A 54,338-nucleotide genomic window follows, 5' to 3' on the forward strand; every position below is an offset into this window, starting at 1 on the left:
GCACGGCGCGTGGCGCGCGATGGAGGAGCTCTACAAAGAAGGCCGCATCAAGGCCATTGGCGTCAGCAATTTCCAGCCCGACCGGCTCATCGACCTTATCATCCACAACGAGGTGGTGCCGGCGGTGAACCAGGTGGAAACCCACCCCTTCCACCAGCAGATTGCTGAACAGCAGTTCATGGTGGACAACAAGGTGCAGATTGAAGCCTGGGGCCCGTTTGCGGAAGGCAAGAACGACTTGTTTCACAACGAGCTGCTCGCCTCAATTGGCAGGAAGTATGCGAAGAGCATCGCCCAAGTCGTACTGCGCTGGGCGATACAGCGCGGCGTGGTGGCCATTCCCAAGTCGGTGCGCCCGGAACGCATGGCCGAGAACTTCAATGTTTTTGATTTTGAACTGAGCCCGGAGGACCTGCAGGCCATTGCCACGCTCGACACGAAGAACAGCGCCTTCTTCGACCACCGCGACCCCAACATGGTGAAGTGGATTGGCGAGCGGAAAATCCACGACTAGACTGGAATGATGATGCCAGACGCGGCAGCGGTTACGGATAAAGTAGCGGCTGCCGCTTCCTGTTTACCTGTCGGTTAACCTCTTTTACGCATGGAACCCACGAACCCTCAAGTAGCCCCCCCGGCCCAAGCGGTCAACTCCCACCAAGCGGTTACCTCCCAGGAGCTGAAGCTCAAGGGCTTCAAAGCGTATGAGGTCGATACGGCGCTGAACCCGAGCCTGTCGTACCGCCGCCGGGATTTCTACAAGGTGGCCCTGGTGACCAGCCACTGCACTGTGCACTACGCCGACCGCAGCATCGAGCTCAACGGCACGTGCCTGATGTTCGCCAACCCGCACATTCCGTACTCCATCGAGTTGCATGACCCTTTCCTGAAAGGTTACTCCTGCCTGTTCACCGAGGCCTACATGCGGGAGAATGACCGGTCGGAAAGCCTGCAGCAGTCGCCCCTGTTCAAGGTCGGCGGCACCCCCATTTTCCACCTCAGCGAGGAGCAAATGGTCTATGCGCGGGGCATCTTCCAGAAAATTCTGGCCGAGCAGAGCACCGAGTACCTGTACAAGGGTGACTTGATTCGCACCTATCTGCAGTTGCTCATTCATGAGGCGTTGCGCATGCAGCCCACGGAGAGCTTTGTACAGCACAAAAACGCCTCATCCCGCATTACCAGCCTGTTTCAGGAGTTGCTGGAGCGGCAGTTTCCGGTGGAAAGTCCTAATCAGGCCATGACGCTGAAAACCGCGCAGGACTATGCCCAACAGCTGGGCATGCACGTCAACCATCTCAACCGTGCCGTGAAGGAAGTCACCGGCAAGCCGACTTCTGTGCACATTGCCGAGCGCGTCATCGGTGAAGCCAAGGCCCTGCTGCACCATACCTCGTGGAGCACCGCCGAAGTTGCCTACAGCCTGGGCTTCGAGTACCCCACGTACTTCAACATCTTCTTCAAGAAGCATACCGGCACCACCCCGCTCACCTTCCGTCGCGACACCTGAGCGAAAGTCTACTTGCTTGGCCACTCAGGAGGCATCGAGTAACAATGTAGTAGGGGTGAAAAGCAGCTGTAATGACGTGGGTGGCGGTAGTTGCCAGCACTACGCCAGGGTTACGGGGGCTTAACGAAGTGGAGGAATTCACTAATCAAACAGATTAGTTATCATTTCAAACAATGTCCGGCTGTGGCGAGCAAAGAGGCAACCTCCATGCTTTTAGACCGGTATTGTTAAGACCAATGCAAGGTCTTAATGGCGCAGTTGGCAGGCTAAGAGGCCGCCGGTATACCGCCACCTCGCCTGGTTGCGCCCGCTTTCTGCTCCAGCCGTTGAGCTAGCCTGCCGCCATTGCTACTGAGCGCGGCGAGTTGCCACCTACTGACTTCTGGCATCCCCTGACTGATTTTTCCTCCTGCTATTCCTCCTGGCCATGTCATCTGATTTATTCCCTCCGGCGGATACGCCGTCGCCCGCCGACAACTCGCGGCGCTCGTTCCTGAAGCAATCCGGTGGCATCCTGGGCTTGGCGCTGGCCCCGCCGCTGGTGAGCCAAGCCGAGCGCCTGACCGCCTACTCCAAGGTGGTGGCCGGCACGACCGAGTTTACGCTCCGCGTCAATGGCCAGGCCCGCACGGTCCGCGCCGAACCCCGCGTGACCCTGCTCGACGCGTTGCGGGAGCGGCTGGATTTGACGGGCACCAAGAAAGGCTGCGACCACGGCCAGTGCGGCGCCTGCACGGTGCACATCGACGGCCAACGCACCCTCGCCTGCCTATCGCTGGCCGTCATGCAGCAGGGCAAGGAAATCACCACCATCGAGGGCCTGGCCCAGGGCACCGAGTTGCACCCGATGCAGGCAGCCTTCATCAAGCACGACGGCTTTCAGTGCGGCTACTGCACACCGGGCCAGATTATGAGCGGCGTGGCCTGCGTGCGCGAAGGCCACGCCGACACCGACGACCAGGCCCGCGAGTGGATGAGCGGCAACCTCTGCCGCTGCGGCGCTTACCCCAACATTCTGGCCGCCGTGCGCGAGGTAGCTGGTCAACCTTCGAAAGGCTAGTGCGATGAACGACTTCAGCTACACCCAGGCCGCCTCCGCCAAGGAGGCCACCGGCCGCCTGAAAGACCAGGCCCAGGCCGCCTACATTGCCGGCGGCACCACGCTGCTGGACCTGATGAAGGCCAATTTGCAGGAGCACCCGCAGCTGGTGGACATCAACCTGCTGCCCTTCAAAGGCATTGAGCAAACCAAGGACGGGCTGCGCATCGGCGCCCTGGAGCGCATGAGCGTGGTGGGCGAGCACCCGCTGGTGGTGCAAGCCTTTCCGGCCATCTCGCAGTCACTGCTGCTGGCCGCCTCGCCCCAGCTGCGCAACATGGCCAGCATCGGGGGCAATATCCTGCAACGCACCCGCTGCGGCTACTTCCGCGACGCGGCCTTTCCCTGCAACAAGCGCGTACCGGGTTCGGGCTGCCCCGCCCAAACCGGTGACAACCACAACCTGGCCATCCTGGGGGTGAGCGATTCGTGTATTGCCAACTCCTACCCCGGCGATTTGTCGGTGGCGCTGGCCGCCTTCGACGCGGTGCTGACGCTGGAGAATGCGAAAGGCAAGCAGCGCCGGGTGCCCCTGACCGAGTTTTACCTGCTGCCCGGCACCACCCCGCAGAAGGAAACGGTGCTGGAGCCCGGCGAGCTGATTGTGGCCGTCACCATTCCCACCGCTGCCCACACCCAACGCTCGACTTACCTGAAGGTGCGCGAGCGCAGCAGCTACGCCTACGCCCTGGCTTCGGCCGCCGTGGGTCTGGACGTGCAGGCGGGTACCATCCGGGCGGCCCGCGTGGCGCTGGGCGGGGTGGGCGCGCAGCCCTGGCGCTCCCGCGAAGCGGAACAGGCGCTGGTGGGCCAGCCGGCCACGGATGCCACGTTCCGCGCCGCTGCGGCCGCGGCCTTGCGCGGCGCCCAGCCCCGCGAGCATAACCGCTACAAAGTGGAGCTCGCGCAGAACACCCTGGTACGCGCCCTGCAGCAAGTAGCGGCGGGCTAGCCGCGGCTCCTGCGCAATGGGGTGCCGCCGTGGGCGGACCCGTGTTGATATTCTCCTTTCCCTTTGCTAAGCACTCCGCACCCGATGGATAACGAACCGCAATTCTTTGAAACCAACGCGGCGCCGGGCGTCGTGGGGCAGCCCCTGAGCCGCGTCGACGGCTGGGCCAAAGTGACGGGCCAGGCCCGCTACTCGGCCGAGTACAACCAGCTGCCGGGCCTGGTGCACGCCGTGCTTAAGACCAGCGATGTGGCCAAGGGCCGCGTGACGAGCATCGACACCAGCGCGGCCCAACGGCAGCCGGGCGTGCTGGCCATCTTCACCCACGAGAACCTGCCCAAGCTGGCCAAAACGCCGAACAACCCCGACGACCGCAAAGCCTTCGCCTCCTCGCCGATGAGCTTCTTTCCCATGGCCTCGGACCAGGTGCACTACGCCGGGCAGCCCGTGGCCATGGTGGTGGCCGATACGCTGGAGCACGCCCAGTACGCCGCCACCCTGCTCAAGGTGAATATTGCTGCGGAAGTGCCCGTATCCTCTTATCTGGACCCCAAGGCGACGAGTTACGTGCCGAAAAACGTGAAGGGAACCGCCGGAGTCACCAAGCGCGGGGATGCCCAGGCGGCGTTCCGCAGTGCGCCGGTGCAGCTCACGGCCACCTACCACCACGCCACCAACCACCACAACCCCATGGAGCCGGGCGCCACCACCGCCCACTGGGAAGCGCCCGACCGCCTCACCGTGTACGATACCACCCAGGGCGTGTCGGAAACGCAGAAAACGCTGGCCGCCATGCTGGGCCTGGCCACCGAGCAGGTGCGCGTCGTGACCAAGTACCTCGGCGGGGGCTTCGGCTGCAAGGCCTGGGTGTGGCCCCACGTGGTACTGGCCCCTTTGGCCGCCAAGGCCGTGGGCCGGCCGGTGAAGCTGGTGCTCACGCGCCCGCAGCAGTTCACCGGCATGGGCCACCGCGAGGAGCAGGAGCAAACCCTGCGTCTCGGGGCGACCAAGGAGGGCAAGCTGCTGGGCATCGTACACGAGAAAACGTCCACGACCTCACCCTGGGACGACTACGCCGAAACCAACAGCCGCATCATCAACATGCTGTATGCGCTGCCGGCGTTCGAATCGACCTACCACCTGGCCAAGGCCAGCGTGATGACTTCGACCTCCACGCGGGCCCCGGGGGACATGCCCGGCTCGTTCGCCATCGAGTGCAGCATGGACGATTTGGCGTACCAGCTCGGCTTAGACCCCATTCAGGTCCGGCTGCTGAACTACGCCGAAAAGGACGCGACCAACGGCCATCCGTGGTCCAGCAAAAGCCTGAAGCAGTGCTACGCCCGCGGGGCCGAGCTGTTTGGCTGGAGTAAGCGCAACCCCAAGAACGGGCAGACGCGCCAGGGCAAGCTGCTGGTGGGCTACGGCATGGCCACAGCCTCCTACCCGGTCCACAACTCGGTGGGCAACGCCCGGGTGCGCCTCTACGCGGACGGCCGGGCCGTGGTGCAGGCCGGGGCCACCGACCTGGGCACGGGCACCTATACCATCATCACCCAAGTGGCAGCCGACGCGCTGGGCGTGCCGCCCGAAAACGTCCGCTTTGAGTTGGGCGACACCATCCTGCCCACCACGCAGTGGTCCGGTGGCTCCACCGCGGCGGGCCGGGTGTCCTCCTCGGTATACCTGGCGGCCCAGGAAGTGTGGCAGAAACTCATCAAGGCGGCCGTGATGGATAAGAAGTCACCACTCTACGGGGCCAAGGCCGCCGACGTGGTGATGGAGAAAGGCCGCCTGCAGCTGAAAGCCGACCCTGGCAAAGGGGAAGCCTTCGGCGAGGTGATGAAGAGGGCCAGCCTGAGCGACGTGGAAGGCACCGCCCAGGGGCGCTACGGCAGCGTGTACAAGGAGCCCGGCGCCACCGCCGACGCCAACATGAACAAGGAAGAAAAGGAAGCTGCCGCCGGGTACTCGATGCATGCCTTCGGCACGCACTTTTGCGAGGTGCACGTGGACCCTGAGCTGGGCACCGTGCGCGTGGCCCGTTGGGTGAGCGTGATGAGCGCGGGCCGCATCCTCAACCCCAAAACAGCTCGTTCCCAGGTCATCGGCGGCGCCATTTTCGGCATCGGCTCGGCTCTAATGGAGCAAACCGTGCGCGACCCGAACCTGGCCCGCTATACCAACGCCGACCTGGCCAGCTACCACGTGCCCGTCAACGCTGACATCCCGAATATGACCGTGGATTTCATCGACGAGCACGACCCCCACGTCAACGCCATGGGCGTGAAAGGCATCGGCGAAATCTCCATTGTGGGCGTGACGGCCGCCGTGGCCAACGCCGTGTTTCACGCCACCGGCCGTCGCCTGCGGTCCTTGCCCATGACCCCGGACAAAGTGCTCGAAGCCCTGCGCCAGCCGGCTTAATCGCATGAGAAAAACCACTTGTTACTTATTGGTTCTGTCTGGTCTGTTCCTGCTTGCCGGGAAACCCGCGCAAGCGAAAAGCACCGCCTGGGCACCCGACGCGCTTACGGCCCGGCAGCAGTCTATCGTTACCATTTCCGCCCTCACCGCCAGAGGCGACTTGCCCCGGCTGCATAAGGCTTTGGCCGATGGCCTGGCGGCAGGCCTGACCGTGAATGAGGAAAAAGAAGTGCTCGTGCACCTTTACGCTTATTGCGGATTCCCGCGCAGCCTTAACGGCCTCAATACCTTGCTCAAGGTGCTGGAGGAGCGCAAAGCGAAAGGCATTACCGACGTGGTGGGCAAGACGGCCTCGCCCATCACCAGCACCGCGCCCAAGTACGAGCGCGGCAAAAAGAACCTGGAAACGCTCACCGGCAAACCCGAAACCGGCCCCAAGACGGGCTACAGCGCGTTCAGCCCGGAAATCGAGGTGTTTCTAAAAGAGCATTTATTCGCCGACCTTTTCGAGCGGGACGTGCTCACGTTTTCGGAGCGGGAACTGGTCACCATTGCGGCGCTGGTGAGCCTAGGGGGTGTGGAGCCGATGCTCCAGTAGCACTTGGGCATCGGCCTGCATCTGGGTTTGACCCCAGCGCAGCTTAGTCAGGTGCTGCAAGTGGAAGAAGCCAGTATTGGCAAAAAGGAAGCGGACGCCGGCCGGGCCGTGCTGGCGAAGGTGCTCAAAGCGGACAAACAACCTGCCAGCGGAAAGTGAGACGGGTACCGCGGGCACAAATGCCAGGGCCTATTCAACTACAGCGCCTTGCCCAACCCGAAACAGGTCAAATAACCAGCTATTACTGGCGCAGCATTCGTGCCTATCGCCTTCAACTCATTTATGGGCTTCCACTCGGAGAGTGCCGCATGAATGGAAGCACTGAGTGCTTTTTACTCCTTATCAACCAACACCATGGAAAAGCGAAAATTAGGTACGAGCGGCCTGGAAGTATCGGCCCTCGGACTGGGCTGCATGGGCCTGAGCTTCGGCTTCGGCTCGGTCACGCCCACCGACGAAGCCATTCACCTGATTCGCACGGCCGTTGACCGAGGCGTGACCCTCTTTGATACGGCGGAGGCCTACGGCGAGCTCAACGAAACGCTGGTGGGCCAGGCGCTGGCCCCGGTGCGCGACCAGGTGGTTATTGCCACCAAGTTTGGCTTCAAGGACGGCCAGCCTCCCCTCGGCATGGACAGCCGGCCCGAGCGCATCCGAACGGTCATTGAGCAGTCGCTCAAGCGGATGAAAACCGACTACATCGACTTGTTTTACCAGCACCGCGTGGACCCCAACGTGCCCATCGAGGACGTGGCCGGCGCGGTAAAAGACCTGATTGCGGAAGGCAAAGTCAAGTATTTTGGACTGTCCGAAGCGGGCGCCGAGACCATCCGCCGGGCCCACGCCGTGCAGCCCGTTACGGCCTTGCAGAGCGAATACTCCCTGTGGTGGCGCGAGCCCGAGCAGAGCGTGCTGCCCACGCTGGAAGAGCTGGGCATCGGCTTTGTGCCCTTCAGCCCGCTGGGCAAGGGTTTTCTGACCGGTAAGATTGACGAAAACACCGAGTTCGATAAGAACGACTTCCGCAACACGGTGCCCCGCTTCTCGCCCGAAGCCCGCCAAGCCAACCAGGCGCTGGTGAATCTGCTGGGCACTATTGCCGCGGACAAGCAGGCGACGCCGGCCCAGATTGCTCTGGCTTGGCTGCTGGCCCAAAAGCCCTGGATTGCGCCCATTCCCGGCACGACCAAGCTGCACCGGCTCGAAGAAAACCTCGGCGCGGCCGATGTGCAGCTGACGGCCGCCGACTTGCAGCGCATCGAGCAGACCCTGGCCCAGGTGGAAATTCAGGGTGCCCGCTACAACGCGAAGTCGCAGCAGGCCATCAACCGCTAAGCGCGCCGCTTACGCCCGCTTCGCTCAATTACCTCATTTGCCCTGGCTATTGGCTGGTCAAGTAGTCAGGGCAAAGAGTTTTTTCGTTTTGTCATACGCCTTAGAATTCACTGCCTCCTCTGATGGAAAAAAAAGAAAACCGCTACCATCTGCGGCTTGACCAAGTAAGCGCCAAAACCGACACTTTTGTGCCCGCTTCGCTCGAATTCGATTTCAGCAATCACGACGATATACTACACATCGTAAAGTTGATGCAAGCCAAGCCACTTTTCAGCGACCCGGAAGAAGCAGCGCAGTTTGCCGTGGGCTTGAAGCTGTTCAGCGAGGTGATGTTGAAGCACCGCTCCGACCCGCTTTTTGAAGAGTTAGCCCAAGCTTTTGGCCCCTTTATGAAGAAGCTAAAAGCAAGTTGAAGCGAGACGGTCCCGGTGGAAATCCAAGTCGGCCGCTACAATACAATACGACGTCGCAGTAAACCATCAACCGTTGACTGCTGGCCAGGGGCCTACTTCCTGACCGGGCCCCTCGTTTACCGCCCTGGCTACTGCACGAGTCAGGGCAGCTTCTATATCTCCCTTCCCTGCTTGCTATGTCTTTGAATTCGTACGTGACCCTCGGCCACTCCGGCCTGCGGGTGAGCCCGCTTTGTTTGGGCACCTTCACCTTTGGCGAAGACTGGGGCGTCGGCGCTACCCCCCAGGAAGCGGAAACCATCCTGGCCCGCTACCAGGAGCTGGGCGGCAATTTTGTGGATACTGCCAACATTTACACTAACGGGCACTCGGAAAAAATCATCGGCGACGTGCTGGGTCGGGAATCCTCCAGGCGCGACCGGCTGGTCATCGGCACCAAGGGTGGCAACAACCTCTACCCGGGCGACCCGAATGGCGGCGGTAACGGCGCCAAGTCCATTATCAAGCAGTGCGAGCAGTCCTTGCGGCGCCTGCAAACCGATTACATCGACCTGTACTGGCTGCACCACTGGGACTGGAACACGCCGGTGGAGGAAACCATGAAGGCCCTGCATAAGCTGGTGGACAGCGGCAAGGTGCGTTACCTCGGGGTGTCGGACACGCCGGCCTGGCAGGTCGCCCACGCGCAAACCATGGCGCAGCTGCGGGACTGGACGCCGTTTATCGGGCTGCAGGTGGAGCACTCGCTGCTGGAGCGAACGGTAGAAGTCGAGCTGATTCCCATGGCCCGGGCCCTGGGGCTGGGGGTCATGCCCTGGTCACCGCTGAAAGGCGGGCTGTTGTCCGGCAAATTTACCCGGGCCAATGCGGGGCAAGTTGGCGGCAGCCGCGCCGAGACCAACGGGTCCGTGTCACTGCTGGGCGAAAAGGCTTACGCCATCATCGACCGCTTAGCCGAGTTGGCCGAAGTGCACCAGGCCACTCCCGCCGCCGTTGCCCTGGCCTGGGTCGTTGGGCGGCCGGGCGTTACCTCCACCCTCATCGGCGCCCGCCGGCTCGACCAGCTGGAGGCCAACATTGCGGCCCTGGACATCCAACTCTCGGCCGAGGAAGTAGCTTCGCTGGATACGCTTTCGGCCCCGGCGCCGACCTTCATCTCGTCGCATCAGCCCACTACCAACCGGTTTCAGCACGGGGGAATCTCTTTGAATGGCATTACGCCACTGGAACTGCCCATGACCCCAAAATCAGATAAGGACCGGTACTAGCTACCCCCGCGTGCAAGGGATAGCCTAGGGGCAGTAGTTCAAAAAGCAAAATCCAGCGCTGGCTGCCAGCGCTGGATTTTGCTTTTTTACTTCTTACCTACCAGGTTAAGTTTGTTCAACCAGGCTTTTACTTCCGTCTGGACCTGCTTTTCCTTATTCCCCTCCATCACGAAAAGCACGCCGTCCCTTTCCACGCCGCCGCGGGTGGTAAACCCTTCCAGCACGGTACTGCTGGGAGCCAGCGCCTTGACCGTTTCGAGGCTGCTGCCCACGCCATAGCCCGCGTTGGTGTTGAACGGGACAAGGGTTTTGCCGCTTAGGTCGTACTGCTTCAAAAAGCTTTTCATGGGCGGCGGCAACTGCATGCCCCAGGTCGGGAAGCCCACGAAGACGACGTCGTACTGCGACAGGTTGGCAATTTTCGTGCGCAGGGGCGGCAAATAGCCTTGCTCATTTTCGCGGACTACCTGTTGCACCGTGGCTTGGTAATTGGACGGATAGGGCTTTTCCAGCTCCAGAGCCACCAGGGTCCCGCCTAGCTCTTTGTGAATAATACCCGCTACCGCCTTGGTATTGTTGGTGCGCGACAAATACACAATCAATACTTTACTCGGGTCCAAAGGAGCTTTCACTGGAGCTTGACTATCGTCCTTTTGCGCGAAGGAGCAGGCGGAAATTAACAGCGCGCAACCCACCAGCCAGCACGCTAGGGAACGTGCGCGAAGGGCCATTCTTTGCAGTTGCTTGTTATCTTGATTTTTCATCTGAAAGCGATAGGGTAGGGGGGCTGATACCGGGCGCGTGCGTCAATTAAGAGTCTTTTTACCCGAGGCAACTGGCAAACATCTTTCGGCTTTTTACTTTCTGATGTGCTTTTTCCAAAGCCCTAGGGCATCGTCTATCCAGCCTTCAGCGTCACTTCCTTTCCCTGTTCCAAAACCGTGACCGGCCGTGAGGTAGCGCCGGTACACTACTTCGACGCCCGCAGCTTTCAAGCTTGCCACCCTGCGTTCCACCGTCTTCACATTGGCGATGCCATCGTTGGCGGCCACGGTAATAAACGTGGGGGGAAAGTCGGCGGAGTAAGTCGATTGGCCGGTGTAGGCGATAACAGCGGTAGCGGGTTTGGGCAGACCGCCCCCGCCAAAAGCCACCACCCCGCTCAGCGCGATGTTGCCTACCATCCGGGCACCGGCCGAGCCGCCCCACAGGGAGTAATCCCGGGGGCTTACCCCCAGTTTTTCAGCGTTCCGGATGATGTAGGCGATAGCAGCCGCCAAGTCTTCGGTGGCACGTTGCTCGCTGCCAATTCGGTATCTGATGACGAAGGCATTCAGGTTGTTTTCGCCTATCTGCTGCGCCAGCGGAAAGCCTTCGTGCAAGGACCCCACGTAGCTAAACCCGCCGCCCGGGCACACGACGGCAAACGGCGCCCCGGGCTTGCCCCGGAAAAAGAAAAGGCCAGTCTGTTCCTTCGAAGTGTCTTGCTGCTTTTGCTGAGGTGAGTAAAAACTATAGAAGATGGTTTGCCCGCTGTTGACCTCCTTAATCAAGTGGTTAACAGCGGAAAGAACAACGGCCGGCTGCACCTGGCCATGATACGGCATCAGGGAACCCACCTTACTCAGCGAAGTGGCATAGTACCGTGCGTTCGCATCCCAGGGCAGTAATAGCTCACCAAAGCCCCGAAAAGCGGGATGGTTTGCAAGGTCCCCCACAGTCTGAGTGAGTGTCAACGGCGGATGTAGCATGTTAGGGTTGCCGGTTGAATTCAGCATAGCCGCGGGCTGCCTGGTAGTACCGCCTAAAACAACCGCTGCTAGCATCAACCACTTCATCAGGAATATCTTGAGGATTTAAAGTTGCTTCCAGGGCTAGTTACCGATGCTGGCAACCGGCTCGTTGTAGGCGAGCGAGCCGGAAAGCTCTCGGTACGCGTCAATATCTGCTTGCAGGTCAACGAGTACTTGCTCGGCAGCGCCAAGCATATCGGCCCCGGCCAGAAAGCGACGGGGCGGCTTGGCGGCGTCCGAAATGGTGAGCAGAGCCTGAGCGAGCTTGGTCGGGTCCCCGGACTGCTGGCCGTTATAACCTTTGTAGAACGCCTCCTGGCCTGTGCGACGCTCGTCGTAGTCGGCGAGGTGGTGCTCGGCGAAGTTGGTTGACTCTTCCGTGAGCAGCTCGGTGCGGAAGAAGCCCGGATTGACCGTAATGGCTGCAATGCCGAACGGGGCTACCTCAACGAGCAGCGAGCGCATCCAGCCCTCCAGACCGAATTTGGCTGCCGCGTAGGCTGACCCGAACTCAAAACCCACGAGGCCAGCCATCGACGAGATGGTGATAATCTGCCCTGACCGCTGCCGGCGCAATACCGGCAGGACGGCCCGCGTCACGTTCATCGGCCCGATAAGGCCGGTGGCTAGTTGTTGATTTACCTGCTCGGAACTCAGCTCCTCAAAGAAGCCGGCGTAGAAGTTGGCGGCGTTGTTGACCAACACATCGAGGCGGCCAAACCGCTCCACGGCGGCTTTAACGGCAGCTTCCGCCTCGGCAGGCTTCGTAATATCGAGGGTCAGCACCAGCAGGTCGTCGGCTTCGCCAATGGCCTGGGCTACTTTCTCCTGGTTGCGGCCGGTGGCCACTACGGCGTGGCCGGCGGCCAGCACGGCTTTGGTAATGTCGAGGCCCAGTCCCCGGCCGGCGCCGGTAATGAGCCATACTTTCTTGTCTGTCATCATGTGTTGGAATGTTGGTGCCCGTCATGTGGCACCTTGCAGTGCTTCAGTTAATAAAAGGACGGTTTGTCCCAGTCAGTGTTTGGCTCGCTTACCCCCAGGCTCGTCTTGGCAAAGCGGTTATCGGCAGCCGTAATGATGTCGACTAGCAATTGGGCGACGGCCTGCCGCGTGACCTGGGCGCCCACAAAGGGTTCGCCCTTCTGCGTCAGCATGTATGCCGTGTTGCCGGCCTGGTTATACAGCCAGGTCAGCCGCAGGATGGTGTAGTCGAAGGCCTCGTTTTCAAAGACGCGGGTGGCCTCCGCGACCTGGCGTATCCGGCTGGGGCCCACCATGCCCTTATTCCAGTTTCCAAAAGCGCCGGGCACCTCATCGTAGATGCCGAGGATAGAGGCTTCGATGACTTTTCGAACGCCCGCTGCCTGCATGGCCGCGGCAATAACTTGCTTGGCGGCTTTGTCCCCGGCAGCGTTGACGTACACCACATCGACGCCCTGCATCGTCTTGGTCAGGGTTTGGGTGTCCGTAAAGTCCCCATCAACCAAACGTACGCGCTGCGGGTCGGCGGCTTTTAAGCGGCTGGTAGCCCGGCGCGCGTACAGGATGAGGTTGGCATCGGTTTGGCGCAGGAGCAGGTCAGCTGCCATTCGGCTGATTTGGCCGGCAGCTCCCAGGATTAAAATGTTCATCGTCTTTTGGTATTGCTGCTGACCTAGTCTTGCACCTAAGCGCATTCCCTCGGCCCCGCAAGGGCAGCGGGCACCCGGAATAAGCAGTCAGCAGTCTGTAGGGACTATTTATTGCCAGTCAGTTTAAGCGGCCGGGCCAGGTGGGAAAACGTGAGGGAGCCCAGCGTCCATTTGCCGTCTTCTTTGATATAGACCTCTGTCACCATGAAGGGATTGATGGCTTCTTTGCCGCCGACCATGGCCACCAAATCAATGTCATTGAGCAGGATGGCGGTGTTGCCGAAGATGTTCACGGCCGCGGAGTAGACTTCGGCTTTCTTATACCAAATCATGCCCCCTTTAATGACCCCTAATTCCTGGTCTTTTCCCCAGCTGCCGCCCATGTGTACGAAAACGCAGTTTTCCTTGAAAAGCCCCGTCAAAGCCGCTACGTTTTTGTCGGCCATCCACGTCCACTTGGTTTTCGAGAGCGTCAGGAGTTCCTGTTCCTCTTTGGTAAAGGTGGTGGAGGCTGGGTTGGGCAATTTTGCCTGCGCGTGGGTTAGCTGCAGGCTACTTAAAAGCAGGCTCAAAGCCAGCAAAGGCATTTTCAGGAAGTTCATGGGGTTACGTCGTTTCTCGTGGGAAAAGGAGCGAGGATGCGGGGAGATTACCGGCGGTTAAGTCAGCACCACCCGGCTCGGCCGAAGGAGTGGGTGCTAGGCTTTGGGTGCCGCTTCAACGCCCGAAAACTGGAGCACCATCTGGGGCAGCCGCTCGCCTTTGACTTGAATCTTAGCTACCTCCGCGTTGAATTGCTTGAGCTCATCGGCCGTAAACCGGACGGAATCCGCCCCGTTGTTTTCCAGCATGTGGGCCATTTGCGTGGTGCCGGGAATGGGCACGATAAAGGGCTTTTGGGCCAGCATCCAGGCCAGCGAAATCTGACCGGGCGTGGCGCTTTTGCGGGTGCCCCAGGTTTTGAGCAGCTCCACCAGGGCCAGGTTGGCGGGTAGGTTCTCCGGCGAGAAACGGGACTCTCCCCCGCGAATGTCGCCAGGCGCGAACCGGGTCTGCGCGTCGATGGCCCCGGTGAGAAAGCCCACGCCCAGCGGGCTCCAGGCCACGAACCCGATGCCGAGCTCCTGGCAGAGGGGAATGACTTCCGCTTCCGGTCCCCGCCAGAGCAGGGAGTATTCGTTTTGGATGGCCGTGACCGGGTGCACGGCGTGGGCACGCCGCACCGTTTTCAGGCCGGGCTCCGACAGGCCGTAGTGCAACACTTTGCCCTGTTTGATGAGGTCCTGGATGGCACCCACCACGTCTTCAATGGGCACCGCCGGGTCGACCCGGTGTTGGTAGAGCAAGTCGATGCGGTCGGTGCGCAGGCGCTTGAGCATGTTTTCCACCACCAGCTTCACGTGGTCGGGGCGGCTGTTGAGACCCGGCAGGCGCTGCCCGGTTTTTTGGTCGATGTTCCAGCCGAACTTGGTCTCAATCACAATTTTGTTGCGGAAGGGACCCACCGCTTCGCCCAGAATGCGCTCCACCTCCCAGGGGCCGTACGCCTCCGCGGCATCGAATAAGGTAACGCCGTGGTCATAGGCATTCCGAATGATGTTATGCATCTCAGCCCGGTTCGGTACCTCCGTGGTGTACTTGCGACTCATGTTCTGCACGCCCAGGCCCACGCTGGAAACTTCCAGCTTGCCCAGCTTCCGGCGGGTGCTCACTTTGTCTTTAGCAGCAGGTGGGGGCGCAGTAGTTTCCGCAGCGGCCATGGCCGCGCCGGTGGGTAACAAAGCGCCCCCGGCCAGGATTAGTCCGGTTTTTAGCAGGTCGCGGCGGTTCAGTCCCACCGTCGGGTTGTTGCTTGAATCGTTCATGGGTCGTGCTTGAGGTTAAACTAACTACTTGACGAAGAGGACCTACCAGCTGCATGGCACTACGTGTGCCGGCTGGCCCCGGTCGTCTTGGATTGGCTACGTAAAGGTCCGGCCGTTTTACTAGGCCAGAAAAAGCTAATCAAACGAGTTAGTATACTATTCAAACACTTTTGGGCGGACAACACGCACGTTGGGCATGAGCCCTAGGTCATGAGGTGGTGCAAGTGCCACGCCCGGCCCGCTTCAGGCTTTCCAGCCAGCACCGAGTTGGAAGTCAACAGGAGCTTTAGTTTAAGGCTTTGGCGCCACGGCACCCTTTTCCAGCCAGGTGGTCCACGCTTTCTTGAATTCGGCGTGGCTCATGGGCGGGAGCGTACGGCCCTCCCCGGGATGCCAACCGGCCAGCACCAGCGTGTCATCGGCATGGGCCAGCAACTCCTTCATGGACTTACGGCCATTTTGCTTGGGGTCCACCAGCTGTTTGGCCAATTGGTTCGGGGTGCGGCCTTGGAACACCATTTTCATGTTCGCCGGTGGCAAGTGCCATTCCGGGTTGCCGGGTGGGGTGTGCCGGCCGGGGGTATTGGTGGCTTGGTGGCAGTTGCCGCATTTCATGGCGTATACGCCTTTGCCATCTACGCCCCGCTGGGGCAGCATGGTATGCAGGTGACTGTCGTCGCCCTGCAGCGGGACATTTCCCGACGGGTGGCAGTTGAGGCAGCGAGGGCTCATCAGCACCTTATAGACCTTGCTAAAGGCCTGCGCTGATTCGGTGCTGTCCTGCGCAGTCCTCGCCGGTCGCGCGCCGCCAGCGCGTAAGGGCGTTTCCCTATCCGCCGCCGTTGCGTTTTCACCGCTGGACACCGTCGTAACGGCAGTGGTGATGAAAATAAGGAACGACAGGCCCGTACCTATTTTCAGCAAGGAAGAAGTACGGGTATTAGGTGCAGGATGGGATTTCATAGAAGGGAGTCAACACAACGGTATAGGTAGGCCGGCCGATTCAGCAGCTATTAGCCATTGCCGGCTTTGCGCTGCGAGGTAGCAGCCAACCGAATGGCCTCCCGAATTCGCAGGTAGGTGCCGCAGCGGCAAATGTTGCCGGCCATAGCTGCATCGATGTCCGCGTCGGTCGGATTCTTATTCTCCCGGAGCAGCACCGCAGCGGACATGATTTGACCCGACTGGCAGTAGCCGCATTGGGCCACGTCTAATTCCAGCCAAGCTTTTTGCACGGGGTGGTCCGCCTTTTCCGCCAGCCCTTCGATGGTTACTACCTTTTGCCCAACGGCCCGGCTCACTTTGGTGACGCAGGAGCGAACCGCTTCCCCGTTCAGGTGCACCGTACAAGCCCCGCATTGCGCGACGCCGCAGCCGTATTTGGTTCCTACGAGCCCCAGCGTATCCCGCAGTACCCACAGCAAGGGGGTTTCCGGGTCTACATCCACTTGGTAGGCTTTTTTATTGATGGTTAGGTTGAGCATAGCCGGAATAGGTAAGGAGGAGAAGCCGCCGGATTACAGGGCAGTAGGGGTATTCAATTGAGGACCGAACGGCTGCTGGTAGAAGCGTTTGCCGGCCGCTTTGTACAAGGCATTGGCCACGGCCCCGAAAACCGGCGGGAACGGCGGCTCACCCAAACCGGTCGGGTCGATGTCGTTCTGCACAAAATGAACGTCAATCTTTTGGGGGGCCTCGTGCATCCGGATGAGCCGGTAGTTGTAGAAGTTGGTTTGCTCTACGGCCCCGTTCTTCAGCGTCAATCCCCCGTAAAAGGCATTCCCGATGCCGTCGACCACGGCGCCCTGCACCATGTTGGTGGCCGCATCGGGATTAATCACAATGCCGCAATCAATGGCGCTGAAGACCCTCTCCACGTAGGGTTGTCCGTCTCGCATCACCATGTCCACGACGTGAGCCGCGTAGGAGTTATGGCAGAAGTACGCGGCCACGCCCCGGCTGTATTTCTTATTCTCCGGCTGGTTCCAGCCGGACTTATCGCGCACCAGCTTCAATATCCCCGCGTAGCGGTCGGCATCATAGTCGTTGTTTTTGCCGACCGGATTTTCCTTGGCTCGTTTGAGCAGTTCTAAGCGGAGCTCAATCGGGTCCTTGCCCATGGCTTCGGCCAACTCATCCAGAAAGGATTGCTCGGCCGCCGCATTGAAGTTGGAGCGCGGCGCCCGAAACGCCCCAATCGTGATGTTAGAAGGGATTTCCCATCCTTCGGCCAGGTAGTTATCGACCGCGCCGGCCGGAAACCGATTGGCGTGAATCGGGTGCTCGGGGATGCCGCCGCCTTTCACGTGGAAGGCAATCAAATCTTTGTTCGCGTCCAGGGCGGCCCGGTAGGTGGCCGTGTACATGGGGCGATAGATGCCATAGGTCATGTCGTCCTCGCGGGTGTAGACCAGTTTGACCGGCGCTTTTACTTTTCTCGATATCAGGGCCGCTTCGGTCAGGTAGTGCCCGTAGGCCCGGCGCCCGAAGCCGCCGCCCATGCGGGTCATCTGAATTTCGATTTTGTCGGCGGGCAGGTTCAAGACCTTGGCCAGGGTGGGTTCCGTCCAGCCCGGGGCCTGCAGCGGGCCGACCAACAGGGCTTTTTCGTCCGTGACATGGGCGAAGAAATTCATCGGCTCCATGCAGTTATGGGCCAGGAACGGGCCGTGGCAGGTGCGCTCAATCACCGTGGCGGCATTTTTAAACGCCGTTTCCGGGTCGCCGTCCCGGCGGAGCTGCTGGGCCGGTTTGGCCGCGTAGTCCTTCATGTTGCGCAGCTGGGCATCCGTGCTTTCCAGCTCGCCGGGCACCACAACTTCCCGTTTCGGACCCCGGCCGCCCCCCATCGTGTCCTTGGTATCGCCGGCCGGCTCCCACTGGACTTTTAGTTTTTTGCGGGCCTGCATTACCTGCCAGGTCGTATTGCCGACTACCACGAGTAGCTCATTGAAGCTGCGGGTGTCGAAACCGCCCTGCTCGAAGCCCTCTGCGTACAATTGCTGGCGGAAAACATCCTTGATACCCGGCATCTTCAGGGCCTCGGTGGCATCGAATGATTTGAGTTTCATGCCGAAGCCCGGCGGATGCTCGGCCATGGCAATCAGCATACCCGGCTGCTGGTAGTCTATCCCAAACAAGGGCTTGCCAGACACGATTTTCTGCCCCTCCACATTTTTCTTGGACCGGCTGACCACCGTGAAGTCCTTGGGCGCTTTGAGCTTCATGCCTTTAGGAACCGGGAGGCTGGCAGCTTGAGAAGCAAAACTGCCGTAGGTGGCTGATTTACGGCTTTTCGCGTGGTGCAGCATTCCGGCTTTGGTGGTCACTTCCTCCACCGGCACGGCCCAAGCCTGGGCGGCGGCGGTCCGGAGCATCTGGCGCACCGCGGCCCCCGCCTCGCGCAGGGGCTTCCAGTACATGCGCATAGAATTGCTGCCTCCGGTGAATTGGGGGCCTAGTTTCGCGTTGTCGTGGGGGCCCATTTCCACCACGATTTTCTGCCAGTCCACGTCCAGCTCCTCGGCTATCATCATGGGCAGCGAGGTCATCACGTTCTGCCCGAATTCTGGATTCGGGTTCAGGATTTTGATGACGTTGTCGGGGGTGATTTTAACATACCCATTAATTTCAACCCATTGGCCACCCGGAGCCATCTCTTTCTCACGGCCGGCCGGGGTGAAGGCCGATAGCCAGGTGAAACTGAGCATCAGCCCTCCGCCGGCCAGAGCGGAAGATTTCAGGAATGACCGCCGGGTCATGGATGTTGTTGGAGTGGTCATCACTGAATTTTTTAACGCGGATAAGTAATGGTAGCCGAGTGGCTGCTGGACGTTAGGAAGGCGCACGGCACCTACAATATAGGGCCCTATGTCAAAACGAGTTAGGGTCGGTCAATGCGATACAGCCGTCCCTGGTCGGTGATGGCATACAAGGCGCCGTCGGTACCCTGCGTGACATCGCGGAAGCGCTGCCCTTCGCTGGCCAGCAGCCGTTCTTCGCCCACCACCCGGTTGTTGTCGATGACCAGGCGCACAATATGCTGGCCGCTGAGGGCGCCAATGAACAGGTTATTTTGCCATTCGGCCACGCGGTTACCCGCGTAGAAACTCATGCCGCTGGGCGACACCACCGGGTCCCAGTAGTAAACCGGCTGCTCCATGCCCTGATTTTGCTGAATGCCACTCAGTACGGGCTGGCCGCTGTATTCGAGGCCGTAGGTAATCGTCGGCCAACCATAGTTAGCTCCGGGCTGGGGCCGGTTGATTTCATCCCCTCCCCGGGGGCCGTGCTCGCTTTGCCAGATATCCCCCGTCACCGGATGAATCGCCAGCCCTTGCGGGTTGCGGTGGCCAATGGAATACAGCTCGGGGCGGGCGCCCGGCTGGGTAAACACCGGGTTGCCGGGGGCCGGCCGGCCATCCTTGGTGATGCGGATAACCTTGCCCAGCGCCGACGTAACTGATTGCGCCTGGGCCCGGGTGGCGTTATCGGCCCGTTCGCCGGCGCTCACCACCAGGTTGCCCGTGCGGTCAACTACCACGCGGCCCCCGTAATGATTGACGCCTGCGTAGGCCGGCTCGGCCCGGTAAATGACGGTGGCGGCCTCTATGGTCCGTTCATCCGTAGCCAACCGGCCCTTGCCGATGGCCGTCAGGTTGCCGCCCGGGCGGGGCTCCGAAAACGACCAGTATACCAACCGGTTGGTGGCGAAATTCGGGTCGATGCACAAGCCCAGCAGCCCGCCTTGCCCGGAGGCATTGACCGCCGGCAGGCCCGTGATGGGCGCGCTGACCACGCCGGCCGGGGTAACCAGGCGCATACTCCCCGCCTTCTCGGTTATCAGCAAGCGGCCATCGGGCAGCGGGGTGATGCCCCACGGGCTGGTCAGCGAGGAGGTGACAACAGCAGCCCGGTAGCTGCTCGCAGGGGTCGTGACGCCATTAATCCGGGTTTGGCCCGCAAAGGCGGGGCGGTAACTGGAGTTGGGAGCATTGGTTTCAACCGGGGACGTGGGAGAAACCGGCGGGGTAGGCGTCGCGCTATCATCTCCACCGCGCGAGCACGACAGCAGGGCCAGCGAAGAACCAAAGGCGAAAATCAGGCGCTGTTTCATGGTGATAACAAGTATCTAATTATCTACCACCCTGGTATTCCGCTGCTGTTACCCGTTTCAACCAGACGGTTTTGCCCTTTTGCGTCGGGGTCGTCGCCAGGTAGGCAAAGGTGCTTTTAGGGGCGGCGCCGTGCCAATGCTCCACGCCGGGCTGGCATTTGATTACTTGCCCTTTTTTCACCGTCTGCCGGGGCTTGCCGCGCTCCTGGTAGTAGCCGATGCCTTCGGTAATGAGCAGGATTTGCCCCGCTGGGTGAATGTGCCAGTCCAGTTTGGCCCCGGGAGCAAAGGTGGCCGTGGCAATGCTGTAAGCGAAGACGCTATCCGCCTCACTCAGTTCCTTAAGCCACACTGTTCCGGTGTGGTTATCGACGGTCGCAATTTCTCCCTTGGGAAAAATCGCGGTCTGTTGCGCGGCAGCCTGCGTGGCCAGGGCCAGCAAGAAAATACCGGCCCCTATTGCTCGTCTCATCGTTTTCATAACTTTCAATAGTATGTCGCCAGGCCTTGTGCTTCTGAAAACTCGAGACTCTCATCTCAGGTAGCAGCAACGCCTGCCGGCGTTAGTGGAGATTTCCCGTCGTAACGGCTTTTTCAATAACGTCCAAGCGTGCTTTTCTAGGGTCCGGTTCGCCTATGGCAGTGCCATCGGGACGGAACTCCAAAAGCTCGTTCTTCTCGGGGTCATATTGGGGCCAGGTAGGCAGGCCCTTGCCATTGGGGTTGCCGGTTTTAGCGAAGTTGGCCCAGTAGGTGTTCATCAGATGGGCTACTTCCTGGTCTTTGGGAGCCACCGGGGCACCATTGGGGCCGTTGAGCTTGTCGAACACATAGGATATTTCGGACGCATGGGCCGCGCCGTACCGCATGTACTGCTGCATGGAGGGCGAGATGTAGGAGAACAGGTACACATAGGCCGGCTTGCCCTTGGCGGCAAAGGCGTTGGCCGTGAACCGGGCCGGCTCGGCCCAGACCTTGTCCGTGTTGACGAGCGTGAGCATCTTGGCAAACTCCGTATTGCCGTCCGGGTCATACACCTTTGCCGCGTCAGCTTTCAGGTTACCGAATAATGCCAGCAGCTCCTCCTTGGAAGTGGCATTGACAAAGCCCGCGGGCACTTCCGCGCTGTTCGAACCGATGAGGAGCGGGACGCCAGCCTGCCGGCCGGCCGCGTAGGCACTCTGCGCCGTTTCCACCACCAGCTTGCCGTCGAGAATCGGCCCGGAGAACGTAACCGGTCCCCCGGGGCCAGCGCTCTGCTGGCCGCCATCGACAATGTCGCCCACCGGCAGCGCCCGCAGCTTCGCCAGGGCCGCCGCATCGGTGCCCTCAATACCGTGTTGGCGGGCAAAGTTTACACCGATGGTTTCGGCCGAAACCGGGTAGTAGGGGTCGGCGTTGTCTTTCTGCAGCGGCCGGCCGGTCAGCACACCATCACGCCCGCCGCCCGACTCGCTGATGGCCTTGTGGAACAAGCCTTTTGCTGCCGGAATGGTGAGCAGGGAATGCACCGAAACGCCCCCGGCCGATTCGCCGAAGATGGTAACGTTCTTCGGGTCCCCGCCGAAAGCCGCGATGTTCTGTTGCACCCATTGCAGGGCGGCTATCTGGTCCAGGTAAGCAAAGTTGCCCGTGGGCTCCTGCGGATGCTCCCGACTCAGGGTGGGGAAGGCGAAAAAGCCCAGGCGCCCCACCCGGTAATTGAAATTGACCAGGATGACGCCTTGCTTGGCAAACTGCTCGCCCGCATAGCCCGGGTTAGAGCCGCTGCCGAACACGAAGGCCCCGCCGTAAATCCAGACCATGACCGGCAGCTTGGCTCCCGGTTTGGCACTGGCCGGGGTCCATACGTTCAGAAACAGGCAATCTTCCGAGGAGGTCTTCGAGATGGGGTCGGCACCCCGGGGAAAACCCGGCTGGGCACAGTCGGCTCCGAACTTGCTGGCATCGCGCACCCCCGACCAGGGCACGGCCGGTTGGGGAGCCCGCCAGCGCAGGTTGCCCACCGGCGCCGCGGCAAACGGAATGCCCTTAAAGCTGGCCACAGCTCCATCCGTCACGCCCCGCACCACGCCCGAAGCAGTCCGCACGGTCGGCGCCGCATCGACCGCCGTTTGGGGGGCTTTACGCTCGGCTTGCTGGGCATGGCCAGAACACGCCATGAAAAAGGAGACGATTGCTGCGGCGATTTTCACGTTCGTTTTTGTTAGGTAGAGAATATTGGAATGGATGCGGGTAGTATCAGAAGGCTTCCGGGCTCTTGACCGCTTGTAGGAGCTCAGGAAGGGTTTCTCCAGGAGTATAGCCTGACACCACAATCCGCGCTTGCAGAACGCGTTAGGCCGTTTCGGATACCCCCGGCGAAGATTCTTGCATTTTGCCGAGCTAAAAAAATACTAATCAAACGAATCAGTATACTCTTCAAACAATGGCCAGGCTTTCTGGGCTTTGGACACTGGCCAGCTCCGTTCGGATGCACAGCATCCAGGCGGGTGGCTATTTGATTAGTATAGGCAATTGTTTGATTCTTTCTCTTAGGAGAATTCCCGTCAGCGCACCTTTGTGGCGTATAGCAATTGCCCCGTGGACTGTGGGGTTAACTCTCTTCTTCTCATGAGCAATCAAGAAAAACCAGTGGCCCCCGCCAGTGCCCAGCCAGCGCAGGCCCAGTACTTCACCGGCACGGCCTGGGTTAAAATGCTGGCTGGCCCCGGCAACTCCACCGACTGCACCGTGGGCGACGTCCTCTTCGAGCCCGGCTGCCGCAACAACTGGCATTCTCACCCGCACGGGCAGCTGCTGGTGGTAACCAGCGGCACGGGCTACTACCAGGAAAAGGGGCAACCCGCGCGTCTGCTGCGCCCCGGCGATACCGTCGTCATTGCCCCCGAGGTGGTGCACTGGCACGGGGCCACGGCCACCGACTGGTTTGCCCATCTGGCCATTAACCCCAGCGCCAGCCAGGGCGCCCCGGTGTGGCTGGAACCCGTAACGGATGCCGAATACCAGGCCGTACACTAGTTCGTTTTTACATCCGAGTCGATGACGGCCAGCCAAGCACTTGTGGGCCGGGCTGGCCGTTAAGGCGCGAGTTGGCGGCGGGCCTCCCTATTTCTTTCGACCGGCCAGCACCTGGTTTAGAACGACGCGGCCTGCGTCCGCATCCTTCTTGCCCACGGCTGCTTCCGTCACGCCCATGAGCTGCAGTAATTGGGCATCGGTCAGCCCGGTGTGCAGGCCGATACTTAAATGGCCTTGCAGCATCGGCTCCACGCCACCCAGGCTCACGAGCGCCGCGATGGTGGTCAGCTCGCGCTCTTGGTAGGTGAGCACGTCGCGCTCGAAAATGTCGGCGAACAGATGCTCTTTCAGGAAGCGCTCGATTTCGGGGCTGAAGGCGGCGTAGCCGGTTTTGGGCTCCTTTTCGGGCTGGCCGGAAAGCTGCTCCAGCACCCGCTTGCCGCGCTCGTACTTGGGGGCAGTGCTCGTGATGGGCGAAGCTGCTTTGCCTATCACGTCCTTTTTGCCTTGGGTTTTGCGCTCGTCGAGCACCTTCAGTAGGGTGTTGAGGCCCTGGAGGCTGCGCGGGAAACCACAGTAGGCGTACAGGTGCACCAGCACTTCCTTCTCTTCGTTCACGGTGAGGCCCGCATCCAGCCCCTTAGCTAGCGCGTCGTGCAAGTGCGGCAGGTCGCCTTTTGCCGTGAGCGCGGAGATGGTGACGATGGCTTGCTGACGGGCCGACAGGGCCTCCGCCGGTGGGGTGGTTGAATGAGCCAGCATGGGAAGGAGGGCGAGAAGTAGCAGTGAGAGCTTTGAAAACAGCGTCATGTCGTTCATTTTACAAGGCTGAGGAGGTAGTCCCTACGCGTGAAATAGCTGCCCTACTTACGGCTTGCCCAGGTACTCTGCCTGCGTCACGGCCCGGCCCCATACCACGGGCACGGCCGTTATATCGGGGTTGATGGCCACGTGGGTCATGGTGGTGGTGGGCGCGGCCCCGTGCCAGTGCTCGACGCCGGCGGGGGCCTTGATGACGTCGCCTTTATAGAGCACTCGCCGCGCCTGGCCTTTCTCCTGATAATAGGCCGTGCCTTCCACTATCAGCAGGATTTGCCCGGCCGGATGCCGGTGCCAGTGGGAGCGGGCGCCGGGGGCAAACTGCACGCTGCCGGCCCCGCACGAGTACTTATCCTCCTTGTCCACCAGTCCCTGCACCCACGCCTGGCCGGTGAAGTTGGCGGTTGGCGCCGGTTGTCCCTTGGCGAAAATGGGCCCCGGCACGCTGCTGGTGGACGACGGCGCAGGAGTTTGACCGCGGCTGGGCAAAGCGGCCCCCGTGGCGAAGACTTGCAGCACCAGGGCGGGGAGAAAGTGTCGGTTACGCATGGGAGGAACTAGCTACTAACAGGCTGAAGAAGGAAGCTTATGGTGGTTGGCAAACAGCCGGCAAGTACAATTCCTGCCGCTACGCCTCTCGCCCTTAATCGCTGAGGAAGAGAAGAAAATCACTCCCGGCGCCGGCGGGCTACCCAGGCGGAAATCAGCGCCCCGGCTGGCCGCAGGACCTGGAAATAATACCGAAAGTGGCGGTTTGACACCGGCTGGCGCAGGCGCACAGCCTCGTGCAGAACCAGCTGCAGGTAGCTGCGCAGCAACTCGTGTTTGTAGCAGTACGCGGACTGTTGCTCGGCCAGCATCTTTTGAAACAGGCCCGTGAGATAAGCGGCCTGCGCGTCGCTGAGTGAGAAGATGCGGGGGTGGTTGCCGCTGAGCAGGGTCCAGGGCTTCGGGCTTCCGGCCGGGCTGCTCTCCTGCACAAATTCTTCCGTGAACAGACAGCCGTAGCCCGTTTGGCCGGCCGTGCTCCACTGCGTTGCGTGCGACGTTAAATTGCCCCTATCCTGCGAATTGCCAACGAACAAGTAGGTGCCGTCCTGCGCAATTTCCTGGTCGGCGCACTGCAGTTGGCGAGAGCTGGTAAGCAGACAAATTCTATGCAGGTCGCGGCGACTGGAAGCCGCTGGCAGACCCGTGGTGGTGTCTATCGGATAGACCTTAAAGCCTTTCATCAGTAAGCCAGCAATAGGTGACCTGAACTAGGTAGCACAAGCCATAACGTGCGCAGGTGACAGCCCCTTCAAAGTATGCAACTCCCCAAAGCGGGTTTCAGTGCAGCCGCCTTTAGTAAGGTTGGACTAAAGGAAGAAGCACGCGTGAATCAAGTCACGTTCGATAAAGACAAAGTTCAGCCAGCCAAGCCCGAGCACACAATAAGAATCAAACGAATGAGTGTAAGATTCAAACAGCCTGGCCCTCTTATAGCAGCGAGGGTGTAAAATTACATCAAGCCCCACACGTCCTCAACCGCTGCTTCTGCTCGCGACTTTTCTAAACCACCGTGGCTGTTGCAGAACTCCTGGGCAGCCTCCTGCGTCGGGTTGTCGAACTCGCAACTACTCAAAAAGAGTGCTTTACTGGCCTTTTCAACCATCCTTTCCCAGCTCAGGCATCTCATTAGGTCGTCGAGCCGGGTTCTGCAACAGCCACGACCGTTTTGCTGAACGTTACGACTGTTCGGATCACAACTGTTCCTCCGCTGTTCACCCCGGACGATTTACCTTTTTTTTATTCCAACACGATAATATGGCCTACATTATTAGCTCTGAAATGCTGGTAGTCGGGGTTGTCTCGTAGTACTCTGGAGACTATCGCGGTTGAAGGCGTGGGGGACTCCAACGGGGTGTAGTCGGAGGTCAGTATAATCGTCCCGTTTTCACACGTCGGGATAACTTCGAAATAGGCGTCGAACCCGCTCAGGTCCGGTAGAATCAGGCAATCATGGCTGGGAATCTCCCGGGTGCGGTAGTTTCCGGGCACAAACGCCACGCCTCGACTAAACAACTGGCCCCGATGGAAAGCCTTCCAGTAGGTGACGGCGGTGACCGGTTGGGCACAGCCTTCCACGGGATAGGTTTTGAATTCGTAGGTACTTCGAAACACAAGCCACCCGACCACAAGGACGAGGGGTATCCAACTCAGAGCAAGGACCTTTTTCATCTAGCGGGAGCGGGTGGGGGAAAAGGGGTGAGCAGGGCAAGAGGGCCGCAAGGTAGCCGGGCGGGTACAAGCGAAGACTACGGGTTGTAAAAGGCTCCTTAAACTGAATTGCCACGTTTAGCTTGCCACCGTTTAACTAAACCCCAGATTATCGTTTTTAAGGCTGGTTAGTCTCTAACCTTTCCAATTTTGCTCGATGTACCGGCTTAAGTTCGGGACATCGCACTTTGCTACCAGGATATTTTCTTGATACACCTGCTCATCCATCATTAAGAGCATCTGCTCTTTATTGACACCGTGGGTGAACAAATACGGCGCAAATACTTGCGGCAGCAAGAAATAATGGCGGCTGCGAGCTGGATCGCAAAGACAAGCCCACTGGGTGAGTCCTTGGTAAGTGTGAATACAAGCCGCCAGTTGATTGTAAATGGGTGAATCCAATGGTGGTTCTCCGGCAAAATGGAATCGGAGGTAAGGAACATGCGTGTCGATTTCGCCGTCTGAAGCCCACATGCTGACCTTTGGCGAGCCTAGCTTTCGTTTTGAGTCCAACGCCCAGAAAACTTGGCATTGTGCGGGTATTTTTTCCATTTTGGATTAGTTGGTAGCCGAAGGCTCCCGGTCTGTGCGCAGATTTTGCAAACAAAGTAAGATGCTCATTTCACCAAACGCCGCGTTTAGGCCACCACCATTATCCTGCACTTGTCAACTTACAGCAGGCCTAATAAGGCGGCTATAGCCTGGGCCTTGTCGGTTTCCTGGTCGGGCCCCAGGAACAAGTTGAGCCGCTCCTCGACGCTTACCCGGTCAATTACGTGCACGTCGAGCCAGTCATGACTCCAGAAATCGAGGGTGCCCAACAGGGCGTCGGACTCAAACTCCACGCGCTCTAAGGTGCCAAAATCGCCTTCCCCACAGGAGCGGTAAACCACCGCAAACCCGGCGAAGCGAGGAGCCAGTTCTTCTTTGAACCACGTCAGGGTGTAGCAGCTGGTCATCGAGCAGTCATCAGTTGGAGAACATCCGGTTGCTCAAACATATCCTCCTTAAACTGAATTGCCGCGTTTAGGCCACCACCGTTTCAATGAACTACACCGATTTTCTTTTCAGCGGCTCTTTAGGAGTGCCTGGTGCCCGCCGTTCGTTTCCAAAGCAGATACAGCGCTAGGACAACGAGCCAGGTTAGCAGGCAGTCATAGCCCAAATGCACGACATGCCAGCCGAACTGGGGTAGGTCCTCCCCCCGGACCCAAAACTGGTAATAATACGTCCAGGGAAAGCCGATGGCCAATTTGTACGCCTCGCTGGGTTTGTAACGATGCACGGGGGTGATGTGGCGCAGCACCGTTAGGAAGGAAATGGCGAAGAAAACCACCACGGCCAGCAGCGTTCCCCCCAGCAGGGTACTAAAGAGCGTGCTGAATTTTCGCCTCGGGCGCAAGTCGACAGATGCCATGGCAGTTCTGCGGAAAATAGGGTCGTGGTAAATATAGGAGTTGTGATTTCCCTCCTTAAACTGAATTACCGCGTTTACCTTGCCACCGTTTTCGCTTACCACTGGTGCGGCAGGTGATAGGTGGCCTCTAGGTACTGGTATAATGTCGGGAAGTCATCAAAGCGCCCCCCTACGTCGGAGACAACGGAATGGTCTCGGAACACGTCGAAGGCAGCGCCCACAATTTCTAAAGCCGGGGAATTGTTTGTAGCCAAGTGCGGAGGCTTTGGCGCAAAACCGACCGGTAACGGACGGCAAAAGAATAGAATGGGCTTACTACTCGGCAAGGTCAGGCCTTGGTTATCCGAATGCCCATGGCCATTTTCTGACGGCAGTTCAATCCAGAGTTCGCCAGTTTTGGGGTCTTTCGAGAGGCCGGCAACCTTTGGGCCCTTGTAAACTACCTGCACCGTGCCGGGAGTCAGCGCGCCTTTGACCAAGCGGGTCAAACGAATAACGGCCGTGCGGAACGCCCGGCTACTGTCGGCATTAAAGTATCCCACGGCACGAACCAGTTCGCCCTCAAAAACAAGGGTGGTCTGCGCCATGACCGCCTGCTCCCGGTCATGCTGTTCCCAGCGTTGCGGCTCCTGTGCAGCCGGCACGGACTGAGCGTGCGCTCTGATGGAGAGCAGCGTAACCAGGACGAGTAGGCCGGCGAAATGGTGCAAGGGCAAAGCCATTCGAGAAGCAGAAGGTGATAAAGGAAGCCATGGCGCGAACTAGCGCGAAAAAGGTCGTAAAATCAATGGCTCCTTTCACCAAACGAAGCGCGTTTACGGCCCCACCGTTTTCTTGAACGATTACTTACTCTGTTTATGTCCCGTGCCCGTTTCCCGAACTACCTGTTATTCTGTGCCCTGCTGATACTGGTTGAGGTGCTGCCAGCAAGTGCCCAAACCCTGCCATTGCCCACCCTTCAGATTATTCCAACAGAGTATTCCAGCAGGATTTCTCCGGATGCAGCCATCGTTTTCGACTACACTACCCATTTCCATGTGCTGCTCACGAACACGTCAACAGCTCCCATTAACTTGTTCGAAGAGTGGAACAGCTTTGGGTATTACGGCCTTTCCTTCGAGATAAAGTACCCGGATGGCCGAACTGTCCACTTGGTGAAAAAGCCCCGCGGCTGGGACAAAAATTTTCCTTCTACTGTCACCATCGAGCCTGGCGGGTTTTATGTCTTTAATGTCACCTTTGAGCCGGGTATCTGGGAGAATTCCATCTTAAATGAGAAAGCGGGAGAACACGGCACCCGCTGTCGAATGCAAGCGATTTATTCAATTGAATCCGACAAATACGCTCGCGAAGAACGGGTGTGGACTGGGACAATTAAGTCCGTAGAAAGAGCCTATACCTTCTGGGGTTTTTAAGGAGAAACTAATCAGTGAAAAACGCTCCTTTTAATGATTCCAACCGTTAAGGTGAACACTATAGGGGGCACGCTACCTTCTAAAAACGGGGCGTGTTCAATAACACGGTCTTCAGTCGCAGGCTGGTTTCCAACCAGTCGAGGGTTTGGCGAACCAGCGTTAGCGGATGCTCAGGAAACAGGGCGTCGTATGCCGCCTGCTCGGATTGATTCATCAGTGCCCCGGCGGTGAAATTCGGTTGGTAAGGGTCAGCCGCCCAGCTGGCAAAGCCCTCATTGGTTAGATGCAGCGTGCCTGTCTGGAAAAGCTTTTCGGCTACCACCGATTCGCGCTGGCCGGTCATGCCATCTTCCTGCGCCTGTACTTTCACCACGTAGCTATACTCGCGGAACGGCAGCGTCAGCGCCCCGATATAGCCCATGCCCGAGGGCGACTGCGGCAGCTTAAACAGCGTGCGGATTAGTGGCAGCGCCTCCACCTGCCCGCGCGATACCTCAATGAGGCCACCAGCATTCTGAATGAGGCTATTGCGGTATTGTTGGCGCAAGTTCGTCAGGTCTAAGCCCCGAGGAAGATCGGGGGGCAGTGCAAAGAAGTGAACGGATAGCACCGCCGGGGCCGAAGGATGTTCCCAGGCCCGGTGGTTGGTGCTATGGTCGCGCAGAAGCCAACCCGTCGAATCGAAGATCAGGGAGTCAAGGGCGGGCTTCTTAGAGCCGAACAGGTTATGCAGAAATCGCATCAGGTAGGGGCGGGTAGTTGGCCTGAAAGATAGTCGGCAAACGCTCCTTACTTACTTTGAACGGCCTCTGCCACGACCGTTTCCTGGACAGCTTGGCCATGGAGCCGAGTGTGATGGTTGGATGGTTATTCTGGAGCCGTTGGCGGGGGAAGGGGATAGTGGGTACGCCACCACTCGCGCAGGAAGGGCGAGAGGCGAAATGCTTCCTCGTCGAGGTTGGCCTCTTCCGCTTGCCACACGCACCAGTACTCGACCGTCGTGGCGAGCGCTTCGGCGTCGTGGTCCAACAGCGCCTTGATGTGGGGCCACACGGCCTGTAATTCGGCGTCGGTCAACGCGCCGTTGGAAGCCGCTTCTAGGATCAGTTCCAGCACGACGATGCGCCGCGCCGGGGCGGCGTGACCATCGATTTGACTGTACAAGCAGAAGTATTGCGCCAAACCTGCCGTCTCCGCCACCTCCCACGGCCAGTCCTGCATGCCGTCGTGGTATCTAAGCCCTAACTGCTGGGCAGCCCACTGCGCGGCCTCGGCGGTCCAATACTGCGGCGGCGGAATGGGGTTTTGCATAACGAAACGAAGGAGACAACCAAAGGTCTTGCATAATAACGCTCCTTAAACTGAATTGCCGCGTTTAGGCCACGACCGTTTGGCTGAACCGATTAGCATAGACCTTACTCCTCGGGGCGATAGGTGGTGTACTCGCTACCAAAGCCTTGCCAGTACACCAGTAAGCGGCCACAGTGGGGGCATAACAACATCGACTTCATGTCGGTATAGAGCGTTTCGGCGTCGACTGTCCCGGTGTAGCGGTCGTATTCGACATCTGAAATGAGTAGCCATTCCCCGGGATTGGGAATCGCGCCCAGGTCAATAAATTGACCACATTTACAAAGCTCCTTTGGCATAGGACAAAGCTAGATGCGTAAGACTTCTTAATAAATTTCACCCTCTATTGAATGAACGGCGCGCGTTCACCTTGCCACCGTTTTCCTAAACAGCAAGTAGTAGCATGACGCCTGACAACGACTTGATACCTGAAGCCGCCGACCACGATAATGGGGCCGTACACCCTTTCCTGCGGGTTGTTGGGTATGGGCTGTCTACCCTGATGGCGTTCTATCTCTGGCTTCTCTGTTCGCCCTACAAACTGCAGTATGGTGCCAGTGGTATTTATTACTATAATGATGATGGTATTTTCTTCGGGGCCTTCCTGAGTATTGCGCTGCTATTCATGCACGGATTCAGAGCCTTTCTAATGCTAGTTGTCTACCGAAAGAAGCCTTCTATCCTCACACTGGCTTTCATACTGTTGTACTTCCTGACTACCTGCTATTGGGTGTACCACGCCAATAGCAATTCGGCCATGCACGAATACTAATCCTCCTTCAACTGAATTGCCGCATTTAGGCCACTACCCGTAAGTTAAACGAATAAACACGTGGTTTACGGTATTGTGTCTGTGACTAAACAAACCCACATTATCCTGCTCTTAACCACCCACCTGCTGTTGGCAGGCGGGCTGTTGGGAGCCTTTCTGTGGGCGCACCTTTACGGGACCGAAGCCCAGCAATTTTATGTGGCCCGGGTGTGGGTTGGACTGGCCTTGCTGCTCTTGGCCTGGGTCGGAGCGCTGCTGCTGCAGTGGCTATGGCAGCGGCGGTGGATTGGCGCCGGCGTGCTGGCTGTGCTGTTGGTCGCTGATGGGATGGCCCTGTGTGTGGGTATAATGCTGATGGGCTCCTTCTTCATGGCTTATGGCCCCAACTAGCGAAGCGCTCCTTAAACTGAATTACCGCGTTTAGCTTGCCACCGTTTTGGCAAACATCTATATGTAGCTTCAACGGGCTATTTTGCGGCCAAAACAGGTATGGTAAAGCGGATCGTTTGGGTAACCTTGGGATTATTAGTAGCGATGTTGCTTGTCGTCCACAAGCTGGCCTTCCTGGTCTTTTTCCTGATTTTCTATTTGCCGACGTTTGGTTTTCTATGGCTAGCAGCTTTCGGACTCAACCGATACGTTCCCGCCTACGTGCGGTCGTTGCTGCTCTTGGTCGGCGGCGTACTCTTTTTCTCGGCTTTCAATTCCTGGCTCGTGGGTGACCCGTTTGGAGGCGTACTGCACGATCTTCTTATCGTCAATCGAAAACCCAACGGGCTTGGCGTATTGGACCCGCTAATTGTAGCCTGTATCCTAGATGCGTGGTTGAATTATCGCTACCTGCCTCACGCGGCAAAGTGAGAGATAGGATGGGTATTCCTACGTTTAGCCGACGGACCTCAAAGGCCCCATTAGTCACTAGTTTAACCCTTATTTTTAATAATTTCAACCGTTTACCTAAACCAGTTTTTGAGGGATAACTTTAAGGGTATGAAGTTTTTTTTGATGGCCCTTTGGTGGGGCGCTGCACTCGCACCCGCCCCGGCCCAAACGGCGCGGCCTGCCTCTGAGTGGCCGCGCCATTCAGGCAACGGGCGGGTAGAATTTGTGGGCACCTTGCTCTGGCCGGATTCAACCGCGACCACAAGCCAGCGGCAGGCGCTGGCCCGGCGTTGGTTCGCGGCCCGGCTCACGCAGATGCCCGTGGCCCAGTACCCAAAGGCCCCGAAAACGAATACCCTCTACGCCGGGCTCCCGCAGGAGGCGTACCTCGATTCGGTGTGGTATTCCCCGGGACCGGACCCGGAAAAGTTCACCTACCGCTTGTTTTACGATGTGGTGCTCGTACCCACCCCGGCGGGTCTGGCCTACCGACTGCACCACTTTGAGTGGGTAGAAATAGGGCCAGACTCCGGCAGCAGCAGCCCCTTGGAAGCCCTCTTGCCAAAGTACGCCGGACAGTTGCGCGGCTACGAGCTCCGCCTGCGGCAGGCCTTGGCAGGGTGGTAAGCCAGCAAAGACCATTCTGCTAGATATAAATATGCTCGTTTCGCCGAATCACCGTTTCCGTGAACGAGAGAAGGGAAACTTCATTTGCCTTCCCAGATGCGCGTTTCTACCTTGTCCTTACTTTCAACCAATGAAGATTCACCTCACCGACTGGTTTCGCACGGGCCTGCCCTCGCCGTTGCAGTGGGGGGCGACCCGGCCCGATTTCCTCCGGCTCTGGCCCGGCAGCAACGCCGAACTCGATGGCCAAGCGGCGGCAGGCTATCCCTACCTGACATTGGATGGGGTGGAGTTTTACTTTCAAACCGACACCTTCAGCGATCTGTGTGAAATCTGTATCAAGGCGTGGAGTCTGGAGGAGGAAGAAGCATCGTCTTACTTCAATTATGGCTGGTTGCGCCGGAACTTAACGAATGCCCAAGTGCAAGCGGCCTTGCAGGCGCAGGGCGTGGCGTATCGAGTGGAGCTAGGCCCGACCTTCCAGACCCCGAACCTGCGGACGGAATCCGGGGTGATATTTGCTTTTGACTCGGACTTTGAAGTAGCAGCGGATGCTGAGTTGATGAAGGTCTACTTAGGACTGCCTGTGCCCGGCATGTGGTCCGAGCAATGACCGAACGCAGAAGCGCAACCCAAGCCCTACCAACATCCTTCCTAAGCGGAACGAAGTGCGTTTATCTTCTTACCGTTTTCCTGAACGGCCACTAGCCGCTGTGAGGTGGTTGAGGGGTCGTTTGCCTATTTTAGCAAAATGCCTTTCCTTCCGGTCACTCCGGCCTTCTTCGCAGCCTTGCACGACGCCAGCGTGGAGCACTTTGTCTTTGAAGCGGACCGGGGACGCTTGTTGCTGACGCTCTTACTTGACTCAGAGAGCGGGCCCAGCCATCGCCAACAACAGGTCGTGCTCTCAGGCATTCGCCACAAAACTGACGTGGAACGGGTGCACCGAAGCTTCAAAGCGGCGCTGAGCAAAACCGGCCGAACCGCACTGGGGTACCGGCTGGACGAATTCCGCCTGCTGCCGCCCGAAGCGTTGCAGCGCGAGCAGGGAAGGCTGAACGTGCTGCTCGCCATCGACCATTTGCCGGCCTTGCACCTAGATTGCCAAAAAATCACCAGCCAGGAAGGGGACTTTCTCTGAGCTTCCCGCTCCCAGTGGACAGAACACCAAACCCCTAGTTTCGCCGAATCACCGTTTTGGTGGACCTAAGCCTTAGTCACTATTCTGCTCTAGTCTGATGACTTCAGGCTGTGAAAGAAGAAGGTTAATGATTTGATTGAATTAATAATACATTGATAAGATATGGGATTTTCAAATAAATTATTTTTTGCATTGTCATTCATTATGTTTTCATGCTCTGACGAAAGCGAAAACAATCAGGAAAATAGCGTGCTAATTGGCTGTGTTTTTAATAATGAACACTTGAAAATATCAACCATAAATCATGTGCTATTAGACACAGTGTTGAGATTAGATAAGGGAAGACCGTTAAGTACTTTTGCTTTAAAGTACAGCAGATCATTGCATAACGATACACTCATAAGGGTTGTTTCTTATATAGAAGGAATTAAAGAACTGGACACAACTTTACTAATGAAAAAGGACACATCAATGGTTATATTTATATCAATGCCACTTGATGTAAAGCATAAATCATACAGCACGAAAACCCGGAAGCAAGACCCCAATATGAGAAGACTGGTCACATGCGAGTACATAAGAATTTGGAAATAGTCCTCATATCTAATAAGAAATAGCACGAATATTTATACAGTAAGTAGATTCAAATAAATGCTCGTTTGGCTTTAATCCACCCTGTTGCAGGAGTTCACTAAACTCATCTCCAATACAGGTTTTCTGTACTTAGCTAATTGAACCAGTTTTCTGAACTCAATCTGAACGGTGGAGGGGATTCGTAGAGCTTGTCAGCACCCACAGATAGCGGTTCACTGAAAGGAGCGTTTCAGCAGAAAACCAAAAAAATCTAGCAGGCGCTGGCGCCAGGCCACTCGGCTTTCAAACGCAGTGTCGGGGACTAGCGCGACCCATTCGGCATTTTTGTAATTCTGCTGCCACTGCGGAATGGCCGCGCAGACCCGCTCCGCAAACTCTTGGGTAAGGGAATCGATGGTGCCCGGGTAAAAGAAAGGCTTCGGAGAGAAGTGCTCTTTCAGTTTAGCGATGACTGCGGGGTCGTAGCAGACTTTGGGCCGCAGGTTTTCAACCAGCCGAACGTCGAGGGCCAGCGTGATGAACCGCTTGGATTTGCGATGCAACCCCACCACGATGATTCGCCGGCACATGCCAGCATACCAGTTGATGATGTACACTTTGGCCCCCGGGGCAAAGTGCTTGGTGCCGAAGCGAATTTCGGCTCCGCCCGGCCCATAAGGCCGCTCTCGGACGATGTTGCCAACCGCAGTCCAATAGGATTCGGGCACTGCGTTGGCATATTTGATGACGGCTGAATCCATCCTGTCCTGAGTTTAAAATAACGGTGGTGGCCTAAACGCGGTAATTCAGTTTAAGGAGCGTTATGCTTTGCCCGTGTAGTACAACCGTTTGGCGCGATGCCGTGTAGGCTGTCCAATGGCCGGATTCAGGGCCAAAGCCCGCACCACTGGAATCAAATCCGGGGCCAGCCCGACATGGGACACCCAATTAAGTGCCAGGTCAACCCAGTACAGCGAAGCGCCCGAGGTGAGGGCCAGCGCCAAGAGGTCCTGCACCGGAAACGTTGCCATACGATGCTCAACCGGCTGGAGACCGGCCTGCGCCAAACCGGCCAGCAGGGCAACGCGCACGGCGGGGTAGTTGTGTTCCAGCAAGGGCAGCCAGAGCAGGGAGGCCCGAGCCCGAAGCCCCACGGTGTCGCACGCATGGGGGCCGCTCTGCACCGTCCACTGGTCGTCCGGCTCGAAGTACACGTCGAGCTCACCAAAGCGGGCAATGAAGGAAAGTGGGACGAAAGACATGAATCTCGAGGTAGCAGGCAACAACACTTAGCGTAAAGCTATGTGCACAGCGGAAGGAAAGGCGTTCACCTAAACGGTCCGAATAAAATAAGGAGGGAGTTATCAAAACCCATCCAAATAAGCCCAACAACGCGGCGGCGGAGCCTACGGCTGCCTCTTTACCGGAATGGTTACGGGTACCGTAAAGCTCACGACCACCGCCTGCCCTGCTTGCTGGCCGGGAACAAAACGTGGAAGCTGCCGCGTGGCCGCCACGACGGCCGAATCCACGTCGGCCCGCAGCCCCCTCGCAATCTGCGCATGGCGGACACGGCCTTCCTTATCGACCTCGAACCGCACGAACACGCGGCCGTCCGGGGCGGCCGGGGGCACAACCAAATACTGGTGGATGGCCGCCATGCTGCCGGTTAAGGCGTTTTGACCGTTCAGCGTCGGCATTTGCTCCACGTAAGTCCAGACCCGGTTCGCCTCGAGCGGCTGGCCAAGTGTATCGCCCAACTCGAAGAGGCGCATCTGCTCCCTGGCAAACTCTATTTCGCCTATATGGCACTCCCATGGTTCAACGGAAGGCTTAGGCTCTTCCCTTACCCGGGGCCGTACGACCACCGGCTTGCCGACGTGTTTTCTGGGGGGTATTTGGGCCAGGACGCTGCTACCCATCAGGGCAACCACCAGCGAAGCGCAATAAGCATATTTCCGGTTCATTGGAAGGGGCAGGTAAAGCGCAAGCCAAGAGGATGGACTAAATAACGCATAAGTTCACCTAAACGGTCTTAATGGCCCACGTTAGTTCAAGGCCTGGGCGACCAAATAGGTGTCCGTGTTCTGCCCGATGGGGGCCGTGTAGTACTTGTACTGCACGTTGCCCGGGGTGATGAATAAGGGGCCGAAGTTCTTTTTGACTTCCGCCGCGATGAACGCTTCGGCCTGCGCGAGCCCGTTGGCCGGGATGCGGGTCATCACGGTGGAACACTCGCCTTGTTCGAAGAGGTAGCCGAGCACTCGGCCGTCTGTGGTCTTGAACAGGTACACGTCCTGTTCCTGGCCCGCGTACGTTTGGTGGTCGGCCGCAATCGCCTGCCGCACCTCGTCCGTGCGTTGGTTGAGGCACTGTAGTTGTTGCGCGGTAATGGCCGGAGCCGGCTCGGGGCGACCACAACTTAGAAGCAAGGCGGCGGCTAGGGCGAGTATAATTTTCATGACGCTTCGTGGGTGGGAGGAGGGCCAAACGGGTGGGCCGTGCGGCAAAGTACATCCGCCTCGGTGCTCGAAAACCGCACCTGTTTTAAAAGCCAGGCTTAGAATCACGCGGGTTCACTTTAACGGTGGTGGCCTAAACGCGCTCCGTTCAGTTGAAGGAGCATATTTTTAGCCCTTGTCCTGAATACGCGCACCCGCTACATGCCCGCTCGAAAGCCTACCAGACTCCAAGAACTGCGGACCGCAATAGACCGTGCCACTGCGGAAGGCAACGACGCGCTAGCGGCGGAACTCTCCCAGGTACGGCACGCCGTCCGGACAAAAGCCGACCCACTCGCCCTGGTGCCGTTGCTGGAGGCCTCGACGAGCTACATCACTAAAGCCTTCGTCGCCGAAGTTCTGGGCGCGGCCGGCGACGTGCGGGTGCTCAAGCCCTTGATGCGGGCCGCAGCCCATCCGGCGAACGTGCGTCACACCTCGTGGTTTCTGTTGGCTTGCGCCCGCTACGATTGCTCGGCCCACTTGGCCTTTTTCGTGCGCTTCCTGTTGACCCGCGCGGAGGCTGACGAAGGCATGTTGTCGGCGATGGAAGTCATCGAAGCCATGAAAGGCCCGTTTGCGCCCGCAGCTGTCAAACGGGCCATTGTCCAACTGCTGCGCCCTACGCATCCGCTCCTGGCTGGGGACACGCAAGCGGAGCTATTCCGTGTGCAGGCTGCCTACGCCCTGCTCGACACGTATTTCGGCCAAGTCGACCACGACTGGAAAAACGACGTGTGACCGCTCATAACTGTTCAATGAAACGGTCCGAAGATATACGCGTCATTGTGCACCTGCCGTAGGTTTGCACCTTCTCACCCAACTGAAAGTAAACAATGGAGCAAGAGGATGCCGATTCCGGCGTGTGGGTATTTCACGGCTCTGGCGGCCGGTTTGCCAGCGGGGTCTTCACCACGCGTGACAAGGCCGAGGTGTGGATTCACCAGCACGAGCTAACCGGGGTGTTAACGCGCTACCCCGTGGACCAAGGCGTGTATGATTGGGCCCAAGAAAAGCAGCTGTTCCAGCCCACCAATCCGGAACACACCGAAGCCGTCTTTATCCAACGGTTTACTTCGGGCAGCCAAGAGCACTACCACTACGACCCACACGACATCGGCTGAATAACATGCCGCCGTTCGCCAAAACAGTGGTGGCCTAAACGCGGCAATTCAGTTTAAGGAGCGTAATTTCAGCCGGCCACCTTGGCATGGCAAGAGAACCCGCCTCATTGTTCTGGTCACTTCTTCGCTTTTTTGCCTTTGTCGATAAGCCCACCCAATACCTCTGCGCACGCCCTTCTCACCGAATTGCTGGTTCGCGGCCCGCAGGAAGCGGAGTGGTACCCGGTTGACAGCGCCTTCGTGGACGCCTACCGCAACCGTATTGCGCAGGTCGATGCCACGGACTTCATTGCGGAGGCGCTGCGCACCAACCTACCCACTTTCAGCACTCCCTTGTTCCTGTGCTTGCCCGAACTCTGGCAACGGGTCGAAGCAGACGACCTGTTGGCGCTGCTGGGCCGGATGGAATCGGGCATGGTCTGTTTTGCCTACGTGGAGTTTGTGTACCTGTACTTGGAGGTGGACCTGCTGGGGGAGGCACTTCAACCAGCCGGAAAACGCTACGATGTGGCGTCGTTGAAGCAGTTCTTTGCCAGTAGCCAAGCCGGGCGATTGTTCGTCCGGGCGGACGCACTCCATGATTTGCTTTCCGGCCCCGAAGCGCCCTATCTGCGCTTTGACCCGGTGGAATGGCGCAACGCCACCCAACGCCTGTTGCGCGACCAACGACTCAAGCCGGCACAGACCGGCCAGCAGGGGGCGGAATACCTGGCGGAGTTGATGGCCTCAGCCTAACACTGGTAGCGTTCACGTAAACGGTGGTGGCCTAAACGCGGCAATTCAGTTGAAGGAGCGGGCCAGTTAAATAGTCCGCTCGTTTTGGCTGAGGCGTTTCGCCAATGCTAGGACTTAGCGCTCGTGCTCGGCGAGCAGGCGCTGCAGGTCGAGCAGGCGGCGCTCAACCTGGGCCAGCAGGTCGGCGGGCACCGGGATTTGGACGCCGTGGCGAGCGAAGAGGTAGCGCACCAGAGCCGTGAGCTCGCGCAACTCCTCGTGGAGCCGGGCGCGCAGCTGCTCCCAATGCGCGACACCCGCTGGCGGCTGCGCGTAGAGGGCCAGGCGCACGGCGATGGATTGGCTGACCAGCGCCGCCAGCAGGTCGAGCACCCGCTGCTCGGCGGCGCTGAAGGTGCGGGGCTGGCGGTCGATGATGCAGAGCGTGCCCAAGGGGCGCTGGTCGGGCAGCAGCAACAGGGCCCCGGCGTAGAAGCGCAGTTCGTTGCTTTCGGCCGCGAGCAGGGCTTCGGGGGGAAGCGCGGCACTGGTTTCGAGGGCCAGGTCGTGGTAGACCACGGCCCGGGCTTGCTGGATGGCGGTGGAGCACAGGGCTTCGACGCGGGGCTGGCGCTCGTTGCCCGGCATGCCGTGGTTGGCGGGATAGAGCACCTCGTCTTCCTCCACCACGGAGATGAGCGAGATGGGCAGGCTGAACACCTGGGCAGTGAGGGCGACAAACTCCTCGAACAGGGGCTCTGTGAGGGTGGACAGCACCTGGTGGGTGCGCAGGCTGTGCAGGCGCGCGGGCTCGTCGGGGGGCAGCTGGGAAGCGGGCGGGTTGGGCATGAGCAGTCACGAAGCCGCCGCGTCAGAGGCAACCCGGCAACAATAATAATTGCGGTGGCAATGCCGAAGCAAATACGCCGTCCAAAAATAGGAGCGATTTCTGTATCATGCTTCTATTCCCTTTGCTTCAAGCAAATGGAGGCCAGCGCACGTGTTTTGAAAAGGGCATGCTCAACACCCCGGTCTGCGCGTCCAAGGTAAACCCTTCGATAGAAAAGGCAAAGGCTTCCGACAACGCCATTACCGTCGCGTACAGCACAGTCGCAACGGATGTGTCAACGAGCATGCTGTGGACACGGGAGAACCTGAGGCAGAGGTCGACGGGATGCTCGGCTGTGTAGTGGTCGAAAAAGTAGACTGCCCCCACCTGTGCGGCTGGGTCGTGCTCCGCTGGCATCAGAAAATCCAGCCGTAACACCCCCTGCGTGCTCTTGTCCAGTCGGGGAGTCACTTCTCCTTCGAAACTAATCAAGGCGTAGTTGTTCTTCCCGTTGACGGATTGAATGAACCGAAATTCGCTGGCAATCTTTCTGCTGAGTCCCATCATCTGGCAGCTACCCTTGTTTTTGTCTTGTTCAAAGTAACGGTCGGAAGCTAAACGAAGAATAACTTGCTCACATGATGGAAGATGCTTCTTGGACCACACGAGTTGTTGCGGCAATTAAGGACGTGGCCGATACGTCCTTTCAACAACGAGCCTGGCTGGGCGCGGGTCCCGAAATGTCCTCTTTCGTGGAAACCTATTGTACCCTGTACGATGATAATAATTTTGATGGCTTCTTGGCGCAGCCAGCGTGGGAGGAAACGGGCCTGAACGACGCCGTGCGGCAGGAAATGGTGCGTCTTGATCAGTTATTCCAAGCCTATCAGGAACCGGGCTCGGATGCGGAAATACTGGTCGACCCCAAATGGCAGGAAGTAACCCAACAAGCGCAGCAGGTTCTCCGAACGATTAGCGCAGAAGCAACTACAGCTGGATAGGTAGAAAATAGCTAGCCTTACATTACCCTAAACAAACAGCACTCTGTCATGACACACGTGTTCCTCTTATGGCATACTCACGAAGACGAGGATTTGCCAGGCGGCGAGGATGTCAAACTCTTAGGAGTCTACTCCAGCTACCTGAAGGCTGAAGAAGCCTTAAATGCCAGCTTAACGCAGCCAGGCTTCAGAGACCAGCCAGCAGGGTTAGAGATTGCTACTTATGAGCTAGATAGGCGCGAGTGGACGGAAGGCTATATCACGGTGCGGAAAGAATAACCTATGCCACAGAAGTTCATATAAAGGGTACGGCCGTAAACGGGCTCCGTTCAAAAACAGGAGTGTTCCAGCAGTCATTACCTTATCGCTATGACTCCCACATACAAAGTCCTGATTTGTCAATGCGCCACGGGGCAAGTAATGAATACCGATGCCAAAACGGTTTACTCGCATCCAGCAGAAGTAGAGGCAGTAATACCCTATCACTACTTCGATTCCTTAGCGGAAGCCGAGGGTTCATTTATCCCACTTAATGACGTTCAGGGTAGTAGGTACAATGTCCAGTTCGCCTCAGAAATTGTAATACCCAAGTGCCGGACCTGCTTCGTGGAGGAACATACGGACCTCCAAAAAGGCAAGAAGAGCAAGCAAGAGCAGAGTAACAATCCGTTTATTGCCTCTGGCCAAGCTCGCAACGGCGATGAAGGCAATGATGGTAGCAACCATCACTGGCACCCCGATGATTACTGCGAATCCCAGGCCAATAATGGCAGTCTCATTAAGCAGAAAGGGATTCATAGAGGGGATTGTGTTAATACAAAGATAATTAAGCACCTATTGATGCTGCGTTCAGGAAAAGGGTGGTGGCCTAAACGCGGCAATTCAGTTTAAGGAGGGTAAGTTTACTCTATGGCACAAAACCTGGCGTTAGAAGTCAAAGTCATCAACCGGTTTGCCACAAAGAGCAAACGTGACCGTTACCTGCAATTTGTGACCTCGGCCAAGAACCGGAAAAAGTTGATTGCCGACCTGCACGGGGGCAGCTTTTATGAGCACAGTATGCTTGAGCGAGTCACCGGAATTGAGGGAGACGTCATCGGCCAAGCCCTTCAGAGACTAGGTATCGCCTCGCATACCTGTTACGTCATCAGCGAGAACACGAGCATTGACACCCTCACCTTTGACCTGAACGAGGTGCTGCCGAAGGTGGTCGTATGGGGAGCAGGTACCATGCTAGTTTTTGGGGAGGCCGACTTCGTTTTTGTTGAGTTGGCTGGCCTAAAAAACCGATTCACGGCCCAAGCACCTATGGGGAGGTAGTCCACGAAAACGGTGGTGGCCTAAACGCAGTAATTCAGTTTAAGGAGCCTATTTTGTGGTCCTCACGTGATTTGAATGAACGACCTGCGCCCCGTACTCTTGCCGCTTCCCCTCACGCACCAGGCGGTGTTCGCTGCCTTAACCTGTGTGCGCCTGCTCCCGTCGGTGGAGCGGTTCGACCAGGAGGAACCGGAGAAAGGAGCGCCCGTCTTTCGCACAGCCATCGCGGCCCTGTGCGCGTTTGGGGCGCAGCAGGCCGTTGCGCCGAGCCAATGGGCCCGCTTGCAGGAGCAGTTGGAGGGGTTCTGGCCGGATTTGGACGAGACCACCAACCCGTTTGCTTCCTATGCCTTTGATGCCTGCGTGGCCTTGGGCGAAGCCTTGGCGCTGGTGCAGAGCGGCGAACCAGAACACGTCTTGCAGTGCGCCACAGCGGCCCGGGATACGGTGGACATGTACGTGCAGGACGTGACGGGCGTGGAGCTGCCCCCGGACCAATTGAATGCCTTTGTGGACGCCACGCCGGAAATGCAACGCGAAGTGGCGCGACAACACGCCTTAGCACAGGCCTTGGCGACAGAGCGCCCGCTAACGGCCGCCGCGGTCGAGCAGCTGCGTGCCCAAGGTGGGAACGAGCCGTTAATAGACTTGACTGTACTATAGCCTAATCGTCTACAAAAGCGGTCGGGATAGCAAGCGGGGCTTTAAATTAGCCACCGAGATATGTGCGAAATAGCCATCAAAACCAGCTTGCATCAAGGGGAGTACGAAATTGGCATTTGGGGCACCCGTGCCGAGTTTGCCAACCTCACGGAACCGTTCACTGGACTTTCAAGGCGGGTATTCCTTCTTAAGCTCCTACCGGAACCGTATTACCCCGTACCCATGCAGCAGGTGGTGGTCGAACCTGTGGTCCATTCGAATGGTGTTGTCACCGTCCAGATAGATGGTTCAGATTTCACGCTTTCGGGGGACGCACAAGCGTTCCTAAAATTGACTGCCTTTCTGGAAAGCCTTTCCAACCTATCGACTGGTGAGCATTGGCATCTTGACTGGTTTGACAACGAAGACTTGCTCGCCCCAGCAACCGCTAATATGTCCTTTGTATTTTACATCGAAGGGTGAGTCTGAAAAAGCAGTCTTGCAGAGGAACTCAACGGCTTTTACCGTTCGGATTAACGGTCGTGGCTGTTGCAGAACTCGCCGAGGCGTATCCATTATCCCGTTAGCTCTACCCGAGGTACCCTAACAAGCGTAGGGCGGTGCCTTTTTTGCCGTGTCCGCCTTCGTCGGCCCGCTTAAAACTTGTCATTGGTGAGTTCTGCAACAGCCACGGTCCGAATAACGAAAGGAGTGAATGATATTAACGGACCTTTGTAAATAGTCCTTACTTGTCTAAAATGACTTTCCTTCTTTACACTCGCCTTCGCGTACTGCTACACTGCTTCTTGATTGCCATTTGTACGCAATGCGGACCAACCGTCAGCGAAGAAAAAGTGCAAGGAATCAATCGATTGCCAGGAGACACACTTGAAGTGACGTCTTTTAACATAGAACGAAAAGAGAGTCCGGCGTTAGCGAATTGGTCAGTGTTTGAGTCTGGTCAGGAAATTATCTGTGTTCCTCCTGCTTGGGCATCTCATTTAGAAGATGATGGTCAAGAGTTGGTCTTGTTGCCTCCCGATACCCCCGACAGCACCGAACGGGTCACCTTCACGCGTTGGGCAAAAGATAGTCCCACCTTGGACTATCCAAGCCTTGCCTACAAACTGGTAAAAACAGCCTTCCCCGGATTCCAACAGGCTAAAGTCGATACCGTCACAAAGTTGATATTTCAACACGATTTCGGCATCGAACGAAGCGTCGGGTTACGGGCGAAGGGCAGGAAATACAATGGCTTTTGCTTGGCGTATGTGGACGACAGTAACGTGTACCAGTTCCGCATCATTCTAGAGAAAAACCGGCTGAGCGCGTATAAAGGCAATCTCATGAGCGATATTATCGGCAATCTACAGATTAACAAGCAGTACTTTATGGGAAATGCTAACCCATTAAAACAGGCGGTGAACCTCCGCTGATGGCAGATGGGCCGGATGGTCTACATAAGGGCTCAGAAACCTGACTTGTATCGCATTGTGGAGTCTATCCGCTGTTCAGCTAAACGGTGGCAAGGTAGACGCTGCGTTCAGTTTAAGGAGCGTTTAGAGTTGAGCCCTACGCCGCCCTATATTTGAAAGGGCGCCCTTCTTTTGCCTTGATGGAAAATACCAAAGCCGATTTTTATAGCGGGTACGAGGGTGAACCGGAGGTGGTCTTTGCGCTAACGGGCCCTTCTAGCGGTACTATAAATGCGTGGGAAGGGCACGTCAATGCCATTTTGACCGCTATTCCGCCGGGGCCGCTGGGAAGATGGGAGGGGCTGCTACTGCCGTACCATCTGCTAACAGGCTGTTGGGGCGATGAACAGGAAATGGTGGTGGAAGATGTCCCTTTGTTCGCGGCTCAGTTGTTGGCCGTCAACACGTCCTGCTTCGAGTCGGAAACGCGCCGTTTTCACGAGGCATTGCAAGCACTGATTCAGCAAGCCGTTTCGGACGGAGGTGAACTGCGTATTTCTCGTTTTTGACTGTTCAAGAAAAGGGTAGTTGACGCTCGGCATAGTAATATTGCTTCGGACCCTAATTGAGTCCAGAACTCACGGCGCCTATACCAAACCCGGAATCTCAGGCCCTCGGCTCGCACCGCGCTCCTGCCAGGTTCCCTCATTTTGCTGCCAGAAAACTCAGAACGCTTTGGTTGAACAGCGTTGGGTTCTCTTGCGGCGCATAGTGCGTAACGCCTTTCAGGATGACTAGTTGAGCACCGGGAATGTGCGCAGCGATGGCTTTGGAATGTGCTTCCTTGATAATATCTTTCTCGCCGGCCAGCATCAACGTGGGCACCCGGATGGCCTCGATTTCGGCGTAGCTCATGTGCGGCTCAGTAAGAACCAGCGTCAGGAGGCGCTGGTTGCGCAGGTCGCCTTTTTTCCCAAGTGCCTGCCGGGCCTGTTCGCTCTGACGCAGCATCTTGCTGTCCACGGCCTCGGTGGTAGGAAACAGGTTGGCGCCCATCGTGACGAGCTTCTGCACCCGGTCCGGATACTTCAGCGCCATGAGTAGGCCAGTGTTGCCGCCGTCGCTCCAGCCCAAAATATGGGCTTTGGGGATGTGCAGGCTGTCGAGAAGAGCTTTGGTGTCGTCGGCAAATAACTCGTAGGTTAGCCGGGCGGTGAGCGTATCCACGCTCTTCCCCTGGGCACGGGTATCCACGGCAATCACACGATACTGTTGGGCCAGGTCCTCAATTTGTTGGCTAAAGGAATGGATAGACTCTCCGTTGCCGTGCAGCAACAGCAAGGGCTCGCCCGTGCCGTAGGTTTCGTAGTAGAGGTTCACGCCCCGCAACTGACAGTACTTGCCAGCCGCCTTGTTTCGGCCGTAAGGCGGCGGCACTTTCACCAGCCGGCCACCCGATAAGGTGAGGCGCAGCGCTTGGCTCTGATCCATGCCCTGCCCCGCCACCAGGTCGGCCTCGACGCCCGCGGGTAGGTGGCCTTTGAGTTGCGGGTCCAGGACATAGCCCGCCAGCGGCGTGCGGGAGTGCTCAAAATCGCCATTTTTAAGCGGCACATTCTGCCACGTCTGGTCAGGCGTCTGCACTTGCAGTACTAAATTATCGAAGAAAAAGCGGCCATTTCCGTCCAGCGCGGTGTACAGGTAAACGATGTCCGCTTGCGGGGTCAGCTTCCCTTCCAGGGTATAGGTGCGCCACTCGTTGGGCAGGATACGCTGGGCGAATTGGTCTGTTTTCTTGAAGTCGCCGACCTGCTTGCCCCACTGGACTGCCCATATTCTAAGCTTGGCGGTGGTATCGGCTGGCTCATAGCGTATACTGACGGACCAGCGGTAGGGTCGGCTCGTGTACTTGCCCATTGACGCCTCCGCCACAAAGGAAAAACTGTTCGAGCTGCGATACGCCTGGCCCAAGCCAGTGAAGGGCAATCCGAGCAGGAATAGGGCAAACGGTAGGGTAGAGCGCATGGTTACAGGAGGGGATTGTGGGCCTAAAAGCAGTTAAGCGGACTGCCAAATATGCATCGATTGCGGCTATTAGCCTTGACAGCAGAACCCAAGGAGAGCATCAAAAAGCGTGGGGCAGTTGTGTCGAGCGGTAAGCGGCCGGGCTTGCGCCAACAGTGGTTAAAAAGTCGGCGTCCGCAATTGCCCCACACTTTTTGATACTCTTCTAGTTGAGTAGTAGCCCTGGAAGCGGATAGGCAAGCTAGAAGATATCATTCGGGCGTAGAATGCGCGCGGCACCACGAGTACGGTACTAAGCCTGAAAGTAGCGGATTCAGCAAATAGGGCAAATTTGCCCTAACATTTCGGTCATATACGAACCTCTTTTGTGAGGTGAAATACCTCCGCGATCAAGAGCGCCTGTATCAGTTTGGGCTGCGGTTACGGCAAGTCCGAAAAGCGAAGGGATATACACAAGAGAGTTTAGCGGCTGCAGCTGAATTGGAGTTCAGTCAAATCGGTCGTATTGAACGGGGTGTCATCAACACAAGCCTCAGCACTGTCTTTGTGCTGGCACGCACCCTGCAGATTGATGTGCGAGAGCTATTCGACTTCTCTACTTCTACTAACCCTACCTGATTCGTGATCTGCCGCAAGTTGCATGGGTCATTAGAGTAGTTCCGGCAGGCTCACCTCATTTTATCCTGTAGACCAATGCGTGACGAGACGATCGAACTGTTTGGTAAGGTCTTGCAGGAGACGAGAAAGCAATTGAGCATGACCCAAGCGGAGCTTGCCTTCGCCAGCAATTTGGGTCGCCCGTACATCTCACAGTTAGAGAACGGAAAACTAGCCCCTTCCTTATTAACGCTGTTCTCCTTGGCGGAAGCATTAAATGAAGCTCCCTCTACCCTGTTACGTCGGGTTGAATTGCGCCTCAGCCAACGTCAACAAAAGTAAAAAGCAATGAGTTGACGGAGGTAAACAGGGCCTCCGTGGAGTAGCAAGTAGTGGAGAAGTGATCTAAATCGTTCACTCCTGGGAAAGGCCAGCTTTTTTCATGAACTATTTTTTAGTTAAATTACCATAATGCCATTTTTGTTAGTATAGTACTTTATAACTATATAGATAGATACAATATATTGGCATTCATAGGCAATCATTCAGTTTTGCCTATACATATTGGCGTTTATGACTCAAATATCATGCATTATCACAATCTATATTTATGTCAAATAGGGATGTCAATTTTTAAATAATATCACTTTAAAGTTACACATACTACTTGTTCCGTGGAATTAAAAAAGAATTAATGCTATTAAGTTTAATATCATTATATTAATAATAAATATAACTTATATCTTTAGAGCATCTTCAATTCTTCATAACCCCACTTTTATGGAAGAGCTCTATTCGCGCTTTCCGGCGCTGAAAGGTCACCCTCATGTAGCGTGTTGGCTGCAAATTATCACGCATGAAGGGCTATCACGGAACACGGTACTTAAGTACGCCCACATCCTGGCCAACTATCTGCGCCATTGCCAGCAGCACCCAGTGGATCACTTGCTTGCCACGCGGGAGCACACGGCACTGTATCAGCATAGCTTGGGGAAAAAGACATGGCGTAAAGGACACATCACCCGTACGGGGCTGTCCAAATCCACTATCCGCCAGCATCTGGTCGTGCTTAAACTCTACTACACCTACCTGGTAGAAGCTGGCGAGCGCACCACCATCCCGCTTCGCAGAAGCGTTAGCCCCCACTGCACTCATCCCTACTACACGAGCGGCATCAGCGAGGCGCAGACGTGCGAAGCCTGGATCCCGGATGCGCAGGAATGGGCGGCGCTTTCCGCCCGCATGCAAAAAAGCTCCCTCCGTAATCTACTGATGCTGCGGCTGGCCTACGATGGGGCACTACGCCGGGAAGAAGTCTGTTCACTTCAGGTAGGCGATCTGGACCACGCTAACCTGCTGCTGACCGTGCGCCGGGAAACGACTAAAAACAAACTGCAGCGGAGCGTCCCTTTTTCTAGGGAGACGAAAATGCTATACGACGCCTACCTAGCCGTTCGGCCGGTTCCGCTACATCCTCGCGAGCCACTCTTTGTCTCTGAGTCCCGACGCAATGCAGGGCAGCCTATCTCCATCTGGTCCTGGAGCAAAATCGTACGCGCAGTAGGGCTGCGCAGCGGCCTGCCGCAATTCAGAACCCATACCATGCGTCACTTACGCCTCACACATCTAGCAGAGGCCGGGGTTGACGTGTACACCATCGCCAAAATGGCCGGCCACAAACACGTGCAGACGACGATGGGCTACCTGCACGTGCGCTCGGACCAGTTAGCGGCAAAAATGCTAGCAGCTATGCGCGCCCTGGACGGTCCTTCGGCAACCCCACTTACGTGACCCGGCGATGCATACTCCTCATCACTTAGAACAATGGGCTGCCCGCCTGCTGGAATTTAACCGGGAGCCGGGCCTGCTTGCGCAGGAAGTACTTGCGCTAGACGACTACCTGAAGGTACAGCCCCTCCACCATAGCGTACTGCCCATGGGGAAGACCGAACGACCAGCGCTGGCACGTCTTCTGGATCCCGTCCGTCACGCCCTGGCCTTATACGGCCCCGAGGGAGCCCACCACCCCAGCACCTGCACGCAGGCCTGCGTGCAGGTGCTGGGGTGGCAGATGCAGCAGGGTGGTACATCGTTGTGGGCCTGGGACGAGAGTAGCTGGGTTCACCTGATCGGCAAAACCAAACAAGCAGGCCTGATGGCGCGCGCCCTGGGCCCACGTCAGCCCGGAGTCCGGCTGGCACAGGTCCGCGAGCACTTGATGTGCTGCGCCTTCTTGCTGGGGGGCGTTCCCATCTACTCGCTCGTGGCCCCGAGCCAACCTGTAACCGTCGCCGCCCGCCAGTTACTGGGCCCCGGAGCGCTAGCGACCGCGCTGGCGACTATCCGCACGGAGCTGCAGCGCGGGGGCTGGACCTCCAGCGGCAGCACCCCGGTGCTGGCCGCCTGCCTGAGCCAGGCCTTACTGCTGGCCCGTAGCCCTCACCTGACCGACCTCACGCTCCCGGTGCTGCAGCGCGTGTACGAGCAGGCCATTGCCCTACCTTACCTACGGCGGGCCTGCCTGCTGCTTTCCAAGGCTCTGCAGGGCCTGGGACTGCTGCCTGAGGCCCTAGTCGCCGCTCCCCGCCAGAAGCCGGTGCTCCTGGGCGTGCAGGATAGCCTGCCTGAGGCCTGGCAGACGTTGATCCAGCGCTGGGCCGCGGTGGAGAGCTGCAACGTAGGCGTGCGCAATCAGGTGCTGGTGGCAGCCGCTAAGGCGGCCAGATGGTCAGCCTGCCAGCCCGGAGTACCCACACCCGAGCAGTGGACCGGTCCCGTTGCCCTGCGGTTTGTGGCGGCCGTCAAAACCATGCAAATGGGCCAATGGATGCACCCAGCCATCGCCGGGCGATACGGCCCTGCCGAGCGGGATATGAAACCGGCTTCCCGTGCTCAGCTGCTGAACTGCCTGCGCCGCTTCTTTGCCGATTGCCAGGAGTGGCGCTGGCTTCCCACCTTGTTTAGCCCCCAACGTCTGCTGGCTACCCCGCGCTCTATCCGGGACCAGTGCAACATCAAGCCTCGCGTACTGGAGCCCCATGTCTGGCTAAAGCTGCGCCAGGCCAGCGCCGCTCTGACGGCACAGGATCTGGCCTACTCGCCTCTGATTCGCTCGGACGGGCGCACGACAGAGCGCCTTGTACATTACCCGCATGAAATGGTGCAGGCTCTGGCCACGACCTGGCTGCTGACGGGCCTCAGAAGCGACGAGCTCGGACGGCTCGCGGTGAACTGTGTGCGGCGCTTGCCCGAAACCAGCGGCTACGCGGCCTGGCAGCTGCAGGACGAGGTGCCCGGTGCCTGTTACCTGCGCGTGCCCAGGCACAAGTCCGGACGAGCTTTTGAAAAGCCGGTTCCCCAGGTCGTGGGCGAGCTGCTGCTGGCCTGGCAAAACCTGCGGCCGGCCACTCCGCCCCAGCCGGACCCGAAAACCGGGGAACTGACCGATTTCCTGTTTACGCGACGGGGCGCCACCATCGGGCGCACCTACCTTAACCACCGTCTGATTCCGCTGCTGTGCCGCAAGGCAGGCATTCCCACTCATGACGCGCACGGCCCGATTACCAGCCACCGCGCCCGGGCGACGCTGGTAACTTTTTTATACAACAGCGGCCAAATGAGCGTGCTGGAGTTGATGAAATGGATGGGTCACCGGTCGATGCGAACCACCTTGCATTACATTGATGTCCCCGACAAAAAGATCATCGAGGCCTTTCTGCTGGCCAATGCGTACGTGGTCCGGCAGGCGGAAAACGCTCAGCAATCCCAAACCGGCCAAGTGACCCCGTCTTCTGCGCCCCTTTCCCGTGCCCGCCTCTTGCTGTCCGTGGCCACCCTCGAGCAGCTACTAACCGTTACGAGTCTCTCTGCCGCCGAGCGGTGCTCTATTCAGCAAAGTCTGCAGGCCGTGCAGCACCAGTTGACGCTCTTACCCCCTGATCCGGAAGCGTAAGGTCCTAGGTCGTCATCCAGTGCGGGCACCAGCTTTCGTATCCTACTACTACCGCCTAAGACCTAGCCAGCTATTCCAAGACCGCTCGCTCATGCACTACCCTCCTAGTACATCGGTAGGGGAGCAGTGCATGAGTGGCCGGTTTTTACTTCTCTGCCTTGTGCAGTTACATGGGAGTCTTCTCTGTTTTCAGCCTACTTCCTTGTAAAAACCCGGACAGTCAGGTACCGGTGACACGTTAAGCTGGCGGGACATACCGATAGTATCGGGTCACAGGTGGAAACGCGTGCTGATTTCCACCTAATCTTACCCCATAGCAATGGATGCGGCAGCAGCGCATTAAGGGCAAATTTGCCCTATAAAAGAAAACGGCTACTTTTGGGACAACCACCGATTGTCGACTGGAGTATGGTCAAGTACAACGGCGCTTGTTCCTCCGTATGAATTTTGAAACGTCTTCCGCTTCGGCATTGCGGCTAAAAGTCTTGGGTACTGGCCACCAGCTAACCGGAACTCCTGTTCAAGATCCGCATAGTGTCAGCAAGACAGTCATTGGTTATATCATTGAGCAGGTATCCAATCGGTGGAAGTGTGACGTAGCGGTGGACATGCTCTACAATGCCGTCGATCGGAAGGCTTTTCCGTACGAAAAGTACGTCATACTAAATCTGAGTAGCCCGACCTGGGTCAAAATGGAGAGCCGGTTGGGAATCCGCTTTCCCACTGTAGATGAAGAAGCCAGTTATACGCAGCTGGGAGCCGTCTACAGAAGACACCGGTTCCCGGCAACGCATTTTTCAGCTCGTTGGGACCATGCAGATCACACGAGCAAGCCGCAGGAGTTTGTAGCCCTTGCTGAATACACTCGTTGTCAATACTCTCCCAATCAACTTCTCTGGCAGGGGGAAATAACGCTCCATTTAGCCTTCCCAGCCGGCTTTTTTGAAGCGACCCTGGACAAAGATATATTTAAGCAAATCAGGCCGCAGTAACAAAAAGCACCCCGGCGGTGGCCTTCCTGCCCTTGTTGGTCAGCGAAGGAGAGATGTGCGTTGCGCGTGTTAGTTAGCCTCAGGCCCTGCTGACAGCGGTCGCAGTAGCTGGCTATACTGTGGACACAGCATGACCCGTACGTAGGCATCAACGAACGCGTATTGGCCGGGTGGAATACCTCCGCTCACGGATGTGGCGGCAAGTATGTGTTAAATGCCAAAGACGATGCTCAATTACTCAAAGAGGATGAGTGTGTATTTTATAGCTAATGGTGGCCGACTACCCAAAGACGATGACTGAATGCCTGCCCAGGGTACTCCACTGTTTGGATTGTCCAATACCTGTTGCACTCTAATACGCCTGTTTGGCAAATTGCTCTTTCATCCGGGCTGCTAACGCATGCTGCGGCGTATGCAGGCGCGGCTGACGCAGGCCTGGGTAGCGCAACCCGTCCGCCGGAATGGTAGTAGTCATGGCCGCCGCAAGTATCATTGCACGAGTTACACCTACCAGGGGTACTTTCAGCCGGGTTGATGCGCTACATCTGGCTTAGCGGCCTCGGTCTGTTCGGCCTGGTACTGATGCTGGAAGTAGCCAAGCAATTTGTGTAGCCTACACTTGTTTCTCTTCTTTACTCACTTGATATGCGACGCAGAAAAAAAGTGACGCTTTCCTACGTTTCTCACGGCAACATCTCCCGGCTCCGACAACCTGCCGAGTTCCTGGTAACAACCAAGCTGTTCGAACCGATTACGCTTACAGTTATAGGAACTGCGATAGGTGAAGGTGCCTTGAAATGGCTAGGGGGCAAATTAATGGATCAACTGTTTCCCCCGGGTAAGAGTGAGGTGGCTATACTCTTAGAAAAGCTGGTTAAGCAGATAGCAGAACTAATCCATAGGGAAATCGAGCAGAATGCTTTACGGGAAGCCACGGCACAATTGAGTGCTGCCCAAGCAAATTTCTTCTTCTATATGAATGCACCGACTAATGATCGCCTGGAACATGTCACCAGGGATATTATCAACGCAGTCAAACGCTTCGAATCCTTAGGCTTGGTGGGACATGCTGCCTACATGAATGCAGTAGCTTTTGTGCTCCTCGTCTTTCAGGAACGATCCAGACGATATCCAGAACATCAAGTGGGTGAACTCGAGAATATAGTACGCCTCGTCGCGGACGCTGCAATGCACCATGGCCTGATGATTACGGCCTGGGAGAAGTGGAATATGGAGCGGTTTGCGTTGGTTAAAATGCTGACCGTATATATGGTTACGAAGGACGGTAAGATTCTTCTCAAGACGAATAATAGGAGTAAAGCAGAAAACCTGTTGAAAAACTCCGCTTTTTCCAGCTTTTTGGAAGAGACCCGACCCACATACATTGCGCCGCTGGATGCGCTCATGGTTCAGTGGAAGTATGTCACAGTCGCAATTGACTGGTGCATTAATATGGATGATACCCGTGAGGAACGATTGGCTGAGACGACACAAAAGCTGGCCAGCGGGGTACATCCAAGTTACCTGTAAGCTGCTGTTGATAACCTGCCAACGGCTTTGCCCTAAACCTCGTGTATCCAGCCGACTACTTCGGTAAAGCATTCATTGCATGTACTTTCCAACTTAAATTCCTTCACATGAGCTTTACCGAACGTTCCAAACTTGATCAGCAAGCCCTCACCTTGCTCATTATGCTGTCGGTAGTATTTTTTTCTGGCCTATAATTAGGGTCTGCACCCGGGCCTGCAGGCCGTGCTGATGGGCGGGGCTCTCTGGCTGGCCCGTCCTCTGGCCCAGGGCATACTGCATTACCTGCGACTGGCTGGACTGATTCTCTGCGGGCTGCTGGTCGTGCCAACCGGCGTGGAGCTGCTCTACGCGTAAACCTGGCGCTACGCGATGCCCCAGACGGTTTCTTCTGCTTGGCCCACCCGCATCGCCGGCGGCTTGCTCATCTGGGCTGGTAATCATTTTCTCAAGCCCACTTAACAGCTCATCTTGCTAGGAACGTCTGATGAGCAGTACTGGGCTCGCTTGCTTAACGTTGGGCTGTGGACACTGTGTTGCCTGGGTTGGGCCTCATCCTGACGGCCCGCCAACCTCGCCCGGTCCGCGCAGTTACTTGGTCGTTGATTGGCTGCCTGCCCGCCACGACGTAACGTTGAAAAAGGACCCAGGGATGTATTTCATTCAGCGGGCCGGCCGGCCAGTAGTCGTTCACCTTCGCCTGCCGATAGCTTCCTGGGAGGCCAATGCTACGGCACTGGTACCAGCCAAGACCCGATAACTCCTGAACCAAGCCCATTAGATGCGAGGCAGTATACCCACTTTCTCCGCAGTTACAGAATGGTTACCGGCAAAGCGCAGCTTTTCCTGACAGGAGTACAGTCTTGTTATGAAGCGCTGATTTTACACCTTAAAACACGTGTAGAAATACACTTTTTATCTCACCTGTAATTACACCCGTATTGATGCTTTGTTTTATTTAAGTCATCCTGTATAATTGCACCTGCTAGCAGCTGTTAAAACAGGTTTTGTTCAAGGTTAAGAAGCACACCTTTTTCTACACCTTGAATATTATTTTCATTTCTTTGCGGGACACACCTTGTATAACACCTTCTTTCACACCTATAAATCAACAGTAATCATATGGTAATCACCGTAGGAGGAATAAAAGGTGGAACTGGCAAATCTACTATCTCCACTAATTTGGCAGTCTGGCTTTCCCGCCAAGGGCATGATGTTTTACTGGTTGACGCGGATGAGCAGGAAAGCTCATCTGACTTTACTGCGTGGCGGGGAGAAACGAGGAATGGAGAATTGGGCTACACTTTGGTGCAGTTAACCGGCGCACTTGTTCGTCGCCAGGTAGAACTGCTTAAGCCTAAGTATACCCACATCATTATTGACACAGGGGGGCGGGATACATCCAGCCAACGA

At 57.5% G+C, this 54,338-nt stretch carries 67 protein-coding genes (1 of these 67 running past the window's edge); 37 read left to right on the forward strand and 30 right to left on the reverse strand.

Annotated elements, in window-relative coordinates; all coding sequences use genetic code 11:
- The 10 genes from EI293_RS21440 to EI293_RS21480 all read left to right on the forward strand — a co-directional run.
- Nucleotides 1–514 (forward strand): aldo/keto reductase (locus tag EI293_RS21440; RefSeq protein ID WP_148103289.1); only part of this gene is annotated, 514 nt, incomplete at its 5' end.
- A 90-nt stretch (nt 515–604) separates the two neighbouring features.
- Nucleotides 605–1,510, forward strand: a complete 906-nt coding sequence (locus EI293_RS21445; protein WP_125440610.1) for a helix-turn-helix domain-containing protein — start codon at nt 605–607, stop codon at nt 1,508–1,510.
- A gap of 427 nt (nt 1,511–1,937) precedes the next feature.
- Nucleotides 1,938–2,570, forward strand: coding sequence for a (2Fe-2S)-binding protein (locus tag EI293_RS21450; RefSeq protein WP_125440611.1), 633 nt, complete (start codon nt 1,938–1,940; stop codon nt 2,568–2,570).
- Between the two features lie 4 nt (nt 2,571–2,574).
- Entirely contained in the window at nt 2,575–3,561 is a 987-nt protein-coding gene (locus EI293_RS21455) for an FAD binding domain-containing protein (protein ID WP_125440612.1), read from the forward strand.
- A gap of 84 nt (nt 3,562–3,645) precedes the next feature.
- Entirely contained in the window at nt 3,646–5,988 is a 2,343-nt protein-coding gene (locus EI293_RS21460) for a xanthine dehydrogenase family protein molybdopterin-binding subunit (protein WP_125440613.1), read from the forward strand.
- Nucleotides 5,989–6,016: 28 nt separating this feature from the next.
- A complete protein-coding gene (locus EI293_RS21465; protein ID WP_211339628.1) occupies nt 6,017–6,586 on the forward strand; it encodes a carboxymuconolactone decarboxylase family protein in 570 nt (189 codons plus the stop codon).
- Nucleotides 6,587–6,589: 3 nt separating this feature from the next.
- Nucleotides 6,590–6,745 carry a hypothetical protein gene (locus EI293_RS22285; protein WP_211339629.1) on the forward strand — a complete coding sequence of 52 codons (156 nt, stop codon included), beginning with the start codon at nt 6,590–6,592 and terminating at the stop codon, nt 6,743–6,745.
- A 195-nt stretch (nt 6,746–6,940) separates the two neighbouring features.
- A complete protein-coding gene (locus EI293_RS21470; RefSeq protein ID WP_125440614.1) occupies nt 6,941–7,921 on the forward strand; it encodes an aldo/keto reductase in 981 nt (326 codons plus the stop codon).
- A 122-nt stretch (nt 7,922–8,043) separates the two neighbouring features.
- Nucleotides 8,044–8,334: a DUF3861 domain-containing protein gene (locus EI293_RS21475; RefSeq protein ID WP_125440615.1), complete on the forward strand. Its 291-nt coding sequence runs from the start codon at nt 8,044–8,046 to the stop codon at nt 8,332–8,334.
- Nucleotides 8,335–8,510: 176 nt separating this feature from the next.
- The gene (locus EI293_RS21480) at nt 8,511–9,602 is read left to right on the forward strand and encodes an aldo/keto reductase (RefSeq protein WP_125440616.1); all 1,092 of its coding nucleotides are present in this window, start codon (nt 8,511–8,513) and stop codon (nt 9,600–9,602) included.
- Between the two features lie 86 nt (nt 9,603–9,688).
- Here the strand turns inward: EI293_RS21480 and EI293_RS21485 are convergent, their stop codons facing one another.
- The 12 genes from EI293_RS21485 to EI293_RS21540 form a co-directional block, all read right to left on the reverse strand.
- Entirely contained in the window at nt 9,689–10,366 is a 678-nt protein-coding gene (locus EI293_RS21485; RefSeq protein WP_246010767.1) for a flavodoxin, read from the reverse strand.
- A 93-nt stretch (nt 10,367–10,459) separates the two neighbouring features.
- Nucleotides 10,460–11,380, reverse strand: a complete 921-nt coding sequence (locus EI293_RS21490) for an alpha/beta hydrolase (protein ID WP_211339630.1) — start codon at nt 11,378–11,380, stop codon at nt 10,460–10,462.
- Nucleotides 11,381–11,476: 96 nt separating this feature from the next.
- A complete protein-coding gene (locus EI293_RS21495; protein ID WP_211339631.1) occupies nt 11,477–12,340 on the reverse strand; it encodes an SDR family oxidoreductase in 864 nt (287 codons plus the stop codon).
- A gap of 47 nt (nt 12,341–12,387) precedes the next feature.
- The gene (locus tag EI293_RS21500) at nt 12,388–13,029 is read right to left on the reverse strand and encodes an NAD(P)H-binding protein (RefSeq protein WP_125440618.1); all 642 of its coding nucleotides are present in this window, start codon (nt 13,027–13,029) and stop codon (nt 12,388–12,390) included.
- Between the two features lie 104 nt (nt 13,030–13,133).
- On the reverse strand, nt 13,134–13,631 hold the full coding sequence (locus EI293_RS21505; protein WP_211339632.1) for a nuclear transport factor 2 family protein: 498 nt from the start codon (nt 13,629–13,631) through the stop codon (nt 13,134–13,136).
- A 96-nt stretch (nt 13,632–13,727) separates the two neighbouring features.
- The gene (locus EI293_RS21510; RefSeq protein WP_125440619.1) at nt 13,728–14,894 is read right to left on the reverse strand and encodes an aldo/keto reductase; all 1,167 of its coding nucleotides are present in this window, start codon (nt 14,892–14,894) and stop codon (nt 13,728–13,730) included.
- A 291-nt stretch (nt 14,895–15,185) separates the two neighbouring features.
- Complete coding sequence (locus EI293_RS21515; RefSeq protein ID WP_125440620.1) at nt 15,186–15,857, reverse strand: hypothetical protein; 672 nt, start codon at nt 15,855–15,857, stop codon at nt 15,186–15,188.
- A 50-nt stretch (nt 15,858–15,907) separates the two neighbouring features.
- Nucleotides 15,908–16,378: a (2Fe-2S)-binding protein gene (locus EI293_RS21520; RefSeq protein ID WP_125440621.1), complete on the reverse strand. Its 471-nt coding sequence runs from the start codon at nt 16,376–16,378 to the stop codon at nt 15,908–15,910.
- 33 nt (nt 16,379–16,411) lie between these two features.
- Nucleotides 16,412–18,655: a xanthine dehydrogenase family protein molybdopterin-binding subunit gene (locus EI293_RS21525; protein WP_394343421.1), complete on the reverse strand. Its 2,244-nt coding sequence runs from the start codon at nt 18,653–18,655 to the stop codon at nt 16,412–16,414.
- Between the two features lie 122 nt (nt 18,656–18,777).
- Entirely contained in the window at nt 18,778–20,010 is a 1,233-nt protein-coding gene (locus EI293_RS21530) for a PQQ-dependent sugar dehydrogenase (protein WP_125440623.1), read from the reverse strand.
- A 19-nt stretch (nt 20,011–20,029) separates the two neighbouring features.
- Nucleotides 20,030–20,452: a cupin domain-containing protein gene (locus EI293_RS21535; RefSeq protein ID WP_246010768.1), complete on the reverse strand. Its 423-nt coding sequence runs from the start codon at nt 20,450–20,452 to the stop codon at nt 20,030–20,032.
- 121 nt (nt 20,453–20,573) lie between these two features.
- Nucleotides 20,574–22,172, reverse strand: a complete 1,599-nt coding sequence (locus EI293_RS21540) for a carboxylesterase/lipase family protein (RefSeq protein WP_125440624.1) — start codon at nt 22,170–22,172, stop codon at nt 20,574–20,576.
- A gap of 451 nt (nt 22,173–22,623) precedes the next feature.
- On the opposite strand from EI293_RS21540, the gene EI293_RS21545 reads away from it, so the two are divergent.
- Nucleotides 22,624–23,031 carry a cupin domain-containing protein gene (locus tag EI293_RS21545; RefSeq protein ID WP_125440625.1) on the forward strand — a complete coding sequence of 136 codons (408 nt, stop codon included), beginning with the start codon at nt 22,624–22,626 and terminating at the stop codon, nt 23,029–23,031.
- An 87-nt stretch (nt 23,032–23,118) separates the two neighbouring features.
- Here the strand turns inward: EI293_RS21545 and EI293_RS21550 are convergent, their stop codons facing one another.
- The 7 genes from EI293_RS21550 to EI293_RS21580 form a co-directional block, all read right to left on the reverse strand.
- Nucleotides 23,119–23,793 carry a carboxymuconolactone decarboxylase family protein gene (locus tag EI293_RS21550; protein WP_246010770.1) on the reverse strand — a complete coding sequence of 225 codons (675 nt, stop codon included), beginning with the start codon at nt 23,791–23,793 and terminating at the stop codon, nt 23,119–23,121.
- 105 nt (nt 23,794–23,898) lie between these two features.
- The gene (locus EI293_RS21555) at nt 23,899–24,399 is read right to left on the reverse strand and encodes a cupin domain-containing protein (RefSeq protein WP_125440627.1); all 501 of its coding nucleotides are present in this window, start codon (nt 24,397–24,399) and stop codon (nt 23,899–23,901) included.
- A 119-nt stretch (nt 24,400–24,518) separates the two neighbouring features.
- Nucleotides 24,519–25,082 (reverse strand): hypothetical protein, encoded by a 564-nt coding sequence (locus tag EI293_RS21560; RefSeq protein ID WP_125440628.1) that lies wholly within the window; start codon nt 25,080–25,082, stop codon nt 24,519–24,521.
- 1,162 nt (nt 25,083–26,244) lie between these two features.
- Nucleotides 26,245–26,661: a hypothetical protein gene (locus tag EI293_RS21565; protein WP_125440629.1), complete on the reverse strand. Its 417-nt coding sequence runs from the start codon at nt 26,659–26,661 to the stop codon at nt 26,245–26,247.
- Nucleotides 26,662–26,780: 119 nt separating this feature from the next.
- Nucleotides 26,781–27,068, reverse strand: coding sequence for a hypothetical protein (locus EI293_RS21570; RefSeq protein WP_125440630.1), 288 nt, complete (start codon nt 27,066–27,068; stop codon nt 26,781–26,783).
- Between the two features lie 119 nt (nt 27,069–27,187).
- Complete coding sequence (locus tag EI293_RS21575) at nt 27,188–27,526, reverse strand: hypothetical protein (RefSeq protein WP_125440631.1); 339 nt, start codon at nt 27,524–27,526, stop codon at nt 27,188–27,190.
- A gap of 95 nt (nt 27,527–27,621) precedes the next feature.
- Nucleotides 27,622–28,248 carry a hypothetical protein gene (locus EI293_RS21580; RefSeq protein ID WP_125440632.1) on the reverse strand — a complete coding sequence of 209 codons (627 nt, stop codon included), beginning with the start codon at nt 28,246–28,248 and terminating at the stop codon, nt 27,622–27,624.
- Between the two features lie 135 nt (nt 28,249–28,383).
- On the opposite strand from EI293_RS21580, the gene EI293_RS21585 reads away from it, so the two are divergent.
- Nucleotides 28,384–28,941, forward strand: a complete 558-nt coding sequence (locus EI293_RS21585; RefSeq protein ID WP_125440633.1) for a hypothetical protein — start codon at nt 28,384–28,386, stop codon at nt 28,939–28,941.
- A 79-nt stretch (nt 28,942–29,020) separates the two neighbouring features.
- Here the strand turns inward: EI293_RS21585 and EI293_RS21590 are convergent, their stop codons facing one another.
- The 3 genes from EI293_RS21590 to EI293_RS21600 form a co-directional block, all read right to left on the reverse strand.
- Nucleotides 29,021–29,683 (reverse strand): hypothetical protein, encoded by a 663-nt coding sequence (locus tag EI293_RS21590; protein ID WP_125440634.1) that lies wholly within the window; start codon nt 29,681–29,683, stop codon nt 29,021–29,023.
- A 125-nt stretch (nt 29,684–29,808) separates the two neighbouring features.
- Nucleotides 29,809–30,252 carry a hypothetical protein gene (locus tag EI293_RS21595; protein ID WP_125440635.1) on the reverse strand — a complete coding sequence of 148 codons (444 nt, stop codon included), beginning with the start codon at nt 30,250–30,252 and terminating at the stop codon, nt 29,809–29,811.
- Between the two features lie 104 nt (nt 30,253–30,356).
- Nucleotides 30,357–30,590 (reverse strand): hypothetical protein, encoded by a 234-nt coding sequence (locus EI293_RS21600; protein WP_125440636.1) that lies wholly within the window; start codon nt 30,588–30,590, stop codon nt 30,357–30,359.
- Nucleotides 30,591–30,694: 104 nt separating this feature from the next.
- Here EI293_RS21600 and EI293_RS22195 point away from each other — a divergent pair, with 104 nt between their 5' ends.
- From EI293_RS22195 to EI293_RS21625, 6 genes are all read left to right on the forward strand, one after another.
- Entirely contained in the window at nt 30,695–31,063 is a 369-nt protein-coding gene (locus tag EI293_RS22195) for a hypothetical protein (RefSeq protein ID WP_170170489.1), read from the forward strand.
- An 81-nt stretch (nt 31,064–31,144) separates the two neighbouring features.
- On the forward strand, nt 31,145–31,453 hold the full coding sequence (locus EI293_RS21605; RefSeq protein WP_125440637.1) for a hypothetical protein: 309 nt from the start codon (nt 31,145–31,147) through the stop codon (nt 31,451–31,453).
- A 99-nt stretch (nt 31,454–31,552) separates the two neighbouring features.
- Complete coding sequence (locus EI293_RS21610; protein ID WP_125440638.1) at nt 31,553–31,924, forward strand: hypothetical protein; 372 nt, start codon at nt 31,553–31,555, stop codon at nt 31,922–31,924.
- 129 nt (nt 31,925–32,053) lie between these two features.
- Nucleotides 32,054–32,572 (forward strand): hypothetical protein, encoded by a 519-nt coding sequence (locus tag EI293_RS21615; RefSeq protein ID WP_125440639.1) that lies wholly within the window; start codon nt 32,054–32,056, stop codon nt 32,570–32,572.
- Between the two features lie 130 nt (nt 32,573–32,702).
- Nucleotides 32,703–33,185 carry a hypothetical protein gene (locus EI293_RS21620; protein ID WP_125440640.1) on the forward strand — a complete coding sequence of 161 codons (483 nt, stop codon included), beginning with the start codon at nt 32,703–32,705 and terminating at the stop codon, nt 33,183–33,185.
- 138 nt (nt 33,186–33,323) lie between these two features.
- Nucleotides 33,324–33,713, forward strand: coding sequence for a hypothetical protein (locus EI293_RS21625; protein ID WP_125440641.1), 390 nt, complete (start codon nt 33,324–33,326; stop codon nt 33,711–33,713).
- An 806-nt stretch (nt 33,714–34,519) separates the two neighbouring features.
- Here the strand turns inward: EI293_RS21625 and EI293_RS21630 are convergent.
- The 4 genes from EI293_RS21630 to EI293_RS21645 all read right to left on the reverse strand — a co-directional run bounded on the left by EI293_RS21630 (nt 34,520) and on the right by EI293_RS21645 (nt 36,748).
- Entirely contained in the window at nt 34,520–35,047 is a 528-nt protein-coding gene (locus EI293_RS21630; protein ID WP_125440642.1) for a hypothetical protein, read from the reverse strand.
- Between the two features lie 60 nt (nt 35,048–35,107).
- Complete coding sequence (locus EI293_RS21635; RefSeq protein WP_125440643.1) at nt 35,108–35,548, reverse strand: hypothetical protein; 441 nt, start codon at nt 35,546–35,548, stop codon at nt 35,108–35,110.
- 144 nt (nt 35,549–35,692) lie between these two features.
- On the reverse strand, nt 35,693–36,061 hold the full coding sequence (locus tag EI293_RS21640; RefSeq protein WP_170170490.1) for an energy transducer TonB: 369 nt from the start codon (nt 36,059–36,061) through the stop codon (nt 35,693–35,695).
- A gap of 273 nt (nt 36,062–36,334) precedes the next feature.
- A complete protein-coding gene (locus EI293_RS21645; RefSeq protein WP_125440645.1) occupies nt 36,335–36,748 on the reverse strand; it encodes a hypothetical protein in 414 nt (137 codons plus the stop codon).
- 201 nt (nt 36,749–36,949) lie between these two features.
- On the opposite strand from EI293_RS21645, the gene EI293_RS21650 reads away from it, so the two are divergent.
- The 3 genes from EI293_RS21650 (at nt 36,950) to EI293_RS21660 (ending at nt 38,646) form a co-directional block, all read left to right on the forward strand.
- Nucleotides 36,950–37,528: a hypothetical protein gene (locus EI293_RS21650; protein ID WP_125440646.1), complete on the forward strand. Its 579-nt coding sequence runs from the start codon at nt 36,950–36,952 to the stop codon at nt 37,526–37,528.
- Nucleotides 37,529–37,623: 95 nt separating this feature from the next.
- Nucleotides 37,624–37,911, forward strand: a complete 288-nt coding sequence (locus EI293_RS21655) for a DUF7710 domain-containing protein (RefSeq protein ID WP_125440647.1) — start codon at nt 37,624–37,626, stop codon at nt 37,909–37,911.
- A gap of 81 nt (nt 37,912–37,992) precedes the next feature.
- Entirely contained in the window at nt 37,993–38,646 is a 654-nt protein-coding gene (locus tag EI293_RS21660; protein ID WP_125440648.1) for a hypothetical protein, read from the forward strand.
- A 114-nt stretch (nt 38,647–38,760) separates the two neighbouring features.
- On the opposite strand, the gene EI293_RS21665 is transcribed toward EI293_RS21660, so the two are convergent.
- Nucleotides 38,761–39,474 (reverse strand): GAF domain-containing protein, encoded by a 714-nt coding sequence (locus tag EI293_RS21665; protein ID WP_125440649.1) that lies wholly within the window; start codon nt 39,472–39,474, stop codon nt 38,761–38,763.
- A 127-nt stretch (nt 39,475–39,601) separates the two neighbouring features.
- Nucleotides 39,602–40,021, reverse strand: a complete 420-nt coding sequence (locus EI293_RS21670) for a hypothetical protein (RefSeq protein WP_125440650.1) — start codon at nt 40,019–40,021, stop codon at nt 39,602–39,604.
- Between the two features lie 71 nt (nt 40,022–40,092).
- Here EI293_RS21670 and EI293_RS21675 point away from each other — a divergent pair, with 71 nt between their 5' ends.
- The 8 genes from EI293_RS21675 (at nt 40,093) to EI293_RS21705 (ending at nt 44,401) form a co-directional block, all read left to right on the forward strand.
- Entirely contained in the window at nt 40,093–40,455 is a 363-nt protein-coding gene (locus tag EI293_RS21675; RefSeq protein WP_125440651.1) for an SCO4402 family protein, read from the forward strand.
- A 48-nt stretch (nt 40,456–40,503) separates the two neighbouring features.
- Nucleotides 40,504–40,734 carry a DUF7336 domain-containing protein gene (locus EI293_RS22745; RefSeq protein WP_449404895.1) on the forward strand — a complete coding sequence of 77 codons (231 nt, stop codon included), beginning with the start codon at nt 40,504–40,506 and terminating at the stop codon, nt 40,732–40,734.
- Nucleotides 40,735–40,824: 90 nt separating this feature from the next.
- Nucleotides 40,825–41,346 carry a hypothetical protein gene (locus tag EI293_RS21680; RefSeq protein WP_125440652.1) on the forward strand — a complete coding sequence of 174 codons (522 nt, stop codon included), beginning with the start codon at nt 40,825–40,827 and terminating at the stop codon, nt 41,344–41,346.
- Nucleotides 41,347–41,364: 18 nt separating this feature from the next.
- Nucleotides 41,365–41,775: a hypothetical protein gene (locus EI293_RS21685; protein ID WP_125440653.1), complete on the forward strand. Its 411-nt coding sequence runs from the start codon at nt 41,365–41,367 to the stop codon at nt 41,773–41,775.
- A gap of 75 nt (nt 41,776–41,850) precedes the next feature.
- Nucleotides 41,851–42,438 (forward strand): DUF416 family protein, encoded by a 588-nt coding sequence (locus EI293_RS21690; protein WP_125440654.1) that lies wholly within the window; start codon nt 41,851–41,853, stop codon nt 42,436–42,438.
- A 60-nt stretch (nt 42,439–42,498) separates the two neighbouring features.
- Nucleotides 42,499–42,900, forward strand: coding sequence for a hypothetical protein (locus EI293_RS21695; RefSeq protein WP_125440655.1), 402 nt, complete (start codon nt 42,499–42,501; stop codon nt 42,898–42,900).
- A 275-nt stretch (nt 42,901–43,175) separates the two neighbouring features.
- The gene (locus EI293_RS21700) at nt 43,176–43,853 is read left to right on the forward strand and encodes a hypothetical protein (protein ID WP_125440656.1); all 678 of its coding nucleotides are present in this window, start codon (nt 43,176–43,178) and stop codon (nt 43,851–43,853) included.
- A 179-nt stretch (nt 43,854–44,032) separates the two neighbouring features.
- Nucleotides 44,033–44,401, forward strand: a complete 369-nt coding sequence (locus tag EI293_RS21705) for a hypothetical protein (RefSeq protein WP_125440657.1) — start codon at nt 44,033–44,035, stop codon at nt 44,399–44,401.
- Between the two features lie 136 nt (nt 44,402–44,537).
- Here the strand turns inward: EI293_RS21705 and EI293_RS21710 are convergent, their stop codons facing one another.
- Nucleotides 44,538–45,857: an alpha/beta fold hydrolase gene (locus EI293_RS21710; protein WP_125440658.1), complete on the reverse strand. Its 1,320-nt coding sequence runs from the start codon at nt 45,855–45,857 to the stop codon at nt 44,538–44,540.
- A gap of 372 nt (nt 45,858–46,229) precedes the next feature.
- On the opposite strand from EI293_RS21710, the gene EI293_RS21715 reads away from it, so the two are divergent.
- From EI293_RS21715 to EI293_RS21735, 5 genes are all read left to right on the forward strand, one after another.
- Entirely contained in the window at nt 46,230–46,475 is a 246-nt protein-coding gene (locus tag EI293_RS21715; protein ID WP_125440659.1) for a helix-turn-helix domain-containing protein, read from the forward strand.
- Between the two features lie 75 nt (nt 46,476–46,550).
- Complete coding sequence (locus EI293_RS21720; RefSeq protein WP_125440660.1) at nt 46,551–46,796, forward strand: helix-turn-helix domain-containing protein; 246 nt, start codon at nt 46,551–46,553, stop codon at nt 46,794–46,796.
- A gap of 438 nt (nt 46,797–47,234) precedes the next feature.
- Nucleotides 47,235–48,245 (forward strand): tyrosine-type recombinase/integrase, encoded by a 1,011-nt coding sequence (locus tag EI293_RS21725; RefSeq protein WP_125440661.1) that lies wholly within the window; start codon nt 47,235–47,237, stop codon nt 48,243–48,245.
- A 7-nt stretch (nt 48,246–48,252) separates the two neighbouring features.
- Nucleotides 48,253–50,406, forward strand: coding sequence for a tyrosine-type recombinase/integrase (locus EI293_RS21730; RefSeq protein WP_125440662.1), 2,154 nt, complete (start codon nt 48,253–48,255; stop codon nt 50,404–50,406).
- A 440-nt stretch (nt 50,407–50,846) separates the two neighbouring features.
- Nucleotides 50,847–51,398 (forward strand): hypothetical protein, encoded by a 552-nt coding sequence (locus tag EI293_RS21735; RefSeq protein ID WP_125440663.1) that lies wholly within the window; start codon nt 50,847–50,849, stop codon nt 51,396–51,398.
- Nucleotides 51,399–51,750: 352 nt separating this feature from the next.
- Here EI293_RS21735 and EI293_RS22535 read toward each other — a convergent pair whose 3' ends face one another.
- Nucleotides 51,751–51,873: a hypothetical protein gene (locus tag EI293_RS22535; protein ID WP_262706540.1), complete on the reverse strand. Its 123-nt coding sequence runs from the start codon at nt 51,871–51,873 to the stop codon at nt 51,751–51,753.
- A 170-nt stretch (nt 51,874–52,043) separates the two neighbouring features.
- Here EI293_RS22535 and EI293_RS21740 point away from each other — a divergent pair, with 170 nt between their 5' ends.
- The 3 genes from EI293_RS21740 to EI293_RS21745 all read left to right on the forward strand — a co-directional run.
- On the forward strand, nt 52,044–52,928 hold the full coding sequence (locus EI293_RS21740; protein ID WP_125440664.1) for a hypothetical protein: 885 nt from the start codon (nt 52,044–52,046) through the stop codon (nt 52,926–52,928).
- A 228-nt stretch (nt 52,929–53,156) separates the two neighbouring features.
- Nucleotides 53,157–53,282 (forward strand): hypothetical protein, encoded by a 126-nt coding sequence (locus tag EI293_RS22540; protein ID WP_262706541.1) that lies wholly within the window; start codon nt 53,157–53,159, stop codon nt 53,280–53,282.
- A gap of 765 nt (nt 53,283–54,047) precedes the next feature.
- Nucleotides 54,048–54,338, forward strand: partial view of an AAA family ATPase gene (locus EI293_RS21745; protein ID WP_125440665.1) — the 5' end (the start) only. It continues 351 nt past the right edge of the window; only the first 291 of its 642 coding nucleotides appear in the window; the start codon lies at nt 54,048–54,050; its stop codon lies off the right edge, out of view.

Source organism: Hymenobacter perfusus (assembly GCF_003944765.1).
GTDB classification, from domain to species: Bacteria; Bacteroidota; Bacteroidia; order Cytophagales; family Hymenobacteraceae; genus Hymenobacter; species Hymenobacter perfusus.

Coding starts and splice junctions, on each gene's coding strand:
- EI293_RS21710 (WP_125440658.1), bottom strand. CDS start 45,857: ATGCGCTCTACCCTACCGTTTGCCCTATTCCTGCTCGGATTGCCCTTC.
- EI293_RS21740 (WP_125440664.1), top strand. CDS start 52,044: ATGCGACGCAGAAAAAAAGTGACGCTTTCCTACGTTTCTCACGGCAAC.
- EI293_RS21705 (WP_125440657.1), top strand. CDS start 44,033: ATGGAAAATACCAAAGCCGATTTTTATAGCGGGTACGAGGGTGAACCG.
- EI293_RS21615 (WP_125440639.1), top strand. CDS start 32,054: ATGAAGTTTTTTTTGATGGCCCTTTGGTGGGGCGCTGCACTCGCACCC.
- EI293_RS21650 (WP_125440646.1), top strand. CDS start 36,950: ATGCCCGCTCGAAAGCCTACCAGACTCCAAGAACTGCGGACCGCAATA.
- EI293_RS21460 (WP_125440613.1), top strand. CDS start 3,646: ATGGATAACGAACCGCAATTCTTTGAAACCAACGCGGCGCCGGGCGTC.
- EI293_RS21620 (WP_125440640.1), top strand. CDS start 32,703: ATGAAGATTCACCTCACCGACTGGTTTCGCACGGGCCTGCCCTCGCCG.
- EI293_RS21530 (WP_125440623.1), bottom strand. CDS start 20,010: ATGAAACAGCGCCTGATTTTCGCCTTTGGTTCTTCGCTGGCCCTGCTG.
- EI293_RS21560 (WP_125440628.1), bottom strand. CDS start 25,082: ATGAAAGGCTTTAAGGTCTATCCGATAGACACCACCACGGGTCTGCCA.
- EI293_RS21685 (WP_125440653.1), top strand. CDS start 41,365: ATGGCACAAAACCTGGCGTTAGAAGTCAAAGTCATCAACCGGTTTGCC.
- EI293_RS21675 (WP_125440651.1), top strand. CDS start 40,093: ATGATGGAAGATGCTTCTTGGACCACACGAGTTGTTGCGGCAATTAAG.
- EI293_RS21585 (WP_125440633.1), top strand. CDS start 28,384: ATGTCCCGTGCCCGTTTCCCGAACTACCTGTTATTCTGTGCCCTGCTG.
- EI293_RS21520 (WP_125440621.1), bottom strand. CDS start 16,378: ATGCTCAACCTAACCATCAATAAAAAAGCCTACCAAGTGGATGTAGAC.
- EI293_RS21645 (WP_125440645.1), bottom strand. CDS start 36,748: ATGAAAATTATACTCGCCCTAGCCGCCGCCTTGCTTCTAAGTTGTGGT.
- EI293_RS21680 (WP_125440652.1), top strand. CDS start 40,825: ATGACTCCCACATACAAAGTCCTGATTTGTCAATGCGCCACGGGGCAA.
- EI293_RS21690 (WP_125440654.1), top strand. CDS start 41,851: ATGAACGACCTGCGCCCCGTACTCTTGCCGCTTCCCCTCACGCACCAG.
- EI293_RS21485 (WP_246010767.1), bottom strand. CDS start 10,366: ATGAAAAATCAAGATAACAAGCAACTGCAAAGAATGGCCCTTCGCGCA.
- EI293_RS21500 (WP_125440618.1), bottom strand. CDS start 13,029: ATGAACATTTTAATCCTGGGAGCTGCCGGCCAAATCAGCCGAATGGCA.
- EI293_RS21725 (WP_125440661.1), top strand. CDS start 47,235: ATGGAAGAGCTCTATTCGCGCTTTCCGGCGCTGAAAGGTCACCCTCAT.
- EI293_RS21655 (WP_125440647.1), top strand. CDS start 37,624: ATGGAGCAAGAGGATGCCGATTCCGGCGTGTGGGTATTTCACGGCTCT.
- EI293_RS21540 (WP_125440624.1), bottom strand. CDS start 22,172: ATGGCGTGTTCTGGCCATGCCCAGCAAGCCGAGCGTAAAGCCCCCCAA.
- EI293_RS21730 (WP_125440662.1), top strand. CDS start 48,253: ATGCATACTCCTCATCACTTAGAACAATGGGCTGCCCGCCTGCTGGAA.
- EI293_RS21515 (WP_125440620.1), bottom strand. CDS start 15,857: ATGAAATCCCATCCTGCACCTAATACCCGTACTTCTTCCTTGCTGAAA.
- EI293_RS21480 (WP_125440616.1), top strand. CDS start 8,511: ATGTCTTTGAATTCGTACGTGACCCTCGGCCACTCCGGCCTGCGGGTG.
- EI293_RS21595 (WP_125440635.1), bottom strand. CDS start 30,252: ATGCAAAACCCCATTCCGCCGCCGCAGTATTGGACCGCCGAGGCCGCG.
- EI293_RS21670 (WP_125440650.1), bottom strand. CDS start 40,021: ATGATGGGACTCAGCAGAAAGATTGCCAGCGAATTTCGGTTCATTCAA.
- EI293_RS22745 (WP_449404895.1), top strand. CDS start 40,504: ATGACACACGTGTTCCTCTTATGGCATACTCACGAAGACGAGGATTTG.
- EI293_RS21570 (WP_125440630.1), bottom strand. CDS start 27,068: ATGACCAGCTGCTACACCCTGACGTGGTTCAAAGAAGAACTGGCTCCT.
- EI293_RS22540 (WP_262706541.1), top strand. CDS start 53,157: ATGGGCGGGGCTCTCTGGCTGGCCCGTCCTCTGGCCCAGGGCATACTG.
- EI293_RS21735 (WP_125440663.1), top strand. CDS start 50,847: ATGAATTTTGAAACGTCTTCCGCTTCGGCATTGCGGCTAAAAGTCTTG.
- EI293_RS21555 (WP_125440627.1), bottom strand. CDS start 24,399: ATGCGTAACCGACACTTTCTCCCCGCCCTGGTGCTGCAAGTCTTCGCC.
- EI293_RS21545 (WP_125440625.1), top strand. CDS start 22,624: ATGAGCAATCAAGAAAAACCAGTGGCCCCCGCCAGTGCCCAGCCAGCG.
- EI293_RS21700 (WP_125440656.1), top strand. CDS start 43,176: ATGACTTTCCTTCTTTACACTCGCCTTCGCGTACTGCTACACTGCTTC.
- EI293_RS21490 (WP_211339630.1), bottom strand. CDS start 11,380: ATGCTGAATTCAACCGGCAACCCTAACATGCTACATCCGCCGTTGACA.
- EI293_RS21630 (WP_125440642.1), bottom strand. CDS start 35,047: ATGGATTCAGCCGTCATCAAATATGCCAACGCAGTGCCCGAATCCTAT.
- EI293_RS21575 (WP_125440631.1), bottom strand. CDS start 27,526: ATGGCATCTGTCGACTTGCGCCCGAGGCGAAAATTCAGCACGCTCTTT.
- EI293_RS21455 (WP_125440612.1), top strand. CDS start 2,575: ATGAACGACTTCAGCTACACCCAGGCCGCCTCCGCCAAGGAGGCCACC.
- EI293_RS21505 (WP_211339632.1), bottom strand. CDS start 13,631: ATGAACTTCCTGAAAATGCCTTTGCTGGCTTTGAGCCTGCTTTTAAGT.
- EI293_RS21510 (WP_125440619.1), bottom strand. CDS start 14,894: ATGAACGATTCAAGCAACAACCCGACGGTGGGACTGAACCGCCGCGAC.
- EI293_RS21640 (WP_170170490.1), bottom strand. CDS start 36,061: ATGCGCCTCTTCGAGTTGGGCGATACACTTGGCCAGCCGCTCGAGGCG.
- EI293_RS22195 (WP_170170489.1), top strand. CDS start 30,695: ATGACGCCTGACAACGACTTGATACCTGAAGCCGCCGACCACGATAAT.
- EI293_RS21695 (WP_125440655.1), top strand. CDS start 42,499: ATGTGCGAAATAGCCATCAAAACCAGCTTGCATCAAGGGGAGTACGAA.
- EI293_RS21445 (WP_125440610.1), top strand. CDS start 605: ATGGAACCCACGAACCCTCAAGTAGCCCCCCCGGCCCAAGCGGTCAAC.
- EI293_RS21550 (WP_246010770.1), bottom strand. CDS start 23,793: ATGCTGGCTCATTCAACCACCCCACCGGCGGAGGCCCTGTCGGCCCGT.
- EI293_RS21565 (WP_125440629.1), bottom strand. CDS start 26,661: ATGGAAAAAATACCCGCACAATGCCAAGTTTTCTGGGCGTTGGACTCA.
- EI293_RS22535 (WP_262706540.1), bottom strand. CDS start 51,873: ATGACTACTACCATTCCGGCGGACGGGTTGCGCTACCCAGGCCTGCGT.
- EI293_RS21470 (WP_125440614.1), top strand. CDS start 6,941: ATGGAAAAGCGAAAATTAGGTACGAGCGGCCTGGAAGTATCGGCCCTC.
- EI293_RS21495 (WP_211339631.1), bottom strand. CDS start 12,340: ATGATGACAGACAAGAAAGTATGGCTCATTACCGGCGCCGGCCGGGGA.
- EI293_RS21525 (WP_394343421.1), bottom strand. CDS start 18,655: ATGACCCGGCGGTCATTCCTGAAATCTTCCGCTCTGGCCGGCGGAGGG.
- EI293_RS21600 (WP_125440636.1), bottom strand. CDS start 30,590: ATGCCAAAGGAGCTTTGTAAATGTGGTCAATTTATTGACCTGGGCGCG.
- EI293_RS21665 (WP_125440649.1), bottom strand. CDS start 39,474: ATGCCCAACCCGCCCGCTTCCCAGCTGCCCCCCGACGAGCCCGCGCGC.
- EI293_RS21610 (WP_125440638.1), top strand. CDS start 31,553: ATGGTAAAGCGGATCGTTTGGGTAACCTTGGGATTATTAGTAGCGATG.
- EI293_RS21580 (WP_125440632.1), bottom strand. CDS start 28,248: ATGGCTTTGCCCTTGCACCATTTCGCCGGCCTACTCGTCCTGGTTACG.
- EI293_RS21635 (WP_125440643.1), bottom strand. CDS start 35,548: ATGTCTTTCGTCCCACTTTCCTTCATTGCCCGCTTTGGTGAGCTCGAC.
- EI293_RS21475 (WP_125440615.1), top strand. CDS start 8,044: ATGGAAAAAAAAGAAAACCGCTACCATCTGCGGCTTGACCAAGTAAGC.
- EI293_RS21590 (WP_125440634.1), bottom strand. CDS start 29,683: ATGCGATTTCTGCATAACCTGTTCGGCTCTAAGAAGCCCGCCCTTGAC.
- EI293_RS21625 (WP_125440641.1), top strand. CDS start 33,324: ATGCCTTTCCTTCCGGTCACTCCGGCCTTCTTCGCAGCCTTGCACGAC.
- EI293_RS21450 (WP_125440611.1), top strand. CDS start 1,938: ATGTCATCTGATTTATTCCCTCCGGCGGATACGCCGTCGCCCGCCGAC.
- EI293_RS21720 (WP_125440660.1), top strand. CDS start 46,551: ATGCGTGACGAGACGATCGAACTGTTTGGTAAGGTCTTGCAGGAGACG.